This is a genomic window from Sporosarcina sp. Y352 (assembly GCF_056786535.1).
Genome location: NZ_JBXCJE010000009.1, coordinates 1 through 57,671 on the forward strand (window position 1 = coordinate 1; position 57,671 = coordinate 57,671).

The 57,671-nt window shown below is 40.5% G+C and carries 54 protein-coding genes and 1 riboswitch; of the genes, 37 read left to right on the plus strand and 17 right to left on the minus strand.

Features of this window, described 5'->3' with window-relative positions; all coding sequences use genetic code 11:
• The first annotated feature begins 286 nt into the window (after positions 1–286).
• Positions 287–1,507, plus strand: coding sequence for an S-layer homology domain-containing protein (locus AC1TO6_RS14660; RefSeq protein ID WP_482102364.1), 1,221 nt, complete (start codon positions 287–289; stop codon positions 1,505–1,507).
• A gap of 481 nt (positions 1,508–1,988) precedes the next feature.
• On the opposite strand, the gene AC1TO6_RS14665 is transcribed toward AC1TO6_RS14660, so the two are convergent.
• Positions 1,989–3,179, minus strand: coding sequence for a M14 family metallopeptidase (locus AC1TO6_RS14665; RefSeq protein WP_482102365.1), 1,191 nt, complete (start codon positions 3,177–3,179; stop codon positions 1,989–1,991).
• Positions 3,180–3,659: 480 nt separating this feature from the next.
• Between AC1TO6_RS14665 and AC1TO6_RS14670 the strand changes: the two genes are divergently transcribed.
• The 6 genes from AC1TO6_RS14670 to AC1TO6_RS14695 all read left to right on the plus strand — a co-directional run bounded on the left by AC1TO6_RS14670 (position 3,660) and on the right by AC1TO6_RS14695 (position 9,464).
• On the plus strand, positions 3,660–4,325 hold the full coding sequence (locus tag AC1TO6_RS14670; RefSeq protein ID WP_482102366.1) for a hypothetical protein: 666 nt from the start codon (positions 3,660–3,662) through the stop codon (positions 4,323–4,325).
• A 244-nt stretch (positions 4,326–4,569) separates the two neighbouring features.
• The gene (locus AC1TO6_RS14675) at positions 4,570–5,127 is read left to right on the plus strand and encodes a hypothetical protein (protein ID WP_482102367.1); all 558 of its coding nucleotides are present in this window, start codon (positions 4,570–4,572) and stop codon (positions 5,125–5,127) included.
• Positions 5,128–6,288: 1,161 nt separating this feature from the next.
• On the plus strand, positions 6,289–6,642 hold the full coding sequence (locus AC1TO6_RS14680; protein ID WP_482102368.1) for a hypothetical protein: 354 nt from the start codon (positions 6,289–6,291) through the stop codon (positions 6,640–6,642).
• Between the two features lie 254 nt (positions 6,643–6,896).
• On the plus strand, positions 6,897–7,355 hold the full coding sequence (locus AC1TO6_RS14685; RefSeq protein ID WP_482102369.1) for an ASCH domain-containing protein: 459 nt from the start codon (positions 6,897–6,899) through the stop codon (positions 7,353–7,355).
• 141 nt (positions 7,356–7,496) lie between these two features.
• On the plus strand, positions 7,497–8,630 hold the full coding sequence (locus tag AC1TO6_RS14690; RefSeq protein ID WP_482102370.1) for a TerD family protein: 1,134 nt from the start codon (positions 7,497–7,499) through the stop codon (positions 8,628–8,630).
• A gap of 300 nt (positions 8,631–8,930) precedes the next feature.
• The gene (locus tag AC1TO6_RS14695) at positions 8,931–9,464 is read left to right on the plus strand and encodes a DUF4352 domain-containing protein (protein ID WP_482102371.1); all 534 of its coding nucleotides are present in this window, start codon (positions 8,931–8,933) and stop codon (positions 9,462–9,464) included.
• Positions 9,465–9,918: 454 nt separating this feature from the next.
• On the opposite strand, the gene AC1TO6_RS14700 is transcribed toward AC1TO6_RS14695, so the two are convergent.
• Positions 9,919–10,263 carry a hypothetical protein gene (locus AC1TO6_RS14700; RefSeq protein ID WP_482102372.1) on the minus strand — a complete coding sequence of 115 codons (345 nt, stop codon included), beginning with the start codon at positions 10,261–10,263 and terminating at the stop codon, positions 9,919–9,921.
• Positions 10,264–10,624: 361 nt separating this feature from the next.
• Complete coding sequence (locus tag AC1TO6_RS14705; protein WP_482102373.1) at positions 10,625–11,107, minus strand: sigma-70 family RNA polymerase sigma factor; 483 nt, start codon at positions 11,105–11,107, stop codon at positions 10,625–10,627.
• Positions 11,108–11,359: 252 nt separating this feature from the next.
• Between AC1TO6_RS14705 and AC1TO6_RS14710 the strand changes: the two genes are divergently transcribed.
• Positions 11,360–11,860: a competence protein ComK gene (locus tag AC1TO6_RS14710; RefSeq protein ID WP_482102480.1), complete on the plus strand. Its 501-nt coding sequence runs from the start codon at positions 11,360–11,362 to the stop codon at positions 11,858–11,860.
• Between the two features lie 345 nt (positions 11,861–12,205).
• Here the strand turns inward: AC1TO6_RS14710 and AC1TO6_RS14715 are convergent, their stop codons facing one another.
• Together AC1TO6_RS14715 and AC1TO6_RS14720 are read right to left on the minus strand one after the other, a co-directional pair.
• Positions 12,206–12,994, minus strand: a complete 789-nt coding sequence (locus AC1TO6_RS14715) for a helix-turn-helix domain-containing protein (protein WP_482102374.1) — start codon at positions 12,992–12,994, stop codon at positions 12,206–12,208.
• Positions 12,995–13,159: 165 nt separating this feature from the next.
• Positions 13,160–13,621 (minus strand): hypothetical protein, encoded by a 462-nt coding sequence (locus AC1TO6_RS14720; RefSeq protein ID WP_482102375.1) that lies wholly within the window; start codon positions 13,619–13,621, stop codon positions 13,160–13,162.
• Positions 13,622–13,781: 160 nt separating this feature from the next.
• Between AC1TO6_RS14720 and AC1TO6_RS14725 the strand changes: the two genes are divergently transcribed.
• From AC1TO6_RS14725 to AC1TO6_RS14740, 4 genes are all read left to right on the plus strand, one after another.
• Positions 13,782–14,042 carry a hypothetical protein gene (locus tag AC1TO6_RS14725; RefSeq protein ID WP_482102376.1) on the plus strand — a complete coding sequence of 87 codons (261 nt, stop codon included), beginning with the start codon at positions 13,782–13,784 and terminating at the stop codon, positions 14,040–14,042.
• 181 nt (positions 14,043–14,223) lie between these two features.
• Positions 14,224–14,472: a hypothetical protein gene (locus AC1TO6_RS14730; RefSeq protein ID WP_482102377.1), complete on the plus strand. Its 249-nt coding sequence runs from the start codon at positions 14,224–14,226 to the stop codon at positions 14,470–14,472.
• 481 nt (positions 14,473–14,953) lie between these two features.
• Entirely contained in the window at positions 14,954–15,301 is a 348-nt protein-coding gene (locus AC1TO6_RS14735; protein WP_482102378.1) for a MerR family transcriptional regulator, read from the plus strand.
• Positions 15,298–15,753 carry an SRPBCC family protein gene (locus AC1TO6_RS14740; protein ID WP_482102379.1) on the plus strand — a complete coding sequence of 152 codons (456 nt, stop codon included), beginning with the start codon at positions 15,298–15,300 and terminating at the stop codon, positions 15,751–15,753. The genes AC1TO6_RS14735 and AC1TO6_RS14740 overlap by 4 nt, the downstream gene beginning before the upstream one ends.
• A 155-nt stretch (positions 15,754–15,908) precedes the next feature.
• Here AC1TO6_RS14740 and AC1TO6_RS14745 read toward each other — a convergent pair whose 3' ends face one another.
• The gene (locus tag AC1TO6_RS14745) at positions 15,909–17,201 is read right to left on the minus strand and encodes an ATP-binding protein (protein WP_482102380.1); all 1,293 of its coding nucleotides are present in this window, start codon (positions 17,199–17,201) and stop codon (positions 15,909–15,911) included.
• A 511-nt stretch (positions 17,202–17,712) separates the two neighbouring features.
• Between AC1TO6_RS14745 and AC1TO6_RS14750 the strand changes: the two genes are divergently transcribed.
• From AC1TO6_RS14750 to AC1TO6_RS14770, 5 genes are all read left to right on the plus strand, one after another.
• Entirely contained in the window at positions 17,713–19,194 is a 1,482-nt protein-coding gene (locus AC1TO6_RS14750; RefSeq protein ID WP_482102381.1) for a helix-turn-helix domain-containing protein, read from the plus strand.
• A gap of 166 nt (positions 19,195–19,360) precedes the next feature.
• The gene (gene hutU / locus AC1TO6_RS14755; RefSeq protein ID WP_482102382.1) at positions 19,361–21,040 is read left to right on the plus strand and encodes a urocanate hydratase; all 1,680 of its coding nucleotides are present in this window, start codon (positions 19,361–19,363) and stop codon (positions 21,038–21,040) included.
• Entirely contained in the window at positions 21,037–22,299 is a 1,263-nt protein-coding gene (gene hutI, locus AC1TO6_RS14760; protein WP_482102383.1) for an imidazolonepropionase, read from the plus strand. Before hutU ends, hutI begins: the two co-directional genes overlap by 4 nt.
• A complete protein-coding gene (locus AC1TO6_RS14765; protein ID WP_482102384.1) occupies positions 22,296–23,267 on the plus strand; it encodes an agmatinase family protein in 972 nt (323 codons plus the stop codon). The genes hutI and AC1TO6_RS14765 overlap by 4 nt, the downstream gene beginning before the upstream one ends.
• Positions 23,268–23,311: 44 nt before the next feature.
• On the plus strand, positions 23,312–24,640 hold the full coding sequence (locus AC1TO6_RS14770) for a YjiH family protein (RefSeq protein ID WP_482102385.1): 1,329 nt from the start codon (positions 23,312–23,314) through the stop codon (positions 24,638–24,640).
• A 154-nt stretch (positions 24,641–24,794) separates the two neighbouring features.
• Here the strand turns inward: AC1TO6_RS14770 and AC1TO6_RS14775 are convergent, their stop codons facing one another.
• The 4 genes from AC1TO6_RS14775 to AC1TO6_RS14790 form a co-directional block, all read right to left on the minus strand.
• A complete protein-coding gene (locus AC1TO6_RS14775) occupies positions 24,795–25,403 on the minus strand; it encodes a peptidoglycan DD-metalloendopeptidase family protein (RefSeq protein WP_482102386.1) in 609 nt (202 codons plus the stop codon).
• Positions 25,404–25,547: 144 nt separating this feature from the next.
• On the minus strand, positions 25,548–25,676 hold the full coding sequence (locus tag AC1TO6_RS14780; protein WP_082786727.1) for a YvrJ family protein: 129 nt from the start codon (positions 25,674–25,676) through the stop codon (positions 25,548–25,550).
• Positions 25,677–25,751: 75 nt separating this feature from the next.
• A complete protein-coding gene (locus tag AC1TO6_RS14785; RefSeq protein ID WP_482102387.1) occupies positions 25,752–25,970 on the minus strand; it encodes a DUF2922 domain-containing protein in 219 nt (72 codons plus the stop codon).
• A 34-nt stretch (positions 25,971–26,004) separates the two neighbouring features.
• Positions 26,005–26,226, minus strand: coding sequence for a DUF1659 domain-containing protein (locus AC1TO6_RS14790; RefSeq protein ID WP_482102388.1), 222 nt, complete (start codon positions 26,224–26,226; stop codon positions 26,005–26,007).
• Between the two features lie 494 nt (positions 26,227–26,720).
• On the opposite strand from AC1TO6_RS14790, the gene AC1TO6_RS14795 reads away from it, so the two are divergent.
• From AC1TO6_RS14795 to AC1TO6_RS14830, 8 genes are all read left to right on the plus strand, one after another.
• Positions 26,721–28,136 carry a TcaA NTF2-like domain-containing protein gene (locus tag AC1TO6_RS14795; protein WP_482102389.1) on the plus strand — a complete coding sequence of 472 codons (1,416 nt, stop codon included), beginning with the start codon at positions 26,721–26,723 and terminating at the stop codon, positions 28,134–28,136.
• Positions 28,137–28,153: 17 nt separating this feature from the next.
• Positions 28,154–28,642, plus strand: coding sequence for a zinc ribbon domain-containing protein (locus tag AC1TO6_RS14800; protein WP_482102390.1), 489 nt, complete (start codon positions 28,154–28,156; stop codon positions 28,640–28,642).
• An 11-nt stretch (positions 28,643–28,653) separates the two neighbouring features.
• The gene (locus AC1TO6_RS14805) at positions 28,654–30,255 is read left to right on the plus strand and encodes a hypothetical protein (protein ID WP_482102391.1); all 1,602 of its coding nucleotides are present in this window, start codon (positions 28,654–28,656) and stop codon (positions 30,253–30,255) included.
• A 254-nt stretch (positions 30,256–30,509) separates the two neighbouring features.
• A complete protein-coding gene (locus tag AC1TO6_RS14810; protein ID WP_482102392.1) occupies positions 30,510–32,222 on the plus strand; it encodes a TcaA NTF2-like domain-containing protein in 1,713 nt (570 codons plus the stop codon).
• Between the two features lie 639 nt (positions 32,223–32,861).
• Positions 32,862–33,464, plus strand: a complete 603-nt coding sequence (locus tag AC1TO6_RS14815) for a TasA family protein (RefSeq protein ID WP_482102393.1) — start codon at positions 32,862–32,864, stop codon at positions 33,462–33,464.
• A gap of 159 nt (positions 33,465–33,623) precedes the next feature.
• Complete coding sequence (locus AC1TO6_RS14820; protein ID WP_482102394.1) at positions 33,624–34,289, plus strand: hypothetical protein; 666 nt, start codon at positions 33,624–33,626, stop codon at positions 34,287–34,289.
• Positions 34,255–34,848 (plus strand): signal peptidase I SipW, encoded by a 594-nt coding sequence (gene sipW, locus AC1TO6_RS14825; protein WP_482102395.1) that lies wholly within the window; start codon positions 34,255–34,257, stop codon positions 34,846–34,848. The genes AC1TO6_RS14820 and sipW (AC1TO6_RS14825) overlap by 35 nt, the downstream gene beginning before the upstream one ends.
• A gap of 36 nt (positions 34,849–34,884) precedes the next feature.
• Positions 34,885–35,538 carry a hypothetical protein gene (locus tag AC1TO6_RS14830; RefSeq protein WP_482102396.1) on the plus strand — a complete coding sequence of 218 codons (654 nt, stop codon included), beginning with the start codon at positions 34,885–34,887 and terminating at the stop codon, positions 35,536–35,538.
• Between the two features lie 391 nt (positions 35,539–35,929).
• Here AC1TO6_RS14830 and AC1TO6_RS14835 read toward each other — a convergent pair whose 3' ends face one another.
• Positions 35,930–36,583, minus strand: coding sequence for a LuxR C-terminal-related transcriptional regulator (locus AC1TO6_RS14835; RefSeq protein ID WP_482102397.1), 654 nt, complete (start codon positions 36,581–36,583; stop codon positions 35,930–35,932).
• Between the two features lie 56 nt (positions 36,584–36,639).
• Positions 36,640–36,721: riboswitch (cyclic di-GMP riboswitch) on the minus strand.
• Positions 36,722–37,357: 636 nt separating this feature from the next.
• On the opposite strand from AC1TO6_RS14835, the gene AC1TO6_RS14840 reads away from it, so the two are divergent.
• The 7 genes from AC1TO6_RS14840 to AC1TO6_RS14870 all read left to right on the plus strand — a co-directional run bounded on the left by AC1TO6_RS14840 (position 37,358) and on the right by AC1TO6_RS14870 (position 43,152).
• The gene (locus AC1TO6_RS14840; protein WP_482102398.1) at positions 37,358–37,960 is read left to right on the plus strand and encodes a TasA family protein; all 603 of its coding nucleotides are present in this window, start codon (positions 37,358–37,360) and stop codon (positions 37,958–37,960) included.
• A gap of 159 nt (positions 37,961–38,119) precedes the next feature.
• On the plus strand, positions 38,120–38,905 hold the full coding sequence (locus AC1TO6_RS14845; RefSeq protein ID WP_482102399.1) for a hypothetical protein: 786 nt from the start codon (positions 38,120–38,122) through the stop codon (positions 38,903–38,905).
• Positions 38,871–39,464 (plus strand): signal peptidase I SipW, encoded by a 594-nt coding sequence (gene sipW, locus AC1TO6_RS14850; protein ID WP_482102400.1) that lies wholly within the window; start codon positions 38,871–38,873, stop codon positions 39,462–39,464. Before AC1TO6_RS14845 ends, sipW (AC1TO6_RS14850) begins: the two co-directional genes overlap by 35 nt.
• A 36-nt stretch (positions 39,465–39,500) precedes the next feature.
• On the plus strand, positions 39,501–40,151 hold the full coding sequence (locus AC1TO6_RS14855) for a hypothetical protein (protein WP_482102401.1): 651 nt from the start codon (positions 39,501–39,503) through the stop codon (positions 40,149–40,151).
• 312 nt (positions 40,152–40,463) lie between these two features.
• Positions 40,464–41,660, plus strand: coding sequence for a multidrug effflux MFS transporter (locus AC1TO6_RS14860; RefSeq protein WP_482102402.1), 1,197 nt, complete (start codon positions 40,464–40,466; stop codon positions 41,658–41,660).
• A 249-nt stretch (positions 41,661–41,909) separates the two neighbouring features.
• On the plus strand, positions 41,910–42,473 hold the full coding sequence (locus AC1TO6_RS14865; RefSeq protein WP_482102403.1) for a TetR/AcrR family transcriptional regulator: 564 nt from the start codon (positions 41,910–41,912) through the stop codon (positions 42,471–42,473).
• Positions 42,474–42,636: 163 nt separating this feature from the next.
• Positions 42,637–43,152 carry a DUF2798 domain-containing protein gene (locus tag AC1TO6_RS14870; RefSeq protein ID WP_482102404.1) on the plus strand — a complete coding sequence of 172 codons (516 nt, stop codon included), beginning with the start codon at positions 42,637–42,639 and terminating at the stop codon, positions 43,150–43,152.
• Between the two features lie 45 nt (positions 43,153–43,197).
• Here AC1TO6_RS14870 and AC1TO6_RS14875 read toward each other — a convergent pair whose 3' ends face one another.
• On the minus strand, positions 43,198–43,635 hold the full coding sequence (locus AC1TO6_RS14875) for a universal stress protein (RefSeq protein ID WP_482102405.1): 438 nt from the start codon (positions 43,633–43,635) through the stop codon (positions 43,198–43,200).
• A gap of 351 nt (positions 43,636–43,986) precedes the next feature.
• Here AC1TO6_RS14875 and AC1TO6_RS14880 point away from each other — a divergent pair, with 351 nt between their 5' ends.
• Positions 43,987–47,799 carry a choice-of-anchor I family protein gene (locus tag AC1TO6_RS14880; RefSeq protein WP_482102406.1) on the plus strand — a complete coding sequence of 1,271 codons (3,813 nt, stop codon included), beginning with the start codon at positions 43,987–43,989 and terminating at the stop codon, positions 47,797–47,799.
• A gap of 241 nt (positions 47,800–48,040) precedes the next feature.
• On the opposite strand, the gene AC1TO6_RS14885 is transcribed toward AC1TO6_RS14880, so the two are convergent.
• A complete protein-coding gene (locus AC1TO6_RS14885; protein WP_482102407.1) occupies positions 48,041–48,874 on the minus strand; it encodes a MurR/RpiR family transcriptional regulator in 834 nt (277 codons plus the stop codon).
• A 208-nt stretch (positions 48,875–49,082) separates the two neighbouring features.
• Here AC1TO6_RS14885 and AC1TO6_RS14890 point away from each other — a divergent pair, with 208 nt between their 5' ends.
• Genes AC1TO6_RS14890 through AC1TO6_RS14905 form a run of 4 tightly spaced genes read left to right on the plus strand, consistent with a single transcriptional unit; the run spans position 49,083 to position 53,231 of the window.
• Complete coding sequence (locus tag AC1TO6_RS14890; protein ID WP_482102481.1) at positions 49,083–49,910, plus strand: DUF8171 family membrane protein; 828 nt, start codon at positions 49,083–49,085, stop codon at positions 49,908–49,910.
• A complete protein-coding gene (locus AC1TO6_RS14895; RefSeq protein ID WP_482102408.1) occupies positions 49,900–51,651 on the plus strand; it encodes an ABC transporter ATP-binding protein in 1,752 nt (583 codons plus the stop codon). The genes AC1TO6_RS14890 and AC1TO6_RS14895 overlap by 11 nt, the downstream gene beginning before the upstream one ends.
• Positions 51,626–52,450, plus strand: coding sequence for an energy-coupling factor transporter transmembrane component T family protein (locus AC1TO6_RS14900; protein WP_482102409.1), 825 nt, complete (start codon positions 51,626–51,628; stop codon positions 52,448–52,450). Before AC1TO6_RS14895 ends, AC1TO6_RS14900 begins: the two co-directional genes overlap by 26 nt.
• Before the next feature lie 19 nt (positions 52,451–52,469).
• Entirely contained in the window at positions 52,470–53,231 is a 762-nt protein-coding gene (locus AC1TO6_RS14905; protein WP_482102410.1) for a PHP domain-containing protein, read from the plus strand.
• On the opposite strand, the gene AC1TO6_RS14910 is transcribed toward AC1TO6_RS14905, so the two are convergent.
• From AC1TO6_RS14910 to AC1TO6_RS14925, 4 genes are all read right to left on the minus strand, one after another.
• A complete protein-coding gene (locus AC1TO6_RS14910; RefSeq protein ID WP_482102411.1) occupies positions 53,228–53,593 on the minus strand; it encodes a hypothetical protein in 366 nt (121 codons plus the stop codon). The genes AC1TO6_RS14905 and AC1TO6_RS14910 overlap by 4 nt on opposite strands.
• A gap of 706 nt (positions 53,594–54,299) precedes the next feature.
• Positions 54,300–54,506: a twin-arginine translocase TatA/TatE family subunit gene (gene tatA / locus AC1TO6_RS14915; RefSeq protein WP_482102412.1), complete on the minus strand. Its 207-nt coding sequence runs from the start codon at positions 54,504–54,506 to the stop codon at positions 54,300–54,302.
• Positions 54,507–54,621: 115 nt separating this feature from the next.
• Entirely contained in the window at positions 54,622–56,364 is a 1,743-nt protein-coding gene (locus AC1TO6_RS14920; protein ID WP_482102413.1) for a GMC family oxidoreductase, read from the minus strand.
• 78 nt (positions 56,365–56,442) lie between these two features.
• The gene (locus AC1TO6_RS14925; RefSeq protein WP_482102414.1) at positions 56,443–57,216 is read right to left on the minus strand and encodes a gluconate 2-dehydrogenase subunit 3 family protein; all 774 of its coding nucleotides are present in this window, start codon (positions 57,214–57,216) and stop codon (positions 56,443–56,445) included.
• Between the last annotated feature and the right edge of the window lie 455 nt (positions 57,217–57,671).

The following is a 57,671-nucleotide window of genomic DNA, read 5'->3' on the forward strand; positions in this document are numbered from 1 at the left end:
CACCGTCATCTTTTTTAGCTAAGTATCATATGAGTGCTTAGTGGCACGATTTAAGCAATTGTTTCATGTCCATTTTTAAGGGGCTTGACCACAGGCACACAAACAATTAAAAGGATACTATGCATAAAAAGAAATTTAAAAGTTTTGAAACTTTTCTCCGTTTCCTCCGTCTATACGGTGCCAAATTCAGACGCAGCCGGCATGGAACCGGTTTGTTGTTAGAAGAGAAGGGGAGATATTAGATGAAGAGAAAAATCATGACAGCGCTTGGCGCATTACTGTTAGCGTGCAGCTTGCCGTTATCCGGCTCAGCGGCAGACAAGCAACTACAGCGAACGGCTATTACAAAGCAATCGCTGCGATGGCGGAAAAAGGAATTATCGGAGGATATCAAGATGGCAGTTATAAGCCAAATGATCCGATCAATCGAAAGAATATGGCGGCGATCCTTGTGAAAGCTTTTGATCTGCCACGTGACAGCGACGTAAAAAATCCATTCAAAGATCCGAATGGCATTACGTCAGATATACTCATCATCTACAAACTCGGTATAACAACAGGAACGACGCCTACTACATTTAGCCCGAATGCGGCGATTACGAGAGGGCAAGCAGCCAAAATGTTGAGAGCGACAGAAGAAGTGAAACTACCGACGACGATTACGCTAGAGGCGAGCGACTTCGAATGGGATCGGATTCGCACGATTGTTCATAATGGGACAGATAAAGAACTTGTCAAACCGATTCTTATAAACGGAAAAGAAGGCTATACGCAGGATAAAATTCAATTGATCCCTTTGAAGGAAGGGACAGGGAAACTTAACATTACGGGAATTCCTAGTGAGGGTTCCAATGCGAAAAACTACAAAAAATATTATGTAGACGTTAAAAAGGTGAACGGTGAACTACAGCTGACGTTAGAAGAGACAGAGGATGTTTTGCCGACAGAAGTGAGTATCTATTGGATGAATGAAAAGCTTCAAAACCTTTCCCTTTCTACGATGAATGGGGAAAAAGTGTCTGACAGTGTTCCTTTTAAACAAGATGCCAAAGGAGATCCGCTTTTAATGTCCTTTGAAATCGACAAGGCCGGTCAGTACATTGCTACTCTCCAGTTTGAAAACGGGGATGAAGTGCGCTACGGGATTGATGTAAAACAGAACGATGCTCACTTTTATTTTGAAATTGAAACGTTGAAAGAAAATCTTTCTGCTGTATACGATGAGGGAGCAGAAGCGGACATTGGCAAACATACAATACAAACAAATAAAGGCGTCGGAGAGGTCGCCACAATTACTAGAGATCCAGGCACTAATCTATTCCGCATCCACACGACTGGCGAGACAGAAGGCACGATGTACGTTGATTATGAGCACAGACAAAGCTACCGGTCGTGTGATGACACAGATTGTTATGCAGGTACTTGGAAAGGTTTATATGTGAGTGTTAAGCGTATGGGCTCCATTGTAAACCTTAATGTTAACCAGATGCTTGACATGGATCATTGATGCATGAATAAAAACATTCAATGAAAAAGTAATAACAACAATAATAATCCATCCTTGAGGTATAGCTCAAGGATGGGTTATTTCATCTTAAGAAAATCTTCATTTTTCCCCTTACTGCCCCTTAAGATTCGTCACCTATACTAACCTTAAAATCGATGCCTGTGCACCGCGTAATTCATTTCAGAACTTGGTACCATCCACTATTCCAAGTCCCATAACTGGTTAACCCTCATAAAAATGAAGTAGCCGCAGATTCTCGTGGATCAGCGGCTACTATATTGTAACGATTTTAGGTACCTGTGCAAGGTTTTATTCTAACAATTAACTACAATTACATATTTATGACCTGGAGATTAGATAGGCACCGATAATACAATCTCCATCTGCTTTTATACAATTGGGTGATTTGTCGGTTGTTTATTGTTACACAGGCACACAAAAAATTTGCCAACTATCTATTTAACATACTAGGTACCGCAGTTTACATATATAACCCTGCTAGAAAAATCCCTAACGCCTCTTGATAAATTTCATCAAACTGTTCTAATGGAAGCGGATTTATTCCTGATCCAAGTTCAACTGTGAATCCAGGTCTCCGCCATTCCTGAATAAACCAATCTTTATATCCAGCGTAGCTGTCAATTGTTTGAACCGGTTCGTATCCGCTGACCCTACTGAACTCGTTAACAAGAACTTCAGATTCGGGGGGTTCAAGGTTTTCGTACCCCCAATAAATCACTTCTCCCTGTGTATGAAAAGCGAGTACTCTTGCGAAATCCCGTCTTCTTGTCAGGTCCGCAATCGCAATAGCCTCAGGTTCGGACAAAGGACTTTCACCTCCATAATCTCTCGGACCCGGATTCTTAGGATTGCGGGCTCTTTCCAAATCCCAATTGGCAGGAAATTGATCATTGAGATCCACACCCCTTATATTGGCTTTCCACTCTGAAAAGTCCAAGCTCCCATTATTCCATTCAACAACGCTGCTTCGCCATGGCTCATCTGCAGGGGGACCCTTTAACACCAAATTTACGCCATCCGGGTTGACCATCGGAACAATGGATAATGTCGTTTGCTGGTAAAAAGGGAATGTGAAAAGACCGCGGATAGGCGTTTGGTTCGTTACGGAAAGCAGATAATCATTTAAAAAGGTCAAAATAATAGGGGTAGTAATCCATTCATTCGCATGAAATGAACCATTATAATGAACTCGTTTAGTTCCACTACCTACCAAGATTTCTGGTATTTCCAGTCCTAAAACGGAATTTCCGATAGGAGGGGTTTGCAAAAATGGATAAACGGCTAGTAACCTTCTGATATCATTCATAATGATGTCGTAATCATAGTTTTGTTTCCCGTTGATAAGCCTCCAGGTAATCCTTTTAGGAATTTTTACCACCTGTCCGACTTGCAGCCGGTTCGGTTCAAGATTAGGATTGACAAGGAATAGTGTATACAAAGGAAGATTTTCTCTTTGGGCAATCAACCATAGAGTATCTCCTGTTTGAATTGTATAATTGATAGCAACAAATCCTGGGATTTGAATTTTTTGACCTACCGTAAGTATTAGTGGGTTGATGTTTCGGTTGGAATCGATAATCAGTTGAAGAGGCATCTTGAATAGCCGGCTGAAATTCCAAAACGAATCTCCGGGTCTCACGAATATGTCCATGTCGTTCCTCCTCTTGGTTAAAAATACTTAGTAATAACAGTATATGAAGTATTGAGGATTTTAATTTCAGGTATTAGTGCAGCAATTCACTACATATTTATGAACTGGAGATTAGATAGGTAACTGATAATCTAAACTCTATTGGTTTTTTATATAATTGGGTGACCGCCCATATATCGGGTTGGACCGCCCGAATCTCGCGGCTGCCCGCTCATATATCGATTGAAACCGCTCGAAGCTCGTGGTCGACCGCTCATATATCGATAGAGCCCGCCCGAAGCGCGTGGCTGACCGCTCATATATAGAGGGAAACCGCCCGAAGTTCGCGGCTGACCACTCATATATCGATTGAAACCGCTCGAAGCCCGCGTCCGACCGCTCGTATATCGATTGAAACCTCTCAAAGCCCGCGGCAAACAATTCACTCTTCTGGTTAAAGCAATCGTGATGTGGGAATGGAATAGAAAGGAGGTAGATTAAATGGACACATATTTATATTTTATTTATGCGGCTTTATATACGATATTATTGGTTTGGGGATTATACGGCATTAGAAAACAAGATTTAGCAAGATGGACGAGTGTTATTTATATCGTAATATTGCCGCTTATTTTTGATAACTTGCTACTGGCAACAGGTAAGTGGATTGGTGAAGGAGAGCTACTAGAAAGCTTAAACTTTTCTCGTTTTTGCTTACATGCTTTAATCACACCCTTGCTTGTTATCTATTCGATCGGTACGTTACGGGAAAGTGGAATTGAATGGGCAAAGAAAAAGTGGCTATTAATTTTAGGCATTCTCTATACATTGGGCTTAATCATATTAGAATTTTCGATAGAAGTTATCGGGTTGGAACTTGAAGTAGTGAAAGAATACGGCGTCGTCAGCTATTCAAATGTAGAAGAAGCGACAGGTCCTCCTATTATGGTGTTGTTCGTTACACTAATTCTCATTGTGGCAAGTGCGATCTTATGGAAAAAAACGAAATGGCCAGTTTTCTTCATAGGTGCCATTGTTATGACTATTGGAAGTGCGATACCTATCAATGTAGATAGTGGGGCAGTGACGAACGCATTTGAGCTATTTTTAATATTTACATTAATTTGGACTAAAAGAAGGTTGATAACAAAACAGTTACATGTTTGAATTTAGCGTACCTGTGCAAAGTTGTATTCTGGCAAATCACTACAATTATATATTTAAGAACAGGAGATTAGAGAGGTAGTTGACAATCTAATCTCTATTGGCGTTTTATACAATCGGTTGAATTATTGGTTGTTTTTTGTTGCACAGGTACCGATTTAACATGCGGGGGCTTTCCCGTCATTTTGTATACGTAGTTACATTTCATTGTTATACTTTAAACAATTCTGAAAAGGGGGAAACATATATGAAAGCGAAACACTTAATATGTACGGTTGTTGCAGGGATTGGATTAATTGTCGGGGTGAATCAATTCAATGATACGAAAATAAGCTATGCGGATACAGGCGTGGAAGCGGCGACAATAGCCCCCCAAGCCGTGACGACTTTTGAGAACGAAGCGGTAGCCGTTGAACCCGAAGCGGTTGACAATGAGTTCACTCGATGGGCTGCGGAAATGAACGTAATGCTTTCCGAACCATTGGATGACCCAAAATTGAAGGAAGCGAACAACAATGAAGGATACGAATATTACTTGAAGGCTAAGAAAGTTGTCGAAACATTTCCGAATCACTATACAACTGAACCCACGGATTACGAAAAAGAATTCAATGATATGCATCTTCAATACGCGCGACTTTCACACGCCCAATTTGTAAGGACGGCGCATCTTGGTTCGGAAGGGCAAGCGAAAGATTCAACGCATCTTTCCGACCAATGGAGACTTACCGATGACACAATGCGTGAACCGTTTGCAGAATTGCAGCGGCTTATGAATGAATTCGATAATGCGCTCAACAACTAAAAAGGTGATATCGAAAAAAATTCAGGTGCTTAGAGATCATTCTGGTAATTCGCTACAATTACATATTTATAAACAGGAGATTGGATAGGTACTTGACTATCTAATCTCCTTTGGCTTTATATACAATTGGGTGAATTAATTTCAAGTACCTATGCAAGGTTGTATTCAGTTAATTCAATGCAATTAAATATTCATGAACAGGAGATTATCTATTTAACATAACATGTACCGAATTTTTTATGTATTGGCTTGCAGATAATGTGACACATGAAATGATTTCCCGGGAAATACCGACTCTCCTCGACATTTATTCCCATGAATTTCAGGTACTTGTGTAAGGTTGTACGCCGCGCGCCCGCCCAAACCTGCTCGCATACCGCTCGAATCCACTCACATTTCAGGCACCCGCTACGCCTCTCCTTCGCTAAAGTCTAATTCAAATGGCTTTGGCGGACTGCTTTCTGGCACGTTAATGACCCTCGATTCTTCCAAATAGTTCTCCGAATTCGTCGCATTGTCGCTTGGTGATGGCCTTACGCAATAAGCCCAGGGAGGGATTGAAATGCATCCCTCCTTGGTCTGATTGCTCCGGCTCACACTTGTCGCTCCTTCGCTAGATTTGTTCGTTTTACTAGTGAGGAATACCGGCTAGTCTATTCCAAATAAATAGTGCCGCATATATAGCGAGTGTTTTTTTTGACGACAGCAAGACGTCTTTGGCCTAGACGAGTGATGCCTTCACCCTCTATATAGACAAATCATTCGATAAAGTGGACAACGTATTGATATTTTTTTTGTTAATGTTAATAATGATTGCAACCATAAAAATGAACCACTTCTGCCAGGTTTTTTATCTGCGATTACCGCAAGACTTTACACTGGTTGCCAATGAGTTTACCAATGGGGTAACCTCCAGAAAGTGCAAATTTACAAAGTGAAGGATTTTGAAAGTAAAAAAAGCCTAACTCCTCTGTATCTTGAAAGAGGAATTTAACTTATGATTTACGTGTCCTTTTTATGCGATTGGGTGAATTGTTCGTTGTTGTTTGTTGAAATTTTTTTTGAACTTTTCATGTAGCATTAACAGCTAAGAACTATCGTCTTTCTTTTTGTGAATCATATTTCATAAGTGAACCTAACATTGTAAAAATAACTAAGATTATGATAATAAAAATTAAGGCTATCAAGAATAATGACCAAATATTAATTAGGGTTTTAATTAATACGACAAATAAAATAAGTGACAAAATTCCTAAAATAGTTTTATTCACTATGGTATCTTTATCAAATAAAATACTTTTCACTATGTACCATAAAGATATAGACAAAATAACTATTCCAATTAGTAATAACAGTATGGGGATAACTAAGTTCTTAAAAAAAGATATATTTTCTTTAGAACTGAACATTAAATCAATGATTGATGCTCCTGAATTCATTTCTATAATAAGTGGTGCAGAAAGCTTGTTGGAAATGATGAATAAAAGAAATATAGAAAAAATTGCCGAAGCATAAATTAGGATATCAAAGTTACTGATTCTTTTTTCCTCCATCTTCCTCCTCCTTTCATAATTGAACTTATGAGCCGAAGATTGATAAAATTACTATGTAGGAGGCCGAGTTCTAAAACAAATTTAATTCAAAGGGAACGCTGGCATTTTAATTTCAGTTAATTTAAGGTACCTAATTATCTAATCTCTGTTGTTTTTTCAATGTACAGGCACTATTTTAAAATATATAATTTATTGTTAGAAAGTAGGTTGATAGTTATGAATAATGATTCGATTATTAAAATGTGGGAGGATTATCGAAAAAATAATCCAAACGCACCGAAAGAATATGAAGCTTGGGCATTTGGCGATTCAAAAGAAATGGCTGATGAACTTGCAAAGTTAGTGTTAGATGTAACTAAAACAGCAACAGCGTCAAATTATACTTTATATGATTTGGATAATGAGGAATTACCGTATGTTGGACTTCACAATATTATCCTGGGTGGCGATGGAGAGGCAGTTGCAATAGCGGAAACCACATTTGTAGAAGTGGTTCCTTTTGATGAAGTATCGATTGAACATGCGTACTTGGAAGGTGAAGGTGACCGTACCTTGAATTATTGGCGGGAAGTCCACGAACTCTTCTTTAAAAAAGAAATTAATAATATAAAGCAGGATTTTAATGACAAAATCCCTGTTGTTTGTGAAAGGTTTAGGCTGGTGTATAAAAAATAAAGTGCATTAATTATTTTCACTAAATGGTACGTAACGAGTGGTCAGTTGTTTGCGAAAGGGCCTTGTCTGCCGTCGGGGTCGAAGGTGATGGTGGAGGTGCAAGAGAGGGTTATTACTAGATAATAGATAGGGAGTGAAATCATGAATATTTCACGAGGGCAAAAAGTTGATATTACGAAAAATACAGCAATTACGGATATTGTTGCCGTTATGGAATGGACGACCGCCAACAAAGAGATTGAAATCGATGGGGCGGCATTTTTGTTAGAAAAAAGTGGACTTTGTAAAAATGATGAGGGCTTTGTATTCTATGGACAGCCTTCGAGCGAAGATGGATCCGTAAAGCATTTTTCCTCTACATGTGGGCAAAATGAAATCCATTTATCATTGAACCAGATTCCAGATACGATTCATAAAGTCGCACTTACCATAACAATTCATGAGGGAGAGAACAAAGGGCATCGTTTTAGTGCAGTTTCTTCCGCCAGATTACGATTGAAAAATCGATTGAGTGGGGAAATATTGTTTTCATTTACTTTCGGGGAAGAACTACAGCAAGAGACTGCCATTGTTGTTGGTGAATTCTATCGACATAACGGCGAGTGGAAACTGAACCCGGTGGGGAGTGGCTTCAATGGAGGACTTCCTTCTTTATGTAAAAATTATGGATTGGATGTAATGAATGAACCAAGCGCTCCTGAGCCTGTTGAGGAAAAAGAAGAAGTGAAACCTTTAATCGTTACCCTGAAAAAGAAAGAAACGATATCAATTAAGAAAACGGCTAAAGTAGTTTCGACACTGGAATGGAAAAGTAAAAAGGATTTGGACTTATACTGTTTTTACGTCACGAAAGATGGACAAGAGGGGAAAGTCTATTATAAAAATCTAGGTAGTGCTAGTAAGACACCATTTATCACGTTGGATGGGGACTCGATGAATTCTGGGAAAGAGACGATTACTGTTCATAATCCATCACAGCTAAACTATGTTTTATTTGCGGCGTACAGCGCGGTTTCCAATGGAGTCGGCAGTTTCAAAGCAATGAAAGCAAAAGCCGTTGTCGATAATCAGATGGAACAAAAAATCACATCTCCTTTATTCGAAAATAATAAGTTTGCTTACTGGGTAGCAATCGCCAAAATTGATTTTACAGATAAGGACGAGATGAAAGTAAGTCATGTGGAGTCATACTCGAAATCAGGTATAGAAAGATCCCCTCTCTTATATAAAGATGGAACTTTTAAAATGGATGTAGGGCCTGAGGAATTTAAGTAAGAACTTAAATTTCAAGTACCTGTACAAGACTGTATTCTGACAGTTCACTACAATTACATATTTAAGAACAGGAGATTAGATAGGTACCTGATTATCTAATCTCCATTGGCTGTTTATACAATTGGATGAATTGTTGGTTGTTTTTTGTTGCACAGAAACAATTACAGCAAACAAATCGAGTCACATATTAAATGTTGACATTACTTGCCGCCGATTGAATTTAATGGGTTTGACCATGCTGGGTAATAGATATATAGTAAGTACTGATCTATAAGATGGACAATTAGGAGGAAAAAAAGTATGAAATACAAAAAAAGAATTACACTTATTTTAAGCTCATTAGCTTTAGCCCTAGTGCTAGGTGCTTGTGCAGAAACAGAAGTGAAACCAGTGGAGAACACGACTCCAAAAGAACAGGAAGCTAAAAAAGAAGAACCAAAAAAAGAAGAATCTAAAGTATATGGTGTTGGAGATACCGTATCTGTCGATGGTATGGAAATCACTATTAATTCTGCTACATTTACTGAACCCGCGGAATATTCCGAGTCGGTGAACGGAAAAATAGTTACTTTGGATGTAACGGCAAAAAATACTAACGATGAGCAAGCGTTTATTGATAATACGGAGTTTGCGATTTATGATGCCGAAGGTACAAAAATGGAAGACTACTATGGCTATGACGGAATGGCGATTAGTGATAATGTCAATGCAGGAAAACAATTAAAAGGCAAACTATATTTTGATGTAGTAGAACAAAAGGAATACGAACTTATCTACACTCCATCTTTCAGCTTTGATAGCAAAGAAGTTATATTTAAAATCGCTGTTCAATAATCAACGAAAAGACAGGGAATAGTCCTTGTCTTTTTTGCATTCAAATTACAAGGGGCGGCGCTAATAAAAGTGTTTTTATAGAGTGAGATTTGCACTATTTTATATACTTACTCGATGACCTTCTAAGACCTTTCACCCCTTGTAGACCAATACTCGTAATAGATGAAGCGATAGGAAAACCCCATCCAATTAAATTGACTCAATCATACTGAATAACTTCAAGAGAATCAATCTAGTGGAAAAAATAGTGAATATACAAAACGGAGATTTGAACCCGTGTTTCATATGAATTAGGGCTCAAATTTCTGTTTTGAAGCGGAAAACAGGGTCAAATAATTATTTTGAGAGTTTTAGTTATTTGTGTGTGAAAATGTTAAGAGTATACGCTGAAGTTTTGTAATTAATTAATCCCTCATCTCCATTACTTCTATTGTACAACTAAAAAATACGAACTTTACTGGAGAATACGAGGATCCCCCGTCCTTAATTCAAAATCATATCCGTTTTGAATCATTAACAGCTCTAATGCGGTTAGGTGCGGAAGCCGTTCTGCAAATAAAACTGCAGCATCACGACTAGGGCATCCAAATGCCTCAAGTTCGAAGTCAACAATTAACGTATCGTTCTCTGCTTTTAACATGTAAACCCTTAGAACGTGGCCTAGAGCCTCCGCTGACTGATCATGAATCATGGTCAATACATTTGCGCCATCCATACCCGGACAAATGAATATGTCATGGACTTCCATTTCTTCTTGTAAACCCTCAGGTAATACTAATTTAAGATTGTTTTCGGTCATATAAATCCCTCGCTTTACTTTTTTTGTAGACAATACATTAAATAGTCTAACTATAATTACCTCAAGATTCGGTGAAATCCATAGGTGAATTTTAATGTTATGCGATTGGATTTCACATTTTAATAATTCAATAGTTATGTTTCTAAATAAAAGAATTGTATTTCTTAGGTCCAGTCGTTTAGAGACGGGGTTGTCTCATAGGGCGGGAAATCACCGACCTATAGGGCAACCCCTTTTCTCGCTGTCTAAGTTTCATGCGCCAACTCCTTGGGTCATAAGACGGTTGGGCTATGCAGCAAAGAGCACCGCTCCGCCGACCCGGCTTATGCCTGTCGGAGCTTAGCTGCGCCTTCCGCTTTTCTTAGGATAATGCACTTCTTAATTTCACCAGCGCTCGATATCTTCTTTTCCTAACCCCTTCAAACGTAATTCCGATTCGCTCAGCACATTCTGTAAGCGTATGTCCTTCTATGAATAGCCATTGGATAAGTTCCTGCTCGGCAGGGGGCAATACGTCCAGTGCATCCTTAAGTCTATTCAGCATTTCTTTCTGGATAGCGATTTCCGACGCCATTAGATACGCCAAAGATTCGTCATCCGTCGGCATGTTATGCTCTTCAAATCCGTTTTCCATTTTTAATTCATCCAGTATGCCACCCCGAATGCTTCGATAGGCAAATGGTGTGAAACTCCCTTTCTCTCGGTCAAAACGGTTCCACGCTTGCCATAAAGCGACTCTTCCTGCCTGCCTGAAACTGTCATGGTTGCGGTGAATATTTAATTTGCGGATAGATGCAGAAATCATCGGTTCATACTGCTCCAAAACGTCCTCGAAAGTCATCATTTGTGCGGCCTTCCAGACCGTGCACGGTGCTTTGTATTCCCGGGTGACTACATCGTAGTGCATTTGAAATAGGGAAACCAATGTGTATTTAGGACGTTTGGGGGACCATACGTGATGTATCGTTAGCGGAAAATGACATTTAACACATAATAATTACATTATTCATCATATTTAGATAAATTTGCTTGTATCTTCATAAGTAAATGGTATCATACATATATAACAGGTAAAAAGGGGGATTTTCATTTGAGAATGTGTGATTCTTTTTTAATTAACCGAACAGTATTGGCGGTTAAATCATTTTTCATTGGGGAAAATAAAAGTGAAATTATTACAACGCATGGTACATATTACTCCAAGTTAAAACCACTAGATCTACTCAATAAGGCGTGCATTAATAATTTTTCATCGTGGCAGGGACGTACAGAGTTTGCAAAGGATTTGTTGAATTATTCAAGGAAACCACCGTTCATTATAGTACCTAACGAAATTGGTGTATTTCCAACAAAATCATCAGAATGTCCGGATTGTGTCTTTATTTTTAATCATCATATTAGCGTAGAAGAAGTGGCAAAAGGCCAATCAGTAATCACATTCATGCCGGGGATTTCCATTACCGTGAAAATCTCGAAACACATCATACTAAAGCAATACCAACGCCTCCACACACTGATGAGCGTAAGCACTTTGAAGAATCAGGAGAAGGAATTATATGATAGAGAAAATGGTTTCAATGATAGAAAAGCTAAATAAGCGAGAGCGCTAGAATTGTATAGTGATCAGTGAGGGGGAATCATTTAGGTAGTTGTGCGTGATGTTGTTTAGTCAATTCACTACAATTAAATACGTATAGACTAGGGAATAGATCCGTATCTATTCTCTTTTATGTTGTTGAATCCAAGGGTTGATTGGGCATACCCCGTGGGTCCAGCAAAATCTAGGAGTTGTCCAACAAAAGCCCAGAGCTGTCCAACGAACTCAGCTAAGTTCCCAACCAAACCCCGTAGATGCCTAACTATTCGTATCCTGTGTTCAACTCATCTCCTCAGATTTCCGATGCACTTTGAATTCTCAGAAAACGTACCTCAATTATTTATTTCACCGATAGAAAAACCCCTCAAATGGCACGTCATAATCCATAAATGCCTCACTAAACAAAGCCTTGTCGATGAGTTCGCGCAAGACGCCTGAATAATAGCCAGGTAGATTCCTAATGTTTTTAAGCTTTGTTGTTTGAATCGAAATCCGTAGTGCTTGCATAGCTAATTGCTCGAACAAATCCCCTTTGTCTTCGTGAATACTGAATTTCAGCATTTGCAAGGACTGTTTCCGGTAGACGCCGTAAAAGTTGCGTGCCAATTTACTTTCTCCGATTGTTGAAGAAAGAAGAGATTTCATCTTCCCAAAAAGTGTAGTGGGCACAATTTCCGAAGGAGACGTTCTTTTAAGATCTTTAGTACTTAGCGCTTTAGAAAGAAAAGCTTCGTTTTGCGGTTTAGCAGGTTCAACCTTACTGACAGAAGGCTTTTCGTCATCCTTCGGGGTGTTCAATTTCGACTGGTCATTAGTAGGTTTAATGACATAAATGTTAGCGCCTAGACCGCTCATGACAGGGCGGATATAGTGAATGCGTTCGATGATTTCAAGCTTTTCTAACTTGCGAATGGCGCGTCGTACAGTTGCGTTGGATTTCTTAATGGCCTTTTCGATAGTTTCGTGTTTCAAATGTGCAGCACCATATTTAACAGAATAACGACGGATCATATCGAGAACAGCCCGCTCAGTTTGGTTCATTTCATTCCAGTGCGTGAGTACATGTTGCCTAGTTGCAGCATCCAAATCGTGTTTGTTTGTGAAGTGTGCGTATCCAGAAAGGTAAGTTGTCATAAAGAATGTCCCCTTTATTCTTTATATAGAAGAAAAGTGAGGGAAAGTGGACAACAATTTGAAAATAGTTTATTTAATTTTATTGGAAGTAGGCAAGCACATTGAAAAATAAGAAATTTAGAGCGGGGAAATGGGGCATACTACCGCGTTGGCGGAAACTGCGTGTTAATGATAATCCCACAGTATCCACCACTCACCTTCATCTTCTGCGACATATACTTCTTGTAGGAAGCCAAACTTTCCATATTTACCTTCATAGGTTTGAATGACAGTAAATTTATAAGCGACATCAAATGGTTGTGCTTCTTCAGTCATTGTCCAACCCTTGATTTTACTATCTTCATTTATTGTAAATTGGAAAGTTTCGGTACCAAAATGGCCAACGAAAACATGTAATCGGTCAGTCATGAACTGTGTTTTGCTCCATCTCTCTTTCATTAAAGGGTGAAGCAATTCCCAAGAATCAGCAAAGTCACCTATTTGTTCATGCGCATAAAACGCTTCGACTACTTTTTTAGATTGATAGCTCGGCGAAAACAGGAAATTAATAGAGCCTATCAACACAAGTAAAGAACATATGGATATGAGAACAAAAAGTAAGAGCTTGTTACTTTTCCTTTTTCTCATCATAAATATCCCCTTTGTTAAGTTAATCTATATGAATAGGATATGATTTTAACTAGTTTATTATCAAAAAATACACAGAGAATGGAAATTTCTTAGTTAATTAAAGAAGGATTCCGACTTCTTCTGTCGAATTGATGATGTAAAGAGGAGGGATTAATGTATGACGGATGAAGAAAGAAATGATATCGCGGATATACTGTTACACAGTCTTTACGACTATCACTTTGCGAATGATGGAGGAAGTTATGCATTGCCCAGAACTGTACTTGCAGACGTCAATAGCAAACAGGCGATTGAATACCTGATCGAACAGGAATATGCCGAGGATAGCGGGCAAGGTTCGGATAATCTGGTTTTAGCGATTACACTGCAAGGTATGGATTATGTCAAAAACAATGTACTGGAGGCATTATACATTTAAAAGGAACATCCTCATGCGGCGTTCTTTTTGTTTCATCGATTGAAATAGATAGAGTACTGATTTAGGATATGCCGGAACCTTATGAAGTGGCGATTGGGGGAGCGCGTACCTGCGTAGTTTAGTAAAGAAGGATTCCCATCTCTTCTGTCGAAATGTGTATAGAGAGGAGAGGGATTTAAGCATGATGAATGAAGAAGGACATAAACTCGCGGATGTACTGTTACAGAGTCTTTACGACTATCACTTTGCGAATAATGGAGGAAGTTATACATTGCCCAGAGCAATGGTACAAGCAGATGTCAATAGCAAACTGGCGATTGAACAACTGATCGAAAAGGAATATGCCGTGGATAGCGGGCAAGGTTCGGATAATCTGGTTTTAGCGATTACACCACAAGGTATGGAATATATCAAAAACAAAACACTATAGGCATAAAGCGTAAAAAGGAACGTCCTCATGGGGCGTTCCTTTTTTTTCGATTGAAATAGATAGAGTACTGATTTAGGGTATGCCGGAGTCTTATGAAGTGGTGATTGCGCGAGGCGCGCAGCTGCGTAGTAGGAGCAAACACGGTAGTAATGATAATGGATTAGTTTAGGGTAGCTCACTAGGATGTCCAACCAAGCCCGGAAAGTGTCCAACAAACAATGAAGTTTCCAACGAAACCACCAAAGCGTTAAACACAGCAGCAAGTGTCCACCCCCCTTACAAAGGAGATAAACAATTATTTTTATGGTTTTAGGTACCTGTGCGTGAAAAAATCCGGTAAATACGCTACAATTTTATTATAAAATAATTAAAATAAGTGTCTGTCTGACGAATTTTTTTCATTCAGGTACTACTTCCTGCAAACTTCAATTGACTCAGTGGTGCACCCTATCCTTTAAGATTTCATTAGGGGAGGAATTACATGTACAAAATAAGCGAATTCAGCGAAATGACAGGATTGAGCAAGGAAACCCTACGCTATTATGAGCAGGAACAATTACTGGAACCTGCATTCGTGGATTCATCCAACAACTACCGTTATTATGACGACGGTTCATTTTTTCTGGCAGTGTTGTTGCAAAAACTTCGAAGTTTCGGCTGTACCATTCAGGAAATGAAAGATGTCATGCGTGATGAGTCGTTTGAGCATTTGGAAGAACTTTTACTGAAAAAGAAACAAAGTTTACAGATTGAGATGGAATTAAAACAACAAAAGATATTGGATATTGAAGCATTTATCCAAACTGGGAGAGAGGAGCAAGACGAATGATTTGGAGAGAAGAACGACTGATTGATGCCCCAATTGATGTCATATGGGCTCTATTTGAAGAAGAACAGGCAACACGTATTATGCCAAAAGTATTGGAGAATCGCTGGATTGAAAAAAAACCTGAAATGACAGGCTCAACTTACAATCAAACCTATGAAGAAGGGAAACGAAAAGAAACGTATGTGGTGGAAATTACGGAATTTGAGGACACAGTCAATCGAAAGCATAAGCGAATTCAATTTCAGCTGGCACGTGCATTTGAAATGACTTTAGGATTTACATTGGAAAAAGTAAGTGAAACACAGACAAATTTGATTTACTCGGGCTCGAACCGCGGCATCAATTTTGTAGGGCGTGCCATGCTAAAACTCGGTGGTGGAAAAAATGGGGATCAAGTGATTCATGACTTCATGGATCGCGTCAATCAACAAGCCATGCAAGACATGAAATGACGTGTATTAAAAGTATTATAAAAAAAGAACGTCCGTAAACTAATCATTATAGTTTAACGGACGCTTATTTTTTTCTAATCCAATGATTTACGTGAACCTGGGAAATGTTCCTCCTTCAACATCAATCGAACAAATTAAACAAAGTATACTTACCTTCACTTTGTTTGTAGTTCCATTTGTTGTTGTTGGAAGGCTGGGAGAATTAATCTAAAACATGTACCTTTACCGAGTTCACTGCTTACATGAATGGTACCATTCATGCCTTTGATGATACTATAAGAAACCATCATTCCAAGCCCCGTACCTGTTCCCTTATTTGAAAAATAGGGTTGGCCAAGACGATTCATTTGTTCTGTTGACATTCCTATACCTTGGTCTCGAATATCAATTTTTACTGTATCTTGGAAACCGGACAAGTGAATTTGAAGTTTTCCTTGATTTGAATTCATTGATTCTATTCCATTTTTCATAACATTAACCAAGCATTGTTGGAATTTTTTTCTTTCGCCAAGCGACATAAAATGGATTTTCTCTGGATTGTATATTTTTTGCTCTATTTCAATTCCGTTAATTGTTGCTAAATGACAAATCACATCGACAGCTTGTTGTATTTCTTCATTAATATTGATCTCTTCATTTTTACCTGAGGCTGGTTCAGCAAAGGTTAAGTAATCATTGATGATATCGGTAGCTCGATCTATTTCATTTAAAGTAATACTAATGAATTCTTTTCTTGTTTCAGGGGAGACATCATTAGATAATAATTGAATATACCCTCTGCTAACTGTGAGTGGGTTCCGAACTTCATGTGAAATACTAGCCGCCAAGTGGTGAACCATTTGGAGTTTTTCTGCCTTAATCACGTTTTTCAATGAACTAGAGAAACTATAAATTGCTTCCCATAGGATTGTTGAAATAATAATTCCCACTATATTAATACTATAAAACACCACGAGAAACAAACCTGTTATATAACCCGTGGAAAAAAAGAATTCTATTAACTGACGAGTCGTCAGAACAATGACCAATAGTGTCACTGAAAGTAAAAGTTTTTGCTTCAAATTCATTTTCAAATAATATTTGGAAAGGATGCAAGTTGCAATTCCGGTAAAAATAAGTACTACAGATGCTGTATAAAAGCTCGTCCCTAGCATTGAGAAACTAATAAGAAGAACGACACCAATTTGTATCAAGCCTAGTTTATAACCACCATATAGACCACTTAAAATAATTGGAACATAGCGTAAATCCAAAAAGTTATTTTCATTTGCGTATACGGGAAAAACCATACACAATACCAGAAAGACAATAGGGAATAAAGCGATTTGCCAATTTTGTAACTCTCTGGAACGGTAAGCATAGTTAGCTATATGTAGAACTTGTAATAAACAGAGAGCTAGTAGGATAAACAGAAAATTGATGAGCAAATCTTTTGTGATAAGATCCAAATGAGCACCGTTCCCTTTTTTTGTAATGGTTTTATAAGATCGAGTGTATGTTTATTTACCGAATTAAGGAAATTACCTTGTGAATAATAGGACGATTATCGATGGTTTCTCATCGTACTTTTTCCATTTAATCTGCATGGTATCACAAGAGGAAGTGAGTGAAAAAACAGATTACTTAAAGTATACCTTATACAATTTAAAAATAATATAATTATTTTTCATATAGTAATTTTGATTAATTAATACATAAAAAGGAATATAATGAAGTCTTTTACCCAGTAGTCGAATCTGGGAGTCCGCAGTTAGCTCACTAGATGTCCAACTAACTTCGTAAAGCGTGCAACGAACCCGGCTAAGTATAGCAGTATAGTTGTGAACTACACACCGCAGATCATATCCCCTCCTATTCAAAAGAAAAAACAGCGTATATAATTAGAACTATAACCAAATCTCATTATCTACACTCGATTTTTAAAAATATAAAACTACTTATAAAAGTGATGTGATTTATTTGCAAATCCATTTAGTAGCAAAGGACAGACTGGAAGCAGAAGGGATTCGATGGATCATTGAAACCCATTTGTCTGGTGCAGTTATGACGACTTTTAGTACGTTGGAAGCGTATGTCCGCCAATTTGAAAACGACCCGCCCGATTTACTGTTATTGGATATGGATGCTTGGACCTATGAAAACGAAGGCATTGAAGATTTGTTGCAGAAAGTGACGATTCGCTGGATCGGGATCTCCTCCGAACGAATTTTTCAAACTGCTTATCGTGGCCTGCGCTTTCATGCAGAGGATGTGTTGTTTCGGCCATTTTCTCCAACGGATTTAATTAAACAAGTGCAGCAAGTCCGCTATCAGTTGAGAAATAAGCAGCGTGAGAACGCAATCAGGCTTAGTGCTGTAAATACGGATGCACCGATTGACTATGCCGATTTGTTCTTTTTGGAACGGATGCATACTGAGTCGATTGCGATGTCCGCTTTTCTACCGAAAAAATTGGAGGCATTGCCTTTAATCTACGATGCATTGCAACGGTTCCCATTTACCAAAAAGATTCAGTTTTTTGCATTGACTGAATTTGTCCTTTGTGTCCATGACTTAGTGGACCGAGACTTGTTCCAGGAGGAATACCGTACGTTTCTTGTGCAATGGAAGGAGCAAGTAGGGGAACCGCTGGCCATTGTGTGTCATGAGCCTTCATCCTCCCAGTCCATTAAAGAAACGTATGTCCAAACGAAAAATAGAACAGAGGAAATCTTTTTCGAAGGCTATGACATTATTTTGACGGATCACGAGCAAGTCCATTGGTTGCCGATGGATCCGTTCCTCACGCCGCTTGAACAGCGGGAATGGATTGAAATGTTGGAAAAACGGAATGCGAAAGGGATCCGTGACTGGGTTGAAAAAGAATTCCTGACTTATAAAAGACCGTACCCTGATCCGGAAATGGTCCGCGTTCGTCTAACAAGTGTCCTTGCACAAATCCGGCGGTATATGAAATCTTATAAATTGCAAACGGATGAATGGGAAGCAGCCTATTATGCGGTATTCCAAACAATCTTCCAAAGTCCAATCATTTACGAAATGGTGCAGGAATTGCTTGCTTTCACAACCCGCCTCATATCAGATGAAACCGCAAACTTGTATTTACGAGAAGGCGAGCAATCCCTTGTAGAAAGAACAAAGGCTCTGATTGAATCGAATTACTGGGACGCTCAATGGGGACTAGGCGACTGCGCGGCTTCCTTACGCATTAATAAAAGTACATTAAGTCGTCGATTTTCTGTGGAGTCACAGCAATCGTTTCGTGTAGTCTTACATAACGTACGCATACAAGAAGCAAAGCGCCTGCTTCAGGAAACCGATTTGTCGATGGAGGAAATTTCTCGTTTGGTCGGTTATGTACACCAAAGCTATTTTACAGCGAAATTTAAGCAAATAGAAAAATGCACCCCTTACACTTATCGCACGGGCATTAACAACTGACATCCATTTCATAAAGTGAAATGGATGTTTTTTGTGCAACAAAACGTAAAATAAACAAATTAGGATAACTTTTGAGTTATTAAACTTAAAATAGTCAATAAATCATAAATTATTAACTGAACTTTCCCCATATAATGAATACATTAAAGAACAGGGGGCGTTACTTATGAAAGCGGTTGCAGCAGAAAAAGTGATTCGATATAGAGGGACAGAATTGAATACAAAGGGTTGGGGACAAGAAGCAGCTCTACGTATGTTGATGAATAACTTGGACCCCGAAGTGGCAGAGCATCCTGATAAACTAGTCGTTTATGGTGGGATCGGGAAAGCCGCTCGGAACTGGGAAAGCTTTGATGCGATTGTAAGATCGCTTAAAGCACTAGAAAATGATGAAACATTACTCGTTCAATCGGGTAAACCGGTTGCTGTTTTTAAATCACATACCGATGCACCACGCGTTCTCATTGCCAATTCAAACATCGTTCCGGCGTATGCCAACTGGGAGACGTTCCATGAACTCGATAAAAAAGGGTTAATGATGTATGGGCAAATGACGGCGGGAAGCTGGATTTACATCGGTTCACAAGGCATTGTGCAAGGCACATACGAGACATTCATAGAGCTAGCGAAAAAACATTTTAATGGTAGTTTGGCAGGAACGATTACTGTAACAGCAGGACTTGGCGGCATGGGTGGCGCACAACCGCTTGCAGTAACGATGGCGGGCGGCGTTTGTATCGGCATCGAAGTGGATGAGACTCGAATTGATCGCCGCATTGAAACGCGTTATACAGATGTGAAAACAGATTCATTGGATGAAGCCATCCGTCTGGCCGAGGAAGCTAAAAAAGAAGGAAAAGCATTATCCATTGGCTTGCTCGGCAACGCTTCTGAAATTTTACCTGAAATGATTGCGCGCAATTTCACGCCCGATGTGTTAACAGACCAAACGTCCGCACATGATCCATTAAACGGCTACATCCCTACAAACATGTCACTACAAGACGCTGAGGTCTTGCGTACGAATGATCCGGAAGCATATGTCAAACTGGCGAAAACGTCAATGGCGGTACATGTTCAGGCGATGCTTGATTTGATGGACAGAGGGGCAATCACATTTGACTATGGCAATAACATTCGCCAAGTCGCGAAAGATGAAGGCGTAGAAAATGCATTCGATTTCCCAGGGTTTGTTCCGGCTTACATTCGTCCGCAATTTTGCGAAGGGAAAGGTCCTTTCCGCTGGGTTGCATTGTCAGGTGATCCGGAGGATATTTATAAATTAGATGAAGCGATTTTACGTGAGTTCAGCTATAACGAACACTTATGCAATTGGATTCGTATGGCACAGGACAAAATTGAATTCCAAGGACTACCAGCTCGCATTTGTTGGTTTGGTTACGGGGAACGCGCGCGCTTCGGGAAAATCATCAATGATATGGTGGCAAGCGGTGAATTAAGTGCACCAATCGTCATCGGTCGCGACCATCTGGATTCAGGATCTGTTGCTTCTCCGAACCGTGAAACAGAAGCTATGAAAGACGGATCAGACGTTGTTGCGGATTGGCCGATTTTAAATGCCATGATCAATGCAGTTGGCGGCGCAACTTGGGTTTCATTGCACCACGGTGGCGGTGTCGGCATGGGTTATTCAATTCATTCTGGAATGGTTATTGTGGCAGATGGAACGAAAGAAGCAGAAATTCGACTTGAGCGTGTATTGACGACAGACCCAGGAATGGGCATTGCACGCCATGCGGATGCGGGCTATGAAATTGCTGAACGAACGGCTCGTGAAAAAGGCGTTAATATTCCAATGCTTGCGAAAGGAAATGATCCACAATGACAAAACCGCTATTTATTAAACATGCAGCTCAGCTAGCGACGCTTACTTCCGCCGAGAAAGGACCTCGCTCAAAAGAAGCGATGTCCGAACTTGGCATACTAGAAGACGGCAGTTTATGGATTGAAGACGGCATTATTCAAGCGGTTGGATCAACAATCGATCTTGAAAAGCGCTATGCAGACCGTTTACTTGAGGCGGAAATTGTAGACGCTACGGGCCATCTAGTGACTCCTGGGTTAGTGGACCCCCATACGCATGTTGCTTATGGAGGCAGTCGTGAACGTGAATTTGAGATGCGTTTAGAAGGTTCGACATACATGGATATTATGAATGCGGGCGGCGGAATCCATGCGACAACGAGGATGACACGCGCTGCATCGGAAGCGGAATTGATTGAGCAAACGACTCGACGCCTCGATTTGTTCCTTGAACACGGGGTTACGACAGTCGAAGGGAAAAGTGGTTATGGAATGGATTTGGAGACGGAGTTGAAACAACTTCGTGTGATGAAGACCTTGCAGGAAACACATGCCATCGATATCGTGCCGACCTTTATGGGGGCGCATGCTGTTCCGGTTGAATACAAAGGGCGGGAAGACGAATTTGTCGATGTAATCATAAATGAAATGTTGCCTGTGATTGCCGAAGAAAAGCTTGCTGTATTTAACGATGTGTTTTGTGAAAAAGGCGTGTATACACCTGAACAATCAGAACGCGTATTGGAAGCCGGTAAACGTTTGGGATTAATTCCAAAAATTCATGCCGATGAAATTGAATCATACAGTGGGGCAGAGCTTGCAGCAAAGGTCGGTGCCATTTCGGCGGAACATTTACTAAAAGCTTCCGATGAAGGAATCCGGGCAATGGCGAAAGCAGGCACGATTGCTTGCTTGCTTCCTGCAACCGCGCTGTATTTGCGTGAGCAAGCAGCAGACGGGCGGAAAATGATTGACGAAGGCGTTGCTGTCGCCATTTCTACGGACTGTAATCCCGGTTCATCTCCAACAACGTCCATGCCACTCGTTATGAACTTAGCTTGTATTTCTATGCGATTGACACCTGCTGAAGCACTAACAGCGGCCACGTATAATGCAGCTTGCGCCATTCAATGTGAAGATAAGGTGGGTTCTCTTGAAGTGGGCAAACAAGCGGATATCGTCCTATGGAATGCGAAAAACTATCAAGAAATCCAGTACTTCTTTGGTGTGAATCATGTAAAATCTGTGTGGAAAAAAGGCGTGCAGGTGGTGGGGAAATGAAGCAGAGATGGCTTCAAGCACCTGAATGGTCGTGGAATGTAGCAGGACAAGAAGTGACACATGTGCATCAATGGGTTCAGCCACTGAACGATGGAGAAGCTAAACCGGATCTCATTCTATATGGTTCGCCGCTTTCTAGGTCATCGATTAGTGTCTCGGGTGCCTCATTGTACCCGAATGAGTTTCGAAAATTGTGGAAAAGCTTCGCCACTTATAATTTAGATGAAGATATCGACTTAAGTGCTTTTCGAGTTGTAGATGCAGGTGATGTAGAGATGCATACGACGGATATCCCGTTATCTCATCAACGGATTCAAGAAGCAACGGCTTCTCTTGTAGCTAGCTATCCGGATACGTTGACCTGCATGATTGGCGGAGATCACTCGACGACAGCATGTGCCATTCGAGGGATTAAGGGGGTTCATCCAGAGCGAACAATCGGAATTTTACAGTTGGATACGCATCTGGATGTACGAGATCCGGCAGAATTAGGTCCGGCGAATGGAACGCCAATTCGGCAACTGATTGAGGGCGGCGTGATTAAGGGAAAGCATATCATCAACGTCGGGTTGCACGGCTATTATAATGCAAAACCGCTCGTGGACTATGCCAAGCAGCATCATATTCAAATGGTGACTCTCAAACAAGCTCGCATGCAGGGCATAATTGAAACGATTCAAGCAGCACTTCAACAATTATCTGCGGAAGTAGATTGCGTGTATGTCACTGTAGACATGGACGTGCTGGATATATCCGTGGCGCCGGGCGTTCCGGCATCTACACCAGGCGGGATGACTGCGATAGAGCTGTTTGATACTTTGCTTACGATCGGCAAGCATGAAGCTGTTGAGCATATTGACTTTGTCTGTTTGGATCCCAGCAAAGATTCCGCGGTTTCGGAAACGGTTAAGGTTGGGGTTTATGGGTGGTTGCAATTTGTTACTGGTCGCGTGAGTCAGTTGAAATAAACAGCATTGATGAAGAATTCGGGGAAGAGGGAAGGGGTATAAGTATGACGACAAACCAAGAGGTGAACAGACAGATAGAAGTAACAAAAGCTCCGCAAATGTGGAAATTCTTTGTGTATAGCATTATTGGCGCTTTCATGTTCTTTATTCCCGTTACCATAGCGGAGAAAAACTCCATAATGCTAGATCATATCGTCACATTTATCCAAACGTATGCTACACCTGCTTTGCCTTATTATGCACTGGCGATAATTACAGCGGGTGCCGTCTACCCATTTGTATCGGGAAAATGGAAGAAGTCCAATGTTGACACCGTTTTTTCGTTGTTCAATATTGTTGGGTTAATTGTCGGGATAATGCTCGTCTTTCAGTTTGGTCCGGCATGGTTATTTGATCCGAATATGGGGCCATTTCTATTCGATAAACTCGTAATACCTGTGGGACTACTCGTTCCGATTGGTGCTGCTTTCCTTGCTCTTTTAGTAGGGTATGGATTCCTCGAATTTGTCGGTGTATTGGCAAAACCGATTATGCGCCCCATTTGGAAGTCACCGGGTCGTTCTTCAATAGATGCTGTTGCATCTTTTGTTGGCAGTTATTCGTTAGGGCTTCTCATCACCAACCGTATCTATAAAGAAGGAAAATATTCGGCGAGGGAAGCGGCAATCATTGCGACTGGCTTCTCAACCGTTTCGGCAACGTTCATGGTCATTGTCGCTAAAACATTAGGATTGATGGAAATGTGGAACACTTTTTTCTGGGTGACACTCGTCGTAACATTTGCAGTAACAGCCATCACCGTAAGACTTCCGCCATTATCCAGAATAAAAGATGACTATTATGAGGGGGCAACTCCGCAACCCGAAACTGAAATTACGGGAAGTCGTTTTGTGGCAGCGTGGAGCGAAGCGAAAGCAACAGTGGCGAATGCGCCAGGTTTACTGGAGAATATCCGTGTGAATGTAAGGGACGGTCTGGTTATGGCGATGGCGATCCTCCCATCCATTTTGTCGGTTGGCTTACTCGGATTGGTGTTGGCGGAATATACGCCTGTATTTGACTGGATAGGATATATCTTTTATCCGTTCACATTAGCCTTACAGCTACCGGAACCGATGCTCGTTGCGAAGGCAAGTGCACTTGGGATTGCGGAAATGTTCTTACCCGCATTATTGGTGACGGAATCTGTCCTCATCGTGAAGTTTGTCGTCGCGGTTGTCTCTATCTCGGGCATCATCTTTTTCTCGGCATTCATCCCTTGTGTTGTATCAACAGAGATTCCAATTTCAATTCCTCAGCTCGTCATGCTGTGGGTTGTGCGCGTTATCTTAACCCTTATTATAGTGACGCCGATTGCTTATTTGATACTTTAGATGAATTGAAATAAAAGAGAGGCTGCATGGAAAAGTCACGTGTATTCGGACTTTTCCATACAGCCCTTTTTTTGTCGAGCGTAGCTACTTCTGAAGTATCCAACAAAACCCAATTCCTCATTTATATGAGAAATTGGGTTTTATCACGCGAACTTTACTTTGGTGCCACATAATCTTTCGATGCTTTAGCAAGAGCAGTTGTCGTCAGCTTCCCAAAAACCCCATCTGCAACAAGACCCGATGCCTTCTGAAACGACATAACCGCAGCCTTTGTAGCGGGCCCGTTTAGTCCATCTACAGCGATCTTGTAACCCACTTTGACAAGCAAGCTTTGTATTTTCTCCACTTCAAAATCCACTATATAACGGTTCGGATCGACCGCATTCGTAAATTTGTTATTCCAACGACCGACGTGGACCTCGAAATGAAGATGGATTCCTGTACTATTCCCCGTCGTCCCTTTCATGCCGATACGTTCACCTTGTTTGACTGACTGTCCGACTTTCACACCGATAGATTGTAGATGTGCATACACGGTTTCAAACGTCTTTCCACCAATTGAGTGGACAATCATAACCGTGTTTCCATAACCATTTGTAGACTTAGAAAAACTAACTTTCCCAGCAGCTGCAGCAACAATTTTATTGTTTGATGGCGTATTTCCGTAATCTACACCAAAATGCATCGTTCGAAAATGTGTAATCGGATGCATGCGGTAACCGAAAGCTGATGTGACACGCCCCTCGCATGGTTTAATAAACATGTATTCCCTCCTTCTTTAAAAATATGGATTGTAACCGTTCAATCGCTGGGGTGGACCGCTCGAATATGGATTTCAACCGCCCAAACTCTACAACACGAGCGAGTAGCCCAACTCAAATTTCTGTTGATGAGTGATGATTAACATTCACTGCATTTTCAAAGAAACCAACACATCATGGATTGCGACGAGTTTTGTTTCGAGCCGGTGCAAAAGATAGAATGATACGAATATCGGGAAACCGACTTCCTGTATGAGACTCATCCATTGTTCCATCTCGTTTCCTCCTCTCTATAAACATGAAAAACCGGTCCCCAGTCCGAAAACTGGTGAACCGGTCGTTGTGGCTTGTTAGCTGTTTACAAGTTCTGTTACATTTCGCTCAATAACCCGAGCGCTAACAATTGATGCGAGTGGCGCGCCGTTAACTTCGAATACATTCGCAGCAATGATCTCCTGCATCGCCGCCTCAATGCTTTGCGGCGTCAAATCTGCGCGGGGTTCATCCACCGACAAACTCACCCTTTTTCCGCTTGCTGTGTTGAAATTCAATTGTAGTGTTTTAGCCATTTTTCATCCCTCCTTTTTTCGATTAGTTAATTGATTAGTTAATCAAACTCGATGTTTCCACGATGTCCGCTCCGATGAACGGCAAAGTTGAGAGACGACCCAGTTGCTCCAGCGCTTGGTACAAGTTCTCCGCTGACGCATTTTCCTTGATGTAGCGGTATGTCTTCGCTTTGCGGATAAGCTTACCGTCCTCTGTCAAACCACCGTCGAAGAATACGCGACCCGATGCTTGTTGAAATTCGATTGTTGCTGCCATGTAATCACCTCCTTTCACCCTCTATATAGAGTAAAAGGGAAGGAAAGGGGACATTGTTTTGAAATGTTTGTTGAAAAATATAATGTTGATTATATTAAGTCATTTGAGTAATTAGTTCGAAGGTGAATATTACTGTAATAACTGTGGAAATAAACAGAAAACTCCATTTCGTCAGTCGATAATAGCAAATAAAGCTCCACTGGTTTACAAGTCATGGAAGCTGTTTTTTTTTGATGTCCAATTAGGGGTATTATCACAATAGCTTCAGAATAGACTGAGTGACTGTCCCAATTCGGTACCCAACTATTTCCCCTCTACTTCAGCTTATTTTAAACAATGGTCATCCAATTACAGAATCTATTGGCAGAGGGAGACTATAGACTCCCAATGTAATAGGTAAATATTCTTATAACTGACTTCAAAAGACTAAAAAGTTTGACTGTAATAAATATTGGAATCATCCAATATTTACTATAAATAAAGGAGAGAAGTGTGTGTGTCAAAAGTTTTGTAAGAAGTGCGGAGGTGAGCTTTCTCCGGGGCTAGTTTTTTGTTCAGCATGCGGGACACCTGTACCAGATTTGACTTCAGTTTCATCAACAGAACACGAGGCGAAACAGCGGGAACCCATGTCATTGAAAACGAAAGTTCTACTTTCAATCATTGCAGTGCTATGTGGGTTATCGATAGGTACTCATCTTATTTTATCTCATGTAACTGACAGTACTAAACAATTGGGAAATATTTACAATGCAATCATTGATGAAAACGGTAAGGCTCTATTTACGGAATTGACTGTTCCTGAGGGTGTCCTTTATGTAGAAGGGAGCTTTACGAAGAATTTAAATAATGACTTCTTGCCCGAATTCTACGCGGAGTTGTCTGACGCTGTTGAACGAGTGAAAGACACGGAATTGACGGAAATTGTGCTGGATGATCATGGAATCGAAGTATTTCGCATCAAGCATGATAAATGGCTTTATTTTTACCCGAGAGCTTTGATTGAACCGGTGTCGCAGTCTTTGGTGATTGATACGGATCTTACGAATACTACGTTGACCATTGCCGGTGAGGCGTTTCCGCTTGATGGTAAACCGATTACGATCAATAAAGTATTACCGGACGAGTACACAGTAACGCTGAATGGGAAAAATACCTTCTTTGCGTCACAAGGCACTGCAAAAATCGACCGTGTGCTATTTTCAGAATCAGCGACAATCAGTTTACTGAATACAGCCTACTCCATCGAATTTGATGGGAAATCGCCAGACAGCATCCTGTATGTGGATGGGAAATCTACTGAAAAGTCAATTCAGGAGGTCGGAACAATTGAGCCGGTTTTTGGAAAAGGGGCTACGTTCCATGCTGTTCGAAAAATCGAAGGTGATAAAACGGAAGCGTCCGAAAAAATCAGTGGAAAGCCAGGTGATTCGATTTCTTTCGCTTTTCCTTCGCTCATAAAAGCGGAACAAGAAGCCCATGAAAAAGAGCAAGTAAAAATGGCGCAGGCAGAAAAAGCGGAAGAAAACAAAGAGTTGATCGGCCAAGCTTCCGAGAGTTATATCAATTTCCGAAATGCCTATGAAGACGCACTCAATAACCGAAGTTTCGGTTATATCGAATCCTATTTACAACCATCTGGGAAAGCGTATGGTGAGTTGAAAGAATTTATTACGGAAGCGGATAGTACGTATTATTGGTATGAATTTATGACGAATGAAGTAACAGCTGGCATAGTGGAAGGCGATCTTATAAAGTTGCAAGTCCGTGAAACGTTCTTATTTGAAAACCACCTTAGTCAAACGACCACCTATGATCGACTTAAAGAATATGATCTGGTTAAGACTTCTTCCGGTCACTTTGAAATTGTGGAAATTCATATCAAAGACACGAATCGAGATAAATACTAAACGAGGGGGAAGTTTTGTTGAGTACAATACAAACAAAAATCGGCGGCGGATTGAATAAACTACAAGATACGCTGCAACAAGGTAAACAAAAGATGCAGACAGTGCAAGAAGCGAGCCAGCTCCGTCAGGCAATCGATCAGTTGCGACAAAAACGATTGGAGAGCATCGTGGAAATTGGCAACAGCATTCATAAAAAAGTGCGGTTCGGTCTTGTGCACGATGAAGATTTCACGGAAATTTCCTCGCAAATTGAACAGGTTGATAAAGAGATTTATGAGCTATCCAAAAATCTTGAACAACTCCAGGTTGAAGCAAGTCAATCAAATCTGTGCTCGAATTGTAAAAACCCTGCTCAACCAAGCGATAAGTTTTGCGGCTCCTGTGGAAATGCAGTCAATATTGAAATAAAGGTAGAAGAAGAGACAAAAGTCTGCTTGCGATGCAATGAGGACATTCCGGAAACGGCAGCATTTTGTCCATGCTGCGGGACTGTCATCCAAGGATAGGGGGAAACGGATTGTTTTGTAATGAATGTGGGACAAATCATCCCAATTACAATAATTATTGTACAGCAGACGGAGCCGTACTGGATACAAAATTAAACGGCAAAGCAAATCGGTCGAAAATAGAGTTTTGTGCGGGTTGCGGCGGAAAAGTTGCTTCATCTGCACAGTATTGCCTTCATTGCGGGGGGGGGTTATCAGGTATTAGTTTGAACTCTACGCAAAGTGTCATCCAAGCGATTCAAAATCCGACGCGGACGCTTGATTTACCGACGTTCAATTCGAGCCGTTTTTTATCGAAAAGTAAAGTGAAGAATGCTTTGATTGCAGCGGTTCTAGCGATTGTTCTCGTTCTTGTAAGTGCCGGGGCTGTCATGAACTTCGCTGAACAACAGTTTATAGACTTCATTGAAGAGACAGAAGGCGAAGTGGTATCAGCAAAAGAGTTGCGGAGTTTAAGTTTTCTTGAAGAGCAAATTAGGGCAGAATCAGGTACGTCAGTATCGATACCTACAATTTACGGCATCACAACGTTTGTAACGCTACTTCATAATATAAATACGAAGTTTGATTTGGAAGCCAATTCGTTTGGCGAATCAATGCTAGTATTTTTCCAACAGAAAAATCTGTTGCTCGCCGGTTTGATTGTCCCAATTGTGATTCTGCTCATTGTAGGGGCAGTTTTAGGGTATTTGTCAAGAAAATCGAAATCGTCATTGGTTGAACCGCTTATTATTTTCTCAGGAATTTACACGATTTTTATAGTGATTAACGCTATAAACTCAAGAGTGAAATTCCGTATGGGTTCAAATGGGATCTACGACGATAGTCTGTCAATCCAAGCTGTATTGAAATTCTCATTCTTTGATGCTTTACTAACCGGACTTTTATTGTCACTGATCGTTACGGGATTATCGGCCTATTTGACGTATTACGGAAAGAGTATTTTCGTGTTTTTACATGCGAAAAAGCAGTATGTACAGTATACGGTGTATTCAATGCTCCTAATCGCAGTCATTTTCGTTGTCGTTTCTATAGTTGGAATTTCCGCAATGGATATAAGTGAATATATAGGCGTTGAAACTGCCTCAATTATTGCAGTGGTATTACCATTAGTGTTAACACATGCGTCCATTTGGATCATGCACTTGGCTCATTTCAATCCGCTGGCATTTAAGTTGGAATTGTTGGATGGAACCCATTCCATTGCGATTAATCTATTTAGTAGCGCCAAGGGCATTCAAAAGTCGATTGCGGACGATTATGAACTTGAAGAAATGTTAAATACATTGGTTTTGACGGATGGAACGCTTCCGATACTTATTAAACTGAGTTTCCTTTTGCCGGCTGTATTGCTCATCTATGCGGGGTTCCGTTTATTCAAAACGAACCAGCCGCAAATAAAGCAAATCCTTTTATTCGGTGGAATCTATGCGCTTGTCATGACGGTTATAAGTGTAGCAAGCAGAATCAAGCTTGAAGTTTTTGCCGAGCAAGAAAGTACGATCATTACCATCTATTCCTCAATCTTGCCTTCTTTCCTAATTACATTTGCAATGGCGTCGATCTGCTTCGCAATTGGTGGTTTATTGAAGAATAGATTTGCAAGTAGATAAATAAATAACTATTTTAGATTAAAGAATAAGAGAAGGCCTCGTTTGTCTCTATATGTTTATTACTATAGAGATAGAACTAATTGCCTTCTCTTTTGTTTACCGCTGGAAGTGGAAATTTCATAAAAAAGATTTGCCTCGAATTGTGATGTTGAAAAATAATCCATATTTTAGTGAGTTTATTTGAAATTGTCGCTGTTACAGCGGAAAGTGAGCGAATGCGAATGAGTCAATTTTGTCAGGAATGTGGGGGACAAATGAAAAGTGAAGACGTTGTCTGTAGAAATTGCGGGACAAGGCTTCACAAAGAAACGGTTGTACCTAAACAACCTGTATCAAAAAAACGAAAAGGGACCTATGGAATCATCGCAGCAATGACCGTCCTACTAATTGGTTTCATTGTTTGGGCAAATACCCATTATTCACAAGAAGCCACGTCCAAAAGGTTTGAAAAAGCCATATCCAATGAGGATACCAAGGGTCTTCAGTCTCTCGTTGTCCATGAAGATGGCAGTACAATCAGCATGCAAGAAGCGATTGCAATGATGAAACTCGTCAAAGAGGAAGGGAAAAAAACCGTACAATCACTTACTTCTGTTCGGCAACAAGGCAAATATCTAGGTCTATTCAATCAATACATAGTGGAAGCAGTCGATCAATATGCTTTCTATGATGGACCGATAGATAGCCTTGCGTTTGTGTTCAATGGGGTTGAAATGAGAGAAGAAAAAAAGAAAAAGGATTCAGTCACATTCGGCCCACTAACACCGGGTGTTTACGAAGTGAAAACAACCCTTAATGGGAAGTTTGGGAAAGGAACGGCTAAGAGCGAACTGTCATTATTCAATGAAAAAGACACACCTTCCTTGATCAATGTAGATTTGCCGTTCGGCAATGCTGTATTTGAACTAGCTAACTATTCATCGACTCTCATGAAGGATGTCTACGTAGTAATTAATGATGAAATAATCCCTTTTGACGAATATGGCGTAACAACGGAGATTGGCCCGATTTTATTTGACGGCTTGCAAAAGGCGAAAGTCGTCGCGCAATACCCATGGGGAGAAGTGACTACAAACGAAACAGTGATTGAAAGTGAACATCAGGTGATGAGGGCCGATGTCCTTACACAAGCGGAATTGGAAAAAGTAATGGACACGTTAAAGCAATACGGGGAAGAGTATATCGAATCGAAAGCGAAAAGGAGTACAGCTGTCTATACAACGACAACGGCGTCATTAAATCAACTACTACAACAGAACATCCTTACCCCGCTAATTGACAGTAACAGGTATGTTACTGGAAAACTCGACGAATTGAATGTCGATGAAAACTCGGTGAATGTACTGGATGATTCAGACCAAGGTATTTCCATCCATGCAACGTTTAAGTTCATGGATGATGAGCATTCTCTTTCCGAAACACCTTTTCTGAGTGAGGTCGTTCATGTTACTGAAGTAGAACTCATTTATGACGAGGGCAAGCAAAAGTGGTTTGTGCAAAACGCAATTCGCACAGGGTCGAACGTAGATGTGACAACCACCCTTCCCGGTTCGGGAACGCTGCATCAGCCAAGCGCTGACGCGGTACTAGCGGAAAAGAAGAGTCTGTTAAAAGATGAGCTACAGTCATTTATGCTTCATTACGTCAGTATGAGTGTCGAGGCCATCAATGCCCGGGATTTTTCATATATAGAACAACTGATGACGAACGATGGACCTCGAAAAAAAGAAGCAAGGGATTATATTGACTATCTTGAGTCCAAGGGGATTACAGAACAATTGGTAAGTTCCAGTGTGGAAAAGGTGGAAGAAGCCGGAGTCGACACATGGAAGGTTACATCAACAGAGGAGTTTGTCATCCATTATCCGGAAGGCTCTAAAATTAAAAAGTTTACAACGGTCTCCCTAGTGAAAAAAGTTCATGACGAATGGCGCGTCCACGAACTCGTGTCGACGAAGGAGATTTGATAACAGGTACTAAATTCTGCTCTTCATTACAATTACATGCCCCTTGAGTCCTTTGAGACTTGAGGGGATTTTCTTTGTTGTTGGATACCTATAAAAGAATGAGTAGGAACATTCTTCCAAAATGAATGTGAAATCGAATGGTACGAAAGTGTAACATAGAAACTACCAAAAGTGGAATATCAACTTGCCAAAAGAGTAGCCTTTCGAGGTGAGAGGAACTTTAATGTTCTGTCTATACTAAGGATAGTTCCACTTTCACAACAAATATAGTGAAACCTATCGGAGGAGATAAGCATAAAGGAACACTTAAACCTGTAAGAAGGATTTATTAAAGAAGATTGCATTCTTCCTCTATTAACGCTACTTACAGGTTGAGGAACGAAGCATGCATAAAGTGATTCAGTCACAATCTTCTAGTAGTGGAATAGAAGCTATTCCATACGAAGTGTAAAACCTAGAATCTGTATTAGCTGCCTTGCTATGAGAATGGTACATGCGATCACTGCTGCTTTATCAGGTTAAAAAGAACTCATACCTAAGATTGAAGAAGAAAATAATTTCTTCCAAGTCGCAGGGAAGAACAAAGTACACGCATTCAACAAAAACAAAAAAATACAAACTAATTGGAGGAAATTAAAAATGAGTATTAAAAAGAAACTAGCAATGGGTATCGCAACTGGAGCATTGGCTGTAAGTATGATCGGTGGAGGAACGTATGCTTATTTCAATGATGTGGAAACAATGACGAGTAACTTTGCTGCAGGTACTCTAGATTTAACGCTGAACCCTGAGACAATTATCAATGTAGATAAAATTAAGCCTGGTGACTCGATACATCGCACTTTCAAACTGGAAAACAGTGGTAGCCTTGATATTTCAAAAGTCTTTTTGACTACTGATTTTACTGAATCGGTAGCAGGTTTTGGAGATCACATTGTGGTGGAATTCCTGAAAAACGAAGATAAAAGCAGTATCCTTGGAGCTAGCAATGTGATTGCATCCAAGACGCTAAGTGAATTAAAAGCGTTATCGCAAGATGCCGTTGATAATACATCACCTAAAGGATGGTTAGGATGGCAGGGTGGAGAAGTAGACGGGATCAAGGCTGGTACAGATGATAAAATGTACGTAAAGATTAGATTCAATGAAAATAATCAAGACCAAAATGCTTACCAAGGCGCTACCTTAGAACTGAAATGGAAATTTGATGCAAAGCAAACAGCTGGAGTTTCGACAAAATAATCGATATCCCGGGAGGAGAGCACTTCTCCTCCTTCATTTTATTTAATCAGATCGCCGGTGCTATACCTTATATATATTTCTCTATCTATAACTTTTTTATATGTTGAGAAATATATTTAAGATAGTTCCAGCGATATTACTATGAAAGGCGGGATCTGGTTGAGTATCAAGCGAATACGCACATTCAGGAAAAAAAATCAAAGTCTTTTATTAGTTTCAAAAATAGCACTCATATGTTATGTAACCATTTTTGGCATCAGTTATATGTCGTCTGATACTTCCGCATTTCTCAGTAGTCAGTCGGGAGTCTCACAGACGATCACAGCCGGTGAATGGGAAGTTTCGGTTGATCAATGCGGTAAGGAAATTGAAATGGATGCTGTAACGGGCGAAGAAATCATTATCAACCCTGTGCAAAAAGTTGAGAAGCCTAGAGGAGAAAACGATACTGATGCGCTATCGAGCGAAGAAATAATGGTCGACTGCAAGAACGAAGTTGAAGAGCCTGAGGTAGAAGCAATAGAAGATGATAAAGCAACTGATCAGGAAACTGAGGAGACAAACGAAACAGAGAATGTTGAGGGTAAGGCAGATTCGGATATCAACGCAGAGGGTAAGCAGGAAACGCCTGTAGTTGACGTTGAAGAACAGAAACCGGCTGATCAGGATTCTGTAGAAAGTAAGGTTCCAGAAGAAAGCGCTAAAAAAGTCGATGAAATAAATACTATTGTAGAACCGGCAAAAAACATATTGAAAGCAGAGGGTGATACAAATGAGAGAGAAGAAGTTAATGAAAAAGAAGAAAATAATGAAGACGGTAAGTAGCCTCATCTCCGGCATATTGATGGTTCTGTTAATTAGTGTAGCTTCCATAGTAGTCATCACGAAAATCTCTGGTGGCGAGCCAGAACTTTTCGGTTACCAAATAAAAACAGTTCTGTCGGGGTCCATGGAACCGGGAATTCAAACCGGCTCGCTAATCGCTGTACAGAAACCCGAAGATAAAACCAAATTTAAAGCGGGCGATGTCATCACATTCCAAGAAGAAGGAAATATCTTGATCACACACCGAATTACTGAGGTGGTTAAAAGTGGAGACTCAGTACTTTACCGGACAAAAGGTGACAACAATAATGCTGAGGACATGAATCCAGTACTGTCAGGCAATGTGGTAGCGGAGTATACCGGTTTTACATTGCCCTACGCAGGTTACTTCATTGACTTTTCTAAGTCCAAGAATGGTGCGCTTTTACTGTTAATACCTGGCTTCTTGCTGCTACTCTACTCGGCATTTACGATTTGGAGAGCACTTGGAGAAATTGAATTGACTCCGAAAAAAAAGGTGAAGATAGCGGGGGAAGATGGCGGGGAAAGTTCTACTTAAATCAATCGCCAAGATATGTAAGGAGGTATTACTACCATGAGCAAACTGTTTCGACTGATTCCGTGTCTTTTATTGATAGGTGGAATATATTTCTTGCCTGTAACGAGCGTATCCGCAGAGGGTGAAAACGACACGGACAAGAATGATATAGACATCATCCTTTCACCCAAAGAAAATTTATTTGATATCGGTAATATGAAACCTGGTGATTGGGCGCCTCGAACCCTTACAGTCAAAAACGGCAACAAAGATTTTGACTACCAAATGCAGGTACAAAACAACGGAGAAGAAAAGCTATTTAACGAGCTGCTGCTGGAAATAAAAGCCGAAGACAAGGAATTGTATAAAGGCAAATTGGCTGAATTTAAGTCACTCCCCGCAAGAGAACTTACCAGTGGCAGCGAGGAGAATCTGGATATTACTATTCGTTTTCCCGAGCACCTTGGAAATGATTTTCAGGGACTTCAGTCAGCATTTGCTTTCTCTTTTACGGCAGAAGGAAAAGATACCCCGGCAGTTCAAGCTATGGTACTAGGGCAAATTGATAGCGGCGGTTCATCATTAGCCGGGGTCAGCTTGCCTGCCACATCGACAAATATATTTAAAATGATATTATTTGGTACTGCACTTGTGGCAGGGGGGACTGTGTTGATGATCATCAGGCATTATAGAAGGATGAAGATGGCGTAATAAACACTTAGATGAATACAGAAAAACATTCGAAAAGCTTCCCGTGCATGATGTTTCATGCCTAGGCAGCTTTTTCATTTTTCGTGGAGACATTCTCTATTAACTTAGACATCCCGCTCGAACCAACCGCCCGAAGTCTCGCGAGCACCGCTCGAATCCTCCATGCGACCGCTCAAACTCTCTCGCGCATCACCCGAATCCACCTCACTAACTTTGAAGAAAAAGAAGCGTGGTAGTAAACACATAACAAGAATTAAAAGACTATATCACAATCAAACTTCACGGATAACAAATAACGAAAACAAAAAAATCCCCCTACGCCACGAATGACACAAAGGGACTTGTCCTATTCCGGTATAATCTAAATCGTTTTGGAACCAGACACCCAATTCTAAACCGGCACTTCATGCTTATATTGCACAAATCCTGTTTCGTTCGCATAGAGCGCGGCCTGTGTACGATCACAAAGGTCCAATTTTGATAAGACTTGGCTGACATGTTTTTTTACTGTGTTTTCCGAGATGTATAGACTCTGGGCTATTTGTCTATTCGAAAATCCAATTCCGATTTTTTGCAATACCTCTCTCTCTTTAGAGGTAAGGAGACTCACGAGGCTGTTATCCATTCGTGGTTTCTTCTGTGACTGCATCAGCAGATCTATGATATCCGGGTCGTAATACTTCCTTCCCCTATGAACCATTTGAATTGCATAAATGAGCTCATCTGGATGTGATTCAAGCGATATATAGGCGTCCACATCCGTTTCCTTTGCGCGTTCGAAAGACAACAATTCTATCGAATAAGTAAGGATGGCGAACTTGCAGGTGCAACCTACTTGTCTTGCTTCGGTAATCACTTCTAATCCACACTCTTTTCCTAATTGAAAATCAATAATAGTCAAATCTGGTTTTTCTCTCTGAATCAGAATAAGTGCTTCTTGCTTGTTGCTAGCTTCCCCAGTTACCTCCATTGTATCCTGCAGTGATAGAATCGAGATTAACCCTTTACGAATGATTGTTTGATCGTACACCAATACAATTTTCATCAAAAGTATAGCCTCCTCCCATAGATTAAAGAGCACATTTCATTAAAGACGTTCAACTGAAATGAGGCCGGTTGCACCACTGACTCCATACATCCAAGGTGCCCAGATAAGGATGTACTTCTTAGTCTCCCAATTAAGAACAGTTCCCATTAGTAGTAAACGCGTTTTATTGAATTCTATGTCGGTTATCCAGGGTCGGTGAGCACTTTCTTACTTGTTGTTTGGTCGAATCATAACACATAGGTACTATGGAGAACTAGTAAGAATATTCTATCAAATTGAGCGCTAAATTGAATGGTACAAAAGTATGACATAGAAATTATTAAAAAGTAGAATGCTAGTATGCAGAAAAAATCACCCATTTGGGGGGAGAAGAATCACAATATTCTGTTTATACTGAACGTAGTTCCACTTTCGCAGACACTAAAGTCTAAAGGAGGAGATGACCGGCTTAGGAGACACGTAAATCTGAAAAGGAAGATTTATTGAAAAAATTGCATTGTACTTCTTTAACCGCTTCTTGCAAGTTGAGGGGCGAAGATTGTAAAGAGCGATTCAGTCAAAAACGTCTATGTAGAAATGTAGTAAATGGAATTTGTCAATAGCTGTCGAACTATGAAAATGTTGCGTGCAATCAAGGTTGCTTTATCAAAAGTAAAAGAAAACTCATGCCTAACAACGAAGATAAGAGTAGACTCTTCCAAGACGCAGAAAAGAACATAGTACAAGCATTCAATATAGGTAAAAAAATACAAAAAAATGGAGGAAACTAAAATGACTATTAAAAAGAAGCTAGCAATGGGTATCGCAACTGGAGCATTGGCTGTAAGTATGATCGGTGGAGGAACATTTGCTTATTTCAATGATGTGGAAGTAAATAAGAGCAGTTTTGCAGCAGGTACATTGGATATTAATGTTGCAGGTAATGATAAAGACTTTGCAATTATTGATGTGGGCAATCTAAAACCAGGGGATCATATGCTACGTACATTTAAACTTAATAACACCGGCAGCCTAGACGTAGCCAAGGTATTGTTGACATCCGCTTATGCAGTCACTGATGCGAATGGTAATAATGCTGGCGCAGACTTTGGTGAACATATTCAGGTTAAGTTCCTTGTCAATAATGACAAAAGGTCTGAGGTTCTTTATGAAACTACTTTAAAGAACCTAAGTTCAACAGATGTTACTGATAGAAATCTGTTGGGATGGAGGCTTGGCGGAGAAAATGATGGACTAAGGGCGAATTCATCCGATACGCTTACAGTTATGTTCGAATTTATTGACAATGGTCAGGATCAAAATGTTTTCCAAGGAGATTCTCTAAAGCTTGACTGGACGTTTGACGCAAAGCAGACAGCTGGAACATTGAGATAACATATATCCCGGGAGGAGAGCACTTCTCCTCCTTCATTTTATTTCATCAGATTGCCGGTGCTATTCCTTATATATATTTCTCTATATATAACTTTTTTATATGTTGAGAAATATATTTAAGATAGTTCTAGCGATATTACTATGAAAGGCGGGATAGGTTTGGGAATCAAGCGAATGTCAACATTCAAGGAAAAGAATCTAAGTCTTTTATTAGTCTCAAAAATAGCACTCATATGTTATGTAACCATTTTTGGCACTAGTTATATGTCGTCTGACACGTCCGCATTTCTTAGTAGTCAGTCAGAAGTCTCCCAGACAATCACTGCTGGTGTATGGGAAGTTCCGGTAGTTCTTAATGAATGCGGCGAGGAAATTATGATTGACCCCGAGCAAAATGATGACAAGCCGAAGGAGGAAAATGGTAAAGATACGGTATCGATCGAGGAAATCAGGGTTGACTGCGAGAATAACGATGAGGAGCCTAAGGTAGAAGACGAATCAAGCGATGTCAACTGCAAGGGCGAAGATCATAATTCTTTGGGAGAAAACGAACAAGATGCTGTATCAAGCGAGATAACCAAGGTCGACTGCAAGAATAAAGAGGATGAACCTAAGAAAGAAATTGAAAAGGATACCATCACAGAAGATGAAGATATGAAAGTGGAGAAAGAAAACGAAAATAAAGCGGATTCAGATGCTGACACAGTGGTGGAGCAGGAAACTCCTGTAAATAACGTTGAACAGCAGAAAGGCGAGGAAGTACAGAAACCGGTTATTCAGGATTCTGCGGAAAGTAAGGCTCCAGAAGAAAGCGCTGAAACAGTAACTGAAATAAATGCTGTTGTAGAACCAGAAAAAATCATAGAGGAAGCAGAGGGTGATACAAATGAGAAAACAGAAGGAGAGTCAAATGAAAAAACGGAGAATAATGAAGGCGATAAATAGCCTCATCTCCGGCATATTGATGGTTCTGCTGATTAGTGTAGCTTCCGTTGTGGTCATCACGAAAATCTCTGGTGGCGAGCCGGAACTTTTCGGTTACCAATTAAAAACAGTTCTGTCGGGATCCATGGAGCCGGGAATCCAAACTGGCTCAATCATCGCTGTAAAGAAACCCGAAGATAAAACCAATTTTAAAGCAGGCGATGTCATCACATTCCAAGAAACAGAAGATATTTTGATCACACACCGGATTACAGAGGTGTCCAAAAGTGGAGACTCTGTACTTTACCGGACAAAAGGTGATAACAATAATGCTGAGGATATGAATCCAGTACAGTCTGGTAATGTGGTAGCGGAGTACACCGGTTTTACATTGCCTTACGCAGGGTACTTCATTGACTTTACCAAGTCGAAGAATGGTGCGTTTTTGCTGTTAATCCCTGGTTTCTTGCTGCTACTTTACTCGGCATTTACGATTTGGAGAGCACTAAGTCAGCTCGAATTGCCTCAAAAGAAACAAGTAGATGTAGTGAGAGAAGATGGCGGGGATAGTTCTTCGTGAATCTAAAGCCAAGATATGTAAGGAGGCATTGGTAACATGAGCAAACTGTTTCGACTGATTCCGTGTCTTTTATTGATAGGCGGAATTTGTATCTTTCCCATAACAAACGTTTTTGCAGAGGGTGAAAACGACACGGACCAGAATGAGATAGACATCATCCTTTCACCCAAAGAAAATTTATTTGATATCAGCAATATGAAGCCCGGTGATTGGGCGCCCCGGACCCTTACAGTCAAAAACGGCAACCAAGATTTTGACTACCAAATGCAGGTACAAAACAATGGAGAAGAAAAGCTATTTAACGAGCTATTGATGGAAATAAAAACAGATGGCGTGGAATTGTATAAAGGCAAATTGGCTGAATTTAAGTCACTGAAAGCAAGAAAACTTACAAGCGGCAGTGAGGAGAATTTGGATATCACTATTCGTTTTCCAGAGCACCTTGGAAATGATTTTCAAGGACTTCAGTCAGCATTTGCTTTCTCTTTTACAGCAGAAGGAAAAGATACCCCGGCAGTTCAAGCTATGGTACTAGGGCAAATTGATAGCGGCGGCTCAACATTAGCCGGGGGCAGCTTGCCTGCCACATCGACAAATCTATTTTACTTTATATTTCTGGGTACCGCACTTCTGGCAGGAATTGCGTTGATGGTCATCAGGCATTACAGACGGATGAAGATGGCTTAATCGAAATTACAGAAAAGCTGCCTGTGCATGGCTTATCATGCACAGGCAGCTTTTCTGTTTTTCTTGGAGACTGCAAATATATACTTTATTAGCTTTTGCAGCCCTCTCGAATCCATCGCTCGACCGCCCGAACCCATCGTTCAATCGCCCAACTCATGGCATACCACTTATGCTATACTTAATTAAAATCAGAATAATGGCTAGATTACTAGTCAAATAATCATAAAAATCATCCAGATAATCAAAAGTCTACTGAAGGTATAGAAATAGTAATCCGCAAAGATTAAATGAAGAAGGAAGTGTCAATCTAGTGTGGCTAAAGTGAAAAAAGAAGTGAAGTTACATAAGTTTTGGATTGTCCTATTACTAGGATCACTTACTGCCATCGGACCGCTATCGATGGATATGTATTTGCCGGCGCTTCCAATCGTTGCAACTGATTTACATACCTCAACATCGCTTGCACAATTAAGTTTGACCGCGTGTTTAATAGGACTTGCTGTCGGACAGCTGATTTTCGGTCCATTGAGTGATATTCGGGGGAGACGCAAACCGCTCATCTTTACGTTAATCGTATACGCGACTGCCTCTGTTTTATGTGCATTCAGTACAACGATTTGGGTTTTTATCGGGTCGCGATTTATCCAAGGGGTATCAGGTGCGGCGGGAATCGTTATCGCACGGGCTTCTGCACGGGATATGTATTCTGGTAAAGACTTGACGAAGTTTATCGCATTACTGGCACTTGTAAACGGTGCAGCACCGATTCTTGCGCCCATTTCAGGTGGATTCGTTTTAAATTTCGCATCATGGAACGCCGTGTTTATCATATTAGGTGTAATTGGTCTTCTTATGTTTTTGGCAGTTACGCTTTTTCTCCCTGAGACGTTGCCTAAAGAAAAAAGGGCTGAGGGAAGTATGTTGGCGGTCGTCAAGACATTCGGGAATTTGTTTAAAGACCGTGTGTTTCTGGGGATATCGGGCACACTAGCCTTGATCATGTCGAGTATGTTTGCATACATAGCGGGGTCTCCTTTTGTCCTGCAAAACCTTTACAATGTAACACCTCAACAGTTTTCCATGTTGTTTGCACTAAATGGTTTAGGCATTATCATCGCCGCACAAGTGACAGGTAGATTAGCAAGCACAGTTGACGAAGTGAAATTGCTGTTTACAGGGGTTTTATTGTCATTCACAGGAAGTATATTACTCTTTATCGTTGTTTCAAATGACCTTTCTTTACTCGCAATGACCATAGCCCTTTTCCTCGTCGTTTCAAGTGTCGGAATGGTATCAACGTCCGCATTTTCGCTCGGCATGCAAAGCCAAGAAAAAGCGGCAGGAAGTGCTTCAGCCTTTCTGGGACTGCTTCCATTTATCGGTGGGGCGATCGTTGCGCCACTCGTAGGAATTGCAGGGGACCAAACGGCGTGGCCAATGGGCATCATAATTATGACATGTAGCAGTGGTGCGCTTGTGCTGTTTTTGCTTTTCGTGAGAAAGGGGTAAGTATTCGACGAGGAGTAGTATTCATTTTTGGGAGAGAAAAGGTTATGCCTGCAATTGAATAATGAAAAAGTTGAAACCAGACAAAGTGGCGTTTGTCTGGTTATTTTGATGTATGGAATTTCAGGGATATAGTGACATTCACTAAATAAGGCGCACTAAAATGTAATAAAACTGAAAACTATTATTCAGGTTGAAAACTTGTTATAATAAAAACAGACCAGTCGGTATGACAGGAGGAATACATCAATTATGGATACAAAATCGATATTAATTGATACGGCGACGACCCTTTTTCAACAAAAAGGGTATAAAAGTGTCGGACTTAATGAGATTTTAACAGCCTGTAACGTTACAAAAGGAGCGCTCTATCATCATTTCCCAAATGGAAAAGAAGAATTATTGATTACTTGTTTACACGGTTTAAACGAAGTCATTACCACAGATATTGAGGCTATTTTCAGTAGGCATGAAGCAACGGAGGACGCGATACTGTCAATGATTGATAAGTTGGTTCACAACTTTGAAAGAGACGGCACCATTATCGCCTATACATTTAGTAGCATTGTCAGTGAAATGGCAACGATGAGTGAACCAGTCCGCACTGCTTGTAGTGCTCTATATGAAAATATTCAACAGCTTTACTATGAGAAACTTGTAACGGAAGGCTATTCGAATGAATCGGCTTCCGCTTGTGCATTGTTGCTGACAGTTTCGATTGAGGGTGCAATGATGCTTTGTTTAACGCAAAAATCCGCAATACCTTTGAAAACAATTGCGACATTATTGCCGAGTATTTTAAAAGTAAACAGATAAAGTAGACAGAGCTCTTTACTATTTGGGTTGTTAAACGGAGTGCATTTTTAGTGTAAATTGCATTTACGGCAGCTTCATTGATTTGCGTTAAGTTCATAACTGTTTTTGCTTTTGTATTTAGAGTAGGTCCAATACGAATTTTGAAAGGAAGAGAAATCAAACTATGCATCAAGAAAACAGACTACCCAAAAACGCTAAAGAGGGAGCGTTATTCGGCGCTATCATCGTAACACTATCCGTATTATTAATAGGATCAATCAACATAATCCTTGCAGCTGGAGGATTCAATAAAGAGGTTGCAATGAGCATGTTAATCACGTTACCTATTATTTGGGTGATCGTTATGATTATTGAACCTGTCGCAATCGGTCGTTTTGCAGAATATTTATCATCAAAATTCATTTCTCCAACAGATGGTTTTGCTGCTCGTATCATGTTCCGTACGATTTTTACAGTATTGGGTATGTCATTCACAATGACAATTATTGGAGATATCGTTGGAAATGGTTTTAGAGAGGATTTCGTTGCTCACTTCCTACAAACTTGGCCACGTAACTTCTTAATCGCTCTATTTTTAGAGAGCTTAGTTATCCAGCCAATTGCACGCTTTGTAATGGTTAAAATGCACGCAGCGCAAGATAGAAAAGCTGCAGTTCAAGCGAAAACACAAAACGTTTAAAAAAATGGCTCAGACTTTTATCAAAGTTCTGAGCCATTTTTTTGTTCAATTCGTGGGTGTGCGTACGACTAAAACATCGCATTTAGCTGAACGGACGATTGCTTCAGATACCGAACCAATTATGTAGCGCTCTATTGGCGTATGCCCCGTAGCGCCGCAAATAATTAAGTCGGCCTCAACTGTTTTAGCAATCTCTTTTGTTATTACCGTTTTAGGTGACCCATATTCAATAATGGACGTTGCATTTTTAACACCAGCAACTGCTGCACGTGCTTTGTAGCGATCTAAAATTTCCTGTGATTTATCTCTGACCTGCTCAGCAATATCTTTATCGAGCGCTCCGAAATATTTTGTATCTATAATGTTAACGATGTGTAATTGTGAACCTTTGTTTCGATAGGCGATATCAATGGATTTACGAAATGCATAGTCGGCCTCAACTGAACCGTCTATAGCTACTAAAATACTTTTGTATTGATTCATCTGCCAAATCCCCCTTTAACAAGTTATTTGAAAGGTGCTTACCTGTAGATTCGTTGTATTACCGTCAACATACCAAGCGGTTTGTTTTAAATATACCAAAAATTATTTCTATAAGCCAACGCTTTTTATCTAGCCTCTCGCGCCCCGCTCGAATCCACCCGCGAACCGCCCAACCCCCCCAACCCCCCCAAACCCGCAAAAATTTACATAAAACTAACACTCATTACACTAAACTAACAATCTACCAAAACATTAATAATCACTTAACATTTCAGAGGTTTTAGAATGGTAACCTTAATAAAAGGACTAAATTAGCCCTTACAATACATAGAACTTTAGGAGGCTATTCAATTGAATTCATATCAAAAAGCATTCGGAGCGACGTTAGCTGTAGCGGTAGCAACGGGAACACTTGCAGTAGCTGCACCGGTATACACACAAGCCGATGAGGTGAAAATTCCCATATTTTCTGATGTAAAAGATATAAAAAGTCATCGATCCTATGACGCAGTTATCAGTTTGGCTTCTAGAGGGATCGTAAAAGGATACAGCGATGGCACTTATAAACCGAATCAGGCCGTAACGCGGGGGCAACTTGCTACCGTTTTAGCGAAATCCCTTGAATTGGATACAAAGAATGTAAAAAACCCGGGATTCAAAGACGTTAAAGTGACTGACACGCATTACGGAGCAATTGCTGCACTTGTTGAAGCTGGCATTGTAGAAGGGTATAACGATAAGACATTTAAGCCTGGCGGGCCACTGACACGTGCGCATATCGCCAAGATGATTAGTATTGGATTTAATCTAGAAGACGTCAAGTTTACGAAGAGCCCATTTACAGATGTCAGAGCTGAAAACTGGTACGCAAATTATGTCCAAGCATTGATCGACAATAAAATCACAGTTGGAACCACTCCTACTAGATTTGAACCAAATGCTTTCGTTACAAGAGGGCAAATGGCTTCCTTTATTGTTCGAAGTGAATCAGCTTCCACTAGAGGCAATGGAAAAACGTTTAACCTTTCTTTGATGCACGTAAATGATATACATGCGAATACGGACAAAGCACCAAAAATGGTTACAGCAGTAAACGAGGTCCGCGCAGCTAAACCGGATGCATTGTTGTTAAATGCAGGAGATGTATTCTCTGGTACTTTGTATTTCAATGAATTCCAAGGATTAGCAGACTTAGCGTTCATGAATTTAATGAAAGTCGATGCTATGACATTCGGTAACCATGAATTTGACCTTGGTTCATCAGCGGAAGGCCATAAAGCATTGGCTGACTTCATTAAAGCGGCAAACTTCCCGTTTGTATCTGCAAACGTAGATTTTTCAAAAGATCCATTGTTTGATGGATTGTTCAATACGAAAATTTCAGCAACGCCTGAAGATAGCAATATCTACGCAGGCATTGTCAAAGAAGTAGACGGAGAAAAAATTGGTATCTTTGGTCTAACAACTGCTGAAACGAAAAACCTTGCAAGTCCGGGGAAAATTACATTCTCTAATTATATTGAGGATGCAGAAAAAATGGTTGCTGAATTTGAGAAAATGGGTGTCAATAAAATCGTTGCACTGACACATATTGGTTTTGATGATAATGCCGCGATGGACAATGACCAAGAGCTAGCTGCAAATGTCGACGGGATTGACGTAATTGTTGGTGGACATAGCCATACGCAACTAGACAAACCTGTCGTTGTAGACAAAGATGAAAAAGGCGCAGCGAAAGACAAAACAATTATTGTACAAGCGTATCAGTATTCAGATTACCTGGGTACGTTAGATATTGAATTTGATAAAAACGGTGTCGTAGTCGGACATGCAGGTAAATTGATTGCGACTAAAGACAAAGAAGAGAATGCTGAGGCCGTTAAGCTCTTAAAACCTTATAAAGATCGAATTGCAGCTGTAAATGAAGAGGAAATTGGCGTAACACTTAAAAATGCACTAATAAGTCCAAGAACATCTGATGAAGGTTATGTACCGGGCACAAGTGTACGAGCGAGTGAAACAATTCTAGGGAACTTAATCACAGATGGCATGCTTGCAAAAGCGCAAGGTTATGTAAAAGATAAAAAAGTAGTTATGGCATTCCAAAATGGTGGGGGAATTAGATCTGCGATAGATGCCGGTCCAATCACAGTAGGGGACGTAATCACTGTGCTTCCATTTGGTAATACACTAGCGACTATGGACGTTACAGGTGCAGAATTAAAAGAGGCATTCGAAATTAGTTTTAAAGAGTATCCAAAAGAAAACGGCGGTTTCCTTCATGTATCAGGTGCGAAAGTAGAATTCGATTCTTCTAAACCTGCTGGAGAACGTGTCGTTTCAATTGCCTATAAAAATGAAGACGGTACGTACACAAAACTTGAAGACACTAAGACATATACAGTAGCAACAAACGCCTTCACAGCAAAAGGTGGAGACGGATATGACGTCCTTAAAAAAGCTTATGAAGCAGGTCGTGTAACGGATCTTGGACTTTCGGATTGGGAAAACTTAAGAGAACACTTGGTATCACTAGGCGACAAAATTCCAACTGAACGTGAAGGTCGAATAGTAGACGTTAAGGGACAAGTTGTAGACGCAATCACAAGTTTTTATAACACGAACCCTGAAAAGTTAACAGTCTCTCAAGTTGCCCGCTACGACAGCCTTAAAGGCGAAGGTGGGACAGAGATTTTAGCTTATGATGAAAACCTGAAAAAAGCATTCGTCACTAATGGTGCAGTAAAAGGTTTTGACATTGTTTCATTTGAAAATTTAAAATCGGGTACATTAACAGGCATTACAGAAACGACTAGAGTACTACTCTCAAGCTTTGGCGTTGATGGGGTAGCTGATATTACGAGCATTGCTTCACATCCAACTAAAGATTTAATCGCGATTTCTGCAGTAAGCGATCCGAAAACAGAACGAGGCTACATCATCTTTGCAACGAAAGACGGGAAGTTTGTAAAATCTGTTCAAGTCGGCGCATTGCCAGACATGGTGACATTCACGCCTGACGGGACGAAAGCAATCGTTGCAAATGAAGGAGAACCAGCCGATAATGCAAGAAAAACAAGTGATTTAATTGATCCAGCAGGGTCTATTTCGATTATTGATGTAGCAACTTATACGCATACAGAACTGAAATTTACAGAAGCAATGTTAGACGATAAAGTTCGGATGTCTTATCAAGGCAAAGGCAAATCGTACTTGGCACAATTAGAGCCTGAATATGTAACCGTCTCTGCTGACAGCAAAACGGCTTACGTTTCTCTACAAGAAAACAATGCAATCGCAACAGTTGACCTTGTAGCAGGCAAAATCCTAAGCGTTAAAGGGTTAGGCGTAAAAGACTATTCAGCAGCTGGAAATGAACTAGACGCGCTCAAAGATGGCAAAGTAAAACTGGAGAAACAACCAATCCTTTCATTCTATATGCCAGATGCCATTGAAACGTTCACTGTAGGTGCAGATACGTACATCATCACACCGAACGAAGGGGACGCACGTGACTATGAAGGATTCAGTGAAGATAAAAAAGTAGATAAAATTATTGATAAAGTTAGATTAAAAGCAGAGCATTATGCAGGCTATACACAAGCAGAGCTAGATGGATTTGACCTAAAGGCACTAAATGATTTTAAAATTACAACTGAAGATGGAAAAAATGCAGCTGGAGAATACGAAGCGCTTTATGGATACGGCGGACGTAGCTTCTCTATCTTCAATGCAAAAACAATGGAGCTCGTATTTGATAGCGGAAGTGATTTCGAATCAATCATCGCAAATGATCCGCGATTAAAACCATACTTCAACGTAAGCAACAGCAATGTAGATGTAGATGATCGCAGTAACAGCAAAGGTCCAGAACCAGAATCAGTAACAACTGGAGAAATCAATGGAAAAACGTATGCATTCATCGCGCTAGAACGCATCAGCGGCATTATGGTTTATGATCTTACAAATCCATCAAGCCCTGAGTACGTAACGTTCGTGACAAGCCGTGACTTCACGAAAGAGGTTGCAGGAGATGTAGCGCCAGAAGGCTTAAGATTCATCCCAGCTTCCAAAAGCCCAACAGGTAACGCATTACTAGCAGCAACACACGAAATGTCAGGAACCGTTGCGGTTTATGAATTTGATGTGGCTAAACTTAAGTAACACCAGCTGTAGATGATTAAGTGTTAGGTAGGCGTGTGTGTTACGAATGGGGTAATTCGCTAAATGGAGACCAGACAATTTGGGGATTGTCTGGTTTTTTTGTGTCCAATCAACAAGGAGGTTTCCAACGAAGCTACGAAAGCGTCCAACGAACAGGGGAGTTTCCAACAAAGTTAGCCGAGTGTCCCACGAAGTCAGTAAAGCCTCCAACGAACCCGTCAAACCCTCCAACCAAACCCCTTCACCTTGGCAAAATACTCTTATACTTACTCCGCAACTCATTTAATTCCTCTAACTTGGAAATGGATTCATCCTTTTTCCGCATGCCTACGCCGATGATTAGATTCTCGATAAGAAAAGTCGGCGCAACCATTGAATGGAACTCCCATAACTCGCCTCTACTGGCATATAAGATCATGTCTGCTGTCGTATTAAAGTCTGAAATAAGTCGATCTGTAATTACGATTGTTTTACATCCAATCGTCTTACTATGATCTAAAATAACTTTTGTTTCGGGGTGTAATTGGACGAATCCGAAAACCAACACTGTGTCATCTTTCGTCATATGAATTAATGATTCAAAAAGTTCGTGTCCACTTTTAGGAAGGCAATGGAGAGATAAGCCGAATCGAGATAGTCTAAAATCCATTAATTGAGCAAGGCCTTCTGAGGGGCCTGGGCTATATATGTATATTTTATTCGAATTGGTCAAAGCGTCGACTGCCTGTTCGAATGTGTCAGATGAAAAATGTAGAAGTGTTTCCTGTAAGTGTTGGGTGCTTAGTGCGAGCATTTGTTGCTGCATTTCATTAGATTCAACTTGATTCATAATGTTTTTCAATTTGTTCGCTGGAGATATGACTTCTCGTTCTTTTAAGTCATTTTTAAAATCCTTGAAGCTTTCAAAGCCAATCGATTTCCAAAATCGAGAGACGGTCGCATTGCTTAACTCGAGCTGCGCCGCGATTTCGGTCTCTGTCATATAGAGAATAGAATTTGTATTTTTTTGTACATAATCTGCAATCACTTTTTGATTGGGTGTTAACTCTTCTACATTCCAATTTTCTTCGTACATACTATCTCCTCCTCTACATTGTATTTTAACATGTTTTATTCGTGATGAAAAATAATTTTCATTAATTATAATGTGAAAATTATTTTACAATCTATTTACACGACATTCACATCTCCTTAACAACAGCTTGATATCATTTGAATTAAGAGTAAAAGGAGGAATTGAATTGACAAAAAAACAGCCCTATCAGTTAACTCAGTCACAAAAAATGATGGTCTTTATTTTATCTATGTCTTTGTATGGTCTTTCTAACATGTTTACAGAACTTTTACCAAGCGTACAACTAGGTCCAATTGAATTATCAGTAGAATATTTTGCATTTATTCCACTAACGCTATGTATTTTATTCCATCCATTATATACGGCTATCGGGGCTGCCTTAGGTGAAGTGATTTTTGGCGAATTAATGCTCGGACAATTTGGCGGTATTGGAGAAATAGAAAAGTTTATTACCTTTTCTCTTGGAATGTACATTGCGGGGATATTAGTAAGAAATCCATTGAACCGACTTCAGGTAGGTATTGGCGTCATGTCGGGCTTAATTGTGCATCATTTATTGGCAACTATGGTGGATATCGGGAAAGTTTGGGTCGGAATCGAAGAAATTGAGGCCGTACAAGGATTGGCTGAGAGTATCCTGATTATAGAAGGTGTCGCATTCTTTAATGACTTGCTGTTTTCGGGAATCTTATTTGCACTTTTGCCCACACTTTATCTGGTTCCAAGACTTTACGGGAAAATTGAACCGTTGCTTGGCATGAAGCCTAGGGACAATAAGGTTAGTTATTCGTTAAACGAAATCATTACACCCAAGTTAATCGTCATTGGCGTTATCTTGACGGCTGTCGCGGTTGTGTCAGAGTTCGCGTCTGAAGCAGATTTAAATATCGGCGAATGGGAGCCTGACTTTTTAGAGATGTTTGGTAGTTGGTTTATCTGGATTATTATAGGCGTCGCAGCAATTATTGCAGCCCTAACGCTACTCACTATGATGAAAAAATCAAAAGAGAGGGATGGACTTAAACATGGCAGTTGAACCAATTGTTCAATTAAACAATGTTTCATTTACCTATCCTGGCGCAGAAAATCCCGTGTTGCAAAACGTTCATTTAACAATTAATCCGGGAGAATTTACCGCGATTGTTGGTGGAAACGGTTCAGGGAAATCTACTTTATGTAAAACATTCAATGGTCTTATTCCACAATTTTATGTAGGGGATTTTGAAGGTGAAGTGATTGTAAATGGTTTATTGGCAAAAGACCATTCTGTAGCACAACTCTCCCAAAATGTTGGATATGTCTATCAAGATTTCGAGAATCAACTCCTAAGACCCACTGTCTTAGATGATGTTTGCTTTGTACCTTTAAATTATGGATTAGCTGACTATAAAGAGCGAGGAAAATGGGCGCTTGAAGTGACAGGATTATCCGCGCTCCATAATGACTTTATTTGGCAGCTGAGTGGAGGGCAAATGCATCTCCTTGCTTTAGCAGGTGCGCTAGCGATGAAACCGAAAATGATCATTATTGATGAGCCAATTGCACAACTGGATCCAAATCATGCGAAACAAGTATATGACATTTTAAAAACATTAAATATCGATTTTGGCATCACAATCATTGTCATTGAGCACCACACAGAGTTTATCGCCAATTACTGTGATCAAGTAATACTAATGGATCAAGGAAAGATTCTTTGGAAAAAAGCGGTGAAAGAAGCTTTATCACAAGTAGAAGACCTAATGAGCCGCCAAATCTATCCACCACAAGTGACCCAGGCGGCGTATTCTTTGAAAAGTGCGGCAGAAGTGGAGAATAACTACCCGACGACAATGGCTGAAGCACTTGATTACTTTCCAAAAGTTAGACATCAACTGCCGAGCCTGGATGTAATAAGTGAACCAATTGTGTCGGAAAGCATGAACGATCTTGTCGTTCAATTTAAAGATGTTTCACTTCATTATAGGACATTCAAAAGGCAAACGAAGCAAGTCTTGGCGGATATCAATGTTTCATTTCACAAAGGGGACCTCGTTGCGGTCGTCGGAAATAACGGTGCTGGTAAGTCATCCCTTCTTAAATTGATTGTAGGCATTGTCAAACCGAGTGAGGGAGATGTGCTTGTACAAGGACTGAATACAAGCAAATCCTCCCCGGAGAAGTTAAGTGACACGGTTTCCTATGTCTATCAAAATCCAGAGGAAATGTTTATCAATGACTCTGTACGTAAAGACATTGAATATTATTTAAAAGTTAGAAAAGTACCTAATTATACAGCAGTCGTTGATCAATTAATTGAAGACTTTTCACTTGTTGACATCCAGCATCATGATGCCCGGCTGCTAAGTGGCGGACAACAACGTCGAGCGTCATTAGCGATTGGAGCTGCGATGAATCCCAAGGTGATTTTACTCGATGAGCCCACTGCAAATTTGGATATCGCAACAAAAAAGCAGATGATCCACATGCTTTCGAAGTTACGGCAACACGTGCAAACGGTTATCGTCGCGACGCATGACATGCAGCTCGTTTCGGAGTGGTCGAACCGAGTGATTGTGATGAATCAAGGGAAAATCGTATCCGACGGCAATCGAAATTCCCTTTTCGCGGATGATGCATTGGTGGAACGAGCCGGCCTGGCAACTCCCCAAATTTTACAACTGAGTAACAAGCTAGGGATGAATCCAGTTTGCTTTACAGTCGAGGATTTCATCGCAGGTTGGAGATCGGTTGATAAGGAGCGAGTGAATCTTGAATTATACAAGGAGTATGCGTGAAAAGTTTTCGATTGAATACGTGAAAGAAGAGTTACTGAATACCGCTTACGGCAATAGAGACACATTTCTTGCGCGCCTTGACCCGAGATCGTTAATTGTCTGGTACTTGTTCTTCGGACTTGTGCCGTGGTTCATTCACAATAAAGTGATCTTAAGTGGATTACTCATCTTTATGGTCTTCATGACGGTCATTTCAAAAGTGAGCCCCCTTATTATAGTGATTTTATGTCTAGGGTTATTAGGGGAAATCGCAGTATTGCTTTTCATTTCTTTGTTTTTCGGTGGCGGTTTTGAATCAATTGCGCCCCTTTTATGGTTAACGATAAAGCTTTCCATCATTGCGCTCGCAAGTATAGCCGTTTTTACCAGTATGGATCCTGAGCGCTTTAGCGATGCGTTACTTAGTTTTGGTGTGCCGGGTCAAGCCTCTTTCAGTGTGGCTTTTGGCTATCGGATTTTACCTACATTAATGGAGGAATTCCAGCAAATCTTTCTATCCTATCGGTTACGTGGAAAAGCACCTGCGTCGCATGGGTTTCTATACTGGCGTTCGATCTATTATTTTATGAAAATCCTAATCATGTCGTTTTATCCGCTAATTTTAAATGGCGCTAAGCGATCAAGGACGACAGTGGAAGCTTTAGAAACAAAAGGATTTAGTTATTCATTTACAAATCCTAACGTGAAAAAGATGAAGCTCTCGCACTACTCATTTAACTATAGAGAGCATTTCTTTTTGGCAGGCTCGGTGATTTATGTGTCATTTGTCTTTTGGCTTGGTTCGATCTATCAAATTTAATCGAAATGGGGAAAATAGGATGAAAATAGATTTTCATACACACGGAAAGATTTCAAAAAAGGTTCATTTTTCTTTGGATTACTTCATTGAAATGGTAAATGCAGCGAAGGAAAACGGGTTAAATGCGTTTGCGCTTACGGAGCATTTTAATACGCACCAATTTAATGATGTATATGACACGTTAGATAATGAATTCCCATATGTGCTTGATCATTACGAGGTAAATGGCGTTAAGGTTTTTCCAGGCATGGAGGTAGATATCAAGGAGACGGGTCATATTCTTTTCATTGGCAGAAAGGAAGATATACGTGGGCTTCATGCGAAACTTACGCCTTATCTCGAAAAAGGTCATTTTATTCCGTTTCATTTATTGCTGGAAGAGGCATCGGAGTTTAACTTCATCAAAATAGGCGCACATCCATTCCGAGATAGCACGCCTTTACACCATATAGATAGAGCGTTGTTAGCTAAACTGGATGCTTTTGATTTGAACGGGAAAGATTTGTTCAAGCAAGGCATAAGTGCTGCGGTAGAAAAAGTATTCCAATTTGCGGAAGAGCTAGACCTCCCAGTTGTTGGTGGCAGTGATACACATCAATCGATGCAATATGGCAGTATTGTCAATGTGCTTGAAGAGGAGTGTCACACGATCAGTGACCTTCAACAAGTGATCGCTGAAGGACGTTACAAGATTGAGATTTCACCAGATCTCAATAGTAAAGTTGAGGCGGCTCAGGTGTTAAAGAAGTTATTGAAGGCGAGTATGGAGCAGGTTGTTTAAGGGTAATTAGAAATCGGGCTACCAGGAAGACGCACCTTCGCTGGATGGTTCAGGTTAGAAATGGAGAGAATTAGAAATTCTGCTATTACCGCTTCTGCGCTTTGTGGATGCCTCCCGCGATAAGCCGGAAAGAAAACCACTTTCAGTCTTATCGCTTCGGCTCCCACGAAGGCGCGCCTGCGCTGGATGGTAGATGTTAGAAAGCGCATTTCGTTATCGGGAATTGCGAAGGCGATTAATAAAAGCCCCGATACAGTGTGTAGAATTAGAAATCCGGCTAATACCGCTTCTGCGCTTTGTGGATGCCTCCCGCGATAAGCCGGAAAGGAGTGCGCTTTCAATCTTATCGCTTCGGCTTCCACTGGACGCGCCTTCGCTGGAAGGTCCATGTTAGAAAGCGCATTTCGTTATCGGGAATTGCGAAGGCGATTAATAAAAGTCCAGATACAGTGTGTAGAATTAGAAATCCTGCTAATACCGCTTCGGCGCTTTGTGGTGCCTCCCGCGATAAGCCGGAAAGGAGATCACTTTCAGTCTTATCGCTCCGGCTACCACGAAGACGCGCCTTCGCTAGATGGTCTCTTTTATGAAAGCGCATTTCGTTATTGGGGATTAGACCTGCATCCTTTAGTGTGCCTTTCTTCAATGAAATTAGTATCAAATAGTAATCACATTATAATCTCAGTGCATACATCTCAGAATTACTATCAATAATGGAACACTCCAGCGCAGGCCACTGAAAAAGTTCTTTATTATAGTAAGAACTAGTTGATTGTAGTGAAGAGCGGCGACTCCAGCGGGAACAGCGCGAGCTGAAGACCCCACAGGAACGCAGTGACGAGGAGGCTGAAGCCGTGCCCGCGGAAAGCGTCCGCTCGGAACGGAAATCAACGGGATTGAAGGAAATCGGACTTTTTCAGTACCTTCACTCGGGGCCAAGCGGTCTAAAATCCACACTCCGAATTGCAACTCTCTCAATTACGAACACCATGTGACATCAATTAGATTTCCACGCCTTATTAAATACAAAAAAGCCAGCTATTCACAAAGAATAGCTGGCCTTTTATATTAGATTTTCTTTTCAACGTCTGTTTCACTAGCATCTAACTTCGTTTCGTCTTTTTCTTCATCATTGATGATATCTCTAGTAGATGTCTTAAATTCCTTTAAAGTTTCTCCAACCGCTTTCCCCAATTGAGGTAGTTTGGAAGGACCGAAGATGACAAGAGCTAGTATTAAAATGAGTATTAAACCCGGTAAGCCGATACTTGGCATGGTAATTCCTCCTTATCTAGATGATAGGATGCACGAAAATGAGAAAGAGTTTTGCCAAACCATTAAAATTTGAACAATACAATTACAATCGTAAATGCCTCATTCAATTATAACATTAGACTAATTGATTTTCGCTTTTACCCTCGACCAATTGACCGCCTTTTTCGAAGAATGCGAGAATCCCTTCCGCAGCACGGTACGATAAAGCACCCACTGTACCTGTTGGATTATATCCAGCATTTTGCGGGAATGAAGAAGCTCCGACCACAAATAGATTGTCTACGTCCCACATCTGAGAATAGTTATTGACCGCAGAAGTTTCAGGATCCGCGCCCATGATTACGCCACCCGTGTTATGCGTAGACTGATATTCAGCAACGTTATATGGGCCAAGCTCTTTACTCGTATCTATATGATCTGCGCCCATTTCTTTTAGGATAGCTTCACATTTCTCTGCTAAGAACTTAGTCAACGCACGGTCTTGGTCTTCAAAGTCAAAGGTAATCCTAACCAGTGGATCACCAAATGAATCTTTATAAGTAGGATCGAGGTCAAGGAAATGCTGTTTGTAAGCCATTGAAGCACCTTCACCACTAACCGTTAATGAAGCATTTGTATATTTTAACGAAGCTTCTTTAAACTCCGCACCCCAAGTCGGTGTGCCCGATGGGATTTGGTTATTGGCAATAGGTCTTTGTCCTGTTTGCCCAAGGATAATCATCCCGCCGTGGATAAAGTCTAAATCAGTGTGATCGAAATTATCGCCATTGTAATCATCTACAATCATCCCTAAGCCGCCTGCACCTGCAAAGTTATTGAACTTTTGTTCATCAAAGAATCCAGTTGCGCGTCCTTTTCTGATTTGGTAGGCATAGTTTTTCCCGATTACGCCAGTACCCGTAGTTGCATTGTAAGGTCTGCCGATTTCTGAAAGTAGAAGAAGTCTAACGTTACTAAAGACATAGCCTGTTAATACAACAACATCTGCTGGCTGTTCAAATTCTTCACCTGTTGTCATATCTGTATAGATAACGCCAGTCGCTTTACCGTCTGTGTGTACAATACGACGCACTTCTGAATGTGTTCGGATTTCAAAGTTCCCTGTTTCTTTTGCCACTGGAATTACAGTAACGTTAGGGTCTGCCTTTGAACCGTACTCACAACCGAAACGTTCACAAAATCCACAATATTGACAAGCCACTCTGGAAATTCCATCAGGGTTTGTATAGTTTTCTGATAGGTTTGCAGACGGTTGAACATATGGATGAAGCTTCATGTTTTTTGTTGCTTTATCGAACAATTGCATAGCTTGTGTTTTTTTCATTGCTGGAGTCGGGAAGGGATTTGAACGTTTTCCGCCTAAAGGATTGTCTTCTCCTGAAATCCCAGCCATTTTTTCGTATTGATCGTAGTAGGGCTCGATTTCATCATACGTGATGCCCCAGTCTTGAATCGTCATATCAGCTGGAATTTTACCTTCTCCATACTTTTCAATGGTTTTGCTTCGCAGTTCGAAATCATAAGGAAGAAAACGGAAGTTCTGACCATTCCAGTGTGCTCCTGAACCACCAACACCTACGCCAAGTAAAAACGAACCATATTGTCTCATTGGTAAAGAACGCATTTTGTCATGATTACGGAAAGTGATTGTTTCTTTTGAAAGGTCTTGCATCATTTCATGGCGAACCGCATATCTAAGTTCGTCATGCGCCATGTAATAATCTTCTGTTTTTCGGTCTTTCCCTCTTTCTAAACCAACTACTTTAAGCCCTTTTTTTGTTAGCTCGGAAGCGATAATACCGCCGGACCAACCAACACCAATAATAACTACATCTGTTTTAGGTAATTTTTTCACCATTACTATTTCCTCCTCAATCGTAAAGCTCTAAATGATTACAAATTCCTTATTGGGCTATTTATCTTTGGGTACGTCTGATTAGTGATTATGTTGAGAGTTTAATGCCATCGGTTCTACTACTACAAATTCTTCTTCAATAATATTTAAGAAGCTCATTTGGTGACCAGGGAAGTTTTTCATCTTCCAACCTTCCATGCCTGCATTACCGCCGTACAAAGGATCTGAGTATGCACCTTCAATTGTTGCAGACCGTAAAGTGTTGAAAAAGGCAGTAGAAGTCGTTCCTTTTAACTCTACTTTTCCTTCAGCAAAGTCAGTAAGAATTGCATCTTGCTCTTCAGCTGAAAGTCTCTCGAAAGCTTTTTCGTATTTTTTCACACTTTGATCCATAAGACCTTTTAGTCCTACTTCAAAAATTTGTTGTCTGTTTTGGCGACCTTGATAACCTTGAGTCGGCTCTCCTGGGTAAAAGGGGCCAGATGTGTATTCTTTTGCGCCCATTCCCCAAGCACCCGCTAATTGATGGTCAATGTAATAAGCAACTAATAATTCTTTAGCACCAGGACCGTTTTTATCTTTAGGGAAAATTCTTTCCGCTGCGGCCTCCGTAGTTCGGTATTGCTCAGGCGTAAAGTACATTAAAGCGACATGTAGGTTTTCTGCCTGCTTAGGCGTGCTTGAGTCTTTCACTGCTGTTGTGGTTGTTGTTGTTGTTGTTGTTGTATCGCTGCTCAACAGGGTACCAACAGCACCACCCAAAACAAGTCCGCCTACCGTTAATCCTGAATTCTTTAAAAATGAGCGTCTCGAAGATTTTTTACCTTCAAAGGACTTTTTTTCTTTTTCTGACATGATAAAACCTCCAAATTCAAAGTGTTAAAACGACAACTGATTTTTTACCTAACTAAACAATGAAGCACAAATTATGTACTTTTTCCCAGTCCAAGAGATCATAATAAAGCACCCGTCAAAAAATAGATGAGATGTCTGAATCCCCAATTGTAGCCCTTCAATATAGGTAGTCATTACATTCTTCTATACTTTTTACGAGTAAGCGTCGTATTATTTACAAATCAATACTGGCATGTATACTATTCGGGTGGGTCTAAGCGACTCTAATTCTACTACACTTGGCATCTAAATAGTATGAATTCAAGTCTTTTTTGCGAAATAAAAGTATAGTTTCCATTTTTTGAAAACATTAAACCTTAAAAAGGTTTGATGGATGATGAAAAGCGTGGAAGAAAGTATACGCTTATCGAACATTTAACGGAGTTGAGAAAGCGACTAAATAGTGTGACTGTGAA

Excerpts from the sequence above, each read along its gene's own strand:
- sipW (WP_482102395.1), top strand. The coding sequence starts at position 34,255 with ATGAAAAAGAAGAAAATAATGAAGACGGTAAGTAGCCTCATCTCCGGC.
- AC1TO6_RS14885 (WP_482102407.1), bottom strand. The coding sequence starts at position 48,874 with ATGTACGAAGAAAATTGGAATGTAGAAGAGTTAACACCCAATCAAAAA.
- AC1TO6_RS14720 (WP_482102375.1), bottom strand. The coding sequence starts at position 13,621 with ATGAGAAAAAGGAAAAGTAACAAGCTCTTACTTTTTGTTCTCATATCC.
- AC1TO6_RS14865 (WP_482102403.1), top strand. The coding sequence starts at position 41,910 with ATGGATACAAAATCGATATTAATTGATACGGCGACGACCCTTTTTCAA.
- AC1TO6_RS14815 (WP_482102393.1), top strand. The coding sequence starts at position 32,862 with ATGAGTATTAAAAAGAAACTAGCAATGGGTATCGCAACTGGAGCATTG.
- AC1TO6_RS14675 (WP_482102367.1), top strand. The coding sequence starts at position 4,570 with ATGAAAGCGAAACACTTAATATGTACGGTTGTTGCAGGGATTGGATTA.
- AC1TO6_RS14895 (WP_482102408.1), top strand. The coding sequence starts at position 49,900 with ATGGCAGTTGAACCAATTGTTCAATTAAACAATGTTTCATTTACCTAT.
- AC1TO6_RS14785 (WP_482102387.1), bottom strand. The coding sequence starts at position 25,970 with ATGGCTAAAACACTACAATTGAATTTCAACACAGCAAGCGGAAAAAGG.
- AC1TO6_RS14680 (WP_482102368.1), top strand. The coding sequence starts at position 6,289 with ATGATAATAAAAATTAAGGCTATCAAGAATAATGACCAAATATTAATT.
- AC1TO6_RS14740 (WP_482102379.1), top strand. The coding sequence starts at position 15,298 with ATGATTTGGAGAGAAGAACGACTGATTGATGCCCCAATTGATGTCATA.
- AC1TO6_RS14780 (WP_082786727.1), bottom strand. The coding sequence starts at position 25,676 with ATGGAACAATGGATGAGTCTCATACAGGAAGTCGGTTTCCCGATATTC.
- AC1TO6_RS14790 (WP_482102388.1), bottom strand. The coding sequence starts at position 26,226 with ATGGCAGCAACAATCGAATTTCAACAAGCATCGGGTCGCGTATTCTTC.
- AC1TO6_RS14905 (WP_482102410.1), top strand. The coding sequence starts at position 52,470 with ATGAAAATAGATTTTCATACACACGGAAAGATTTCAAAAAAGGTTCAT.
- AC1TO6_RS14840 (WP_482102398.1), top strand. The coding sequence starts at position 37,358 with ATGACTATTAAAAAGAAGCTAGCAATGGGTATCGCAACTGGAGCATTG.
- AC1TO6_RS14870 (WP_482102404.1), top strand. The coding sequence starts at position 42,637 with ATGCATCAAGAAAACAGACTACCCAAAAACGCTAAAGAGGGAGCGTTA.
- AC1TO6_RS14715 (WP_482102374.1), bottom strand. The coding sequence starts at position 12,994 with ATGACAACTTACCTTTCTGGATACGCACACTTCACAAACAAACACGAT.
- sipW (WP_482102400.1), top strand. The coding sequence starts at position 38,871 with ATGAAAAAACGGAGAATAATGAAGGCGATAAATAGCCTCATCTCCGGC.
- AC1TO6_RS14830 (WP_482102396.1), top strand. The coding sequence starts at position 34,885 with ATGAGCAAACTGTTTCGACTGATTCCGTGTCTTTTATTGATAGGTGGA.
- AC1TO6_RS14665 (WP_482102365.1), bottom strand. The coding sequence starts at position 3,179 with ATGGACATATTCGTGAGACCCGGAGATTCGTTTTGGAATTTCAGCCGG.
- AC1TO6_RS14700 (WP_482102372.1), bottom strand. The coding sequence starts at position 10,263 with ATGACCGAAAACAATCTTAAATTAGTATTACCTGAGGGTTTACAAGAA.
- tatA (WP_482102412.1), bottom strand. The coding sequence starts at position 54,506 with ATGCCAAGTATCGGCTTACCGGGTTTAATACTCATTTTAATACTAGCT.
- AC1TO6_RS14765 (WP_482102384.1), top strand. The coding sequence starts at position 22,296 with ATGAAGCAGAGATGGCTTCAAGCACCTGAATGGTCGTGGAATGTAGCA.
- AC1TO6_RS14670 (WP_482102366.1), top strand. The coding sequence starts at position 3,660 with ATGGACACATATTTATATTTTATTTATGCGGCTTTATATACGATATTA.
- AC1TO6_RS14770 (WP_482102385.1), top strand. The coding sequence starts at position 23,312 with ATGACGACAAACCAAGAGGTGAACAGACAGATAGAAGTAACAAAAGCT.
- AC1TO6_RS14855 (WP_482102401.1), top strand. The coding sequence starts at position 39,501 with ATGAGCAAACTGTTTCGACTGATTCCGTGTCTTTTATTGATAGGCGGA.
- hutI (WP_482102383.1), top strand. The coding sequence starts at position 21,037 with ATGACAAAACCGCTATTTATTAAACATGCAGCTCAGCTAGCGACGCTT.
- AC1TO6_RS14705 (WP_482102373.1), bottom strand. The coding sequence starts at position 11,107 with ATGATGACTTTCGAGGACGTTTTGGAGCAGTATGAACCGATGATTTCT.
- AC1TO6_RS14920 (WP_482102413.1), bottom strand. The coding sequence starts at position 56,364 with ATGGTGAAAAAATTACCTAAAACAGATGTAGTTATTATTGGTGTTGGT.
- AC1TO6_RS14685 (WP_482102369.1), top strand. The coding sequence starts at position 6,897 with ATGAATAATGATTCGATTATTAAAATGTGGGAGGATTATCGAAAAAAT.
- AC1TO6_RS14710 (WP_482102480.1), top strand. The coding sequence starts at position 11,360 with ATGTGTGATTCTTTTTTAATTAACCGAACAGTATTGGCGGTTAAATCA.
- AC1TO6_RS14875 (WP_482102405.1), bottom strand. The coding sequence starts at position 43,635 with ATGAATCAATACAAAAGTATTTTAGTAGCTATAGACGGTTCAGTTGAG.
- AC1TO6_RS14735 (WP_482102378.1), top strand. The coding sequence starts at position 14,954 with ATGTACAAAATAAGCGAATTCAGCGAAATGACAGGATTGAGCAAGGAA.
- AC1TO6_RS14695 (WP_482102371.1), top strand. The coding sequence starts at position 8,931 with ATGAAATACAAAAAAAGAATTACACTTATTTTAAGCTCATTAGCTTTA.
- AC1TO6_RS14890 (WP_482102481.1), top strand. The coding sequence starts at position 49,083 with ATGATGGTCTTTATTTTATCTATGTCTTTGTATGGTCTTTCTAACATG.
- hutU (WP_482102382.1), top strand. The coding sequence starts at position 19,361 with ATGAAAGCGGTTGCAGCAGAAAAAGTGATTCGATATAGAGGGACAGAA.
- AC1TO6_RS14810 (WP_482102392.1), top strand. The coding sequence starts at position 30,510 with ATGAAAAGTGAAGACGTTGTCTGTAGAAATTGCGGGACAAGGCTTCAC.
- AC1TO6_RS14730 (WP_482102377.1), top strand. The coding sequence starts at position 14,224 with ATGATGAATGAAGAAGGACATAAACTCGCGGATGTACTGTTACAGAGT.
- AC1TO6_RS14925 (WP_482102414.1), bottom strand. The coding sequence starts at position 57,216 with ATGTCAGAAAAAGAAAAAAAGTCCTTTGAAGGTAAAAAATCTTCGAGA.
- AC1TO6_RS14690 (WP_482102370.1), top strand. The coding sequence starts at position 7,497 with ATGAATATTTCACGAGGGCAAAAAGTTGATATTACGAAAAATACAGCA.
- AC1TO6_RS14775 (WP_482102386.1), bottom strand. The coding sequence starts at position 25,403 with ATGTTTATTAAACCATGCGAGGGGCGTGTCACATCAGCTTTCGGTTAC.
- AC1TO6_RS14835 (WP_482102397.1), bottom strand. The coding sequence starts at position 36,583 with ATGAAAATTGTATTGGTGTACGATCAAACAATCATTCGTAAAGGGTTA.
- AC1TO6_RS14725 (WP_482102376.1), top strand. The coding sequence starts at position 13,782 with ATGACGGATGAAGAAAGAAATGATATCGCGGATATACTGTTACACAGT.